Source organism: Streptomyces sp. UW30 (assembly GCF_008042075.1).
Classification (GTDB): Bacteria; Actinomycetota; Actinomycetes; order Streptomycetales; family Streptomycetaceae; genus Streptomyces.
This window is the reverse complement of the sequence record NZ_RDBN01000053.1, coordinates 1594227-1647941: the sequence shown is the minus strand read 5'-3', so window position 1 is coordinate 1647941 and position 53715 is coordinate 1594227. Positions and strand designations below refer to the sequence as shown.

The window sequence follows — 53715 nt, the reverse complement described above, 5'->3', positions numbered from 1 at the left end:
GACTAAACGGGCGCAATCCCAGCGCTCTCACTACCGCTCCGGTCGCACGCGCACCCTTGTGCGGTGGCACCATGACGCGGTGACCCACGCACGGCAGCACCAGATCCAAGTCGTCGCCCACCGCGGAGCCTCCGAAGACGCCCCCGCCGCCGCCCGCCACACCGTCGTACCCGGGCAGTGGTGCCGCCGCAGGTGACGCCGGTGCCGGTGCAGGCGGCGGTTTCGGTGCCGGTGGTGGTGCCGGTTTCGGTGCGGGCTCCGGCTGGGGTGCCGCCTACCAGCAGCCGCCGGCGCCGAAGTCCGGCCGTGGGCGCGGCGGTCTGCTCGCCGCGGTCCTCATCGCCGCGCTGGTCGCGGGCGGTCTGGGCGGCGGCCTCGGCTACACCCTGGCCAAGAACGACGACACCACCTCCTCGACGACCGTCTCGGCGCCCGACAGCGGCGGCTCGGTCAAGCGCGACCCGGGCACCGTCGCGGGCGTGGCCGGCACCGCGCTGCCGAGCACCGTCACGATCCAGGCGGAGAGCAGCAGCGGCGAGGGTGGCACCGGCACCGGTTTCGTCTTCGACACCGAGGGCCACATCGTCACGAACAACCACGTGGTGGCCGACGCGGTCGACGGCGGCAAGCTCACGGCGACGTTCCCGAGCGGCAAGAAGTACGACGCCGAGGTCGTCGGCAACGCGCAGGGCTACGACGTGGCGGTCATCAAGCTCAAGAACGCCCCGTCCGACCTCAAGCCGCTCACGCTGGGCGACTCCGACAAGGTGGCCGTCGGCGACTCGACGATCGCGATCGGCGCCCCCTTCGGCCTGTCCAACACGGTCACCACGGGCATCATCAGCGCCAAGAACCGCCCCGTGGCCTCCAGCGACGGCACCGGCAGCAACGCCTCCTACATGAGCGCCCTCCAGACGGACGCCTCGATCAACCCCGGCAACTCCGGCGGCCCGCTGCTGGACGCGCAGGGCAATGTCATCGGCATCAACTCCGCGATCCAGTCCGCCGCCAACGGCATGGGCGGCACCAGCCAGTCCGGCTCGATCGGCCTCGGCTTCGCCATCCCGATCAACCAGGCCAAGTACGTCGCCCAGCAGCTGATCAAGAACGGGAAGCCGGTCTACGCCAAGATCGGCGCCTCCGTCTCCCTGGAGGACACCGGCGACGGCGCCAAGATCACCGAGCAGGGCGCGAGCGGTTCGGACGCGGTCGAGGCGGGCGGCCCCGCGGCCAAGGCCGGCCTCAAGCCGGGCGACGTCATCACCAAGCTCGACGACACGGTGATCGACTCCGGTCCGACCCTGATCGGCGAGATCTGGACCCACCAGCCCGGCGACAAGGTCACGATCACCTACGAACGCGGCGGTCAGACCCACACCGTCGACCTCACCCTGGGCGCCCGCACCGGCGACAGCTGACACGACGGCCACGCGCGCGTACTGCTGACATCGGCGGTGGCCAGGGGCCCGGGGCCCGTGCGCGTATCGATCCGCCGCCGTCATGTCGACCCTTGACCGTGTCCATGCACTCTTATGGACTATCGTGCGTTCTCGACCTGGACCGTTCGCGAATGGGAAGCAGCGCGCGAATGGGAGACAGCGAAGGGGGCGGACTCGCGGTGTCCGATCTTGGGCGGCTCGTCGCCGACCGGTACCTGCTGGTGGAGCGGGTGGGCAGCGGCGGTATGGGCACCGTGTGGCGGGCCGAGGACAGGCTGCTCGGCCGTCATGTCGCCCTGAAGAAGCTGCACTTTCCGCCGCACCTCCAGGACGACGAGGTCCAGACCCTCCACGAGCGCACCCGCCGCGAGGCCCGCAGCGCCGCCCGGATCGCCCACCCGAACGTGATCGTGGTGCACGACGTGCTCGACGACGAGGGCCTGCCGTGCATCGTCATGGAGTACATACCCTCGCTGACCCTGAGCGACGTCCTGAAGCAGCGGGGTGCGCTGCCGCCCGCCGAAGCCGCCCGGATCGGCAGCGCCATGGCGTCCGCGCTGCGCGCCGCCCATGACGCCGGGGTCCTGCACCGGGACGTCAAACCCGCGAACGTCCTCCTCGGCGACGGCGGGCGGATCGTCCTCACCGACTTCGGGATCGCCATGGAGTCGGGCACGTCCTCGCTGACCAAGCCCGGCGAACTGATCGGCTCCATCCGCTACCTGGCGCCCGAACGCCTCAGGGGCGCGCACCCCGAGACCGGCCCCGCCAGCGACCTGTGGGCCCTCGGGGCGACGCTGTACCAGGCGGTCGAGGGACGGGATCCGTTCCGCCGCGCCACCGCGATCGAGACCGCGTACGCCATCGCCGCCGACCCCTACGACCCCCCGCGCGGCGCCGGTGAACTGACCCCGGTGATCGAAGGGCTGCTCGCCAAGGATCCCGCTCAACGCATGGACGTGCACGAGGTCGAACGCCGCCTGGCGGACCTGACCGAGACACGCACCACTCGGGTCGAGCCGGCCACCCGAGGCGAGGCCACACTTCCCGAACGCACCGACAGCCCCGCACGATCCGGCCGAACAGGGCGGGCGCAGGGCGCCAACCGCCGCCGTACGGTGCTGTGGTCGGTCCTGGCCGTGACTCTCGTCGCCGGTATGGCGGGCGGAACGGTGTGGTGGCTCAAGGACGGTACGGACAAGCCGTCCGCCCACGCGTCCGGGGCCGATACGCCTACTTCCTCGGCGAGCGCACCGAGTTCGGGTGCCACGGCTACGCCGCCGCCGGTGCCCACCGGATACCACCTCGAGGACGCGGGCAGCGGCCTCTCCGTGCCCGTGCGGGACGGCTGGGTCCGCAAGACGCTGCCCGGCGGTGAGCTCGCCTACATAGACCCGACCGGCCTGGTGGGCCTGCGGGTCAACGTCGTCGAGTTCGCGGGCACCGATCCCGTCCAGCACTGGCGTGAGACGGAAGAGGACCAGACCCGACGCGACAACCCCGGCTACGAACGGGTCAGGATGGCCTCGACGACCTTCCGCGGACGGCCCGCCGGGTACTGGGAGTTCACCTTCGACGGCACGGCTCGCAAGTACCGGGCGGCGGAACTGGCCTTCGCGAGCAACGACGGCACCCAGTACGTGATCTACCTGTCCGCGCCGGACGCACAGTGGCACGAGTACCGGCCGGTGTTCGAGACCGCCACGAACGGCGTCCGCCTCACGGGCGACAAGCCCTGACACCGGGACCCGCCCCGACCCGGCCATCGGACCCCATACGGACCACGCACCCCGCACACCGAGCGAGGCCGGTACGCTGTACCCGCTCCGCCCCCGGTGGGCCGGGGCGAGGTGGGTTGCCCGAGCGGCCTAAGGGAACGGTCTTGAAAACCGTCGTGGCAGCGATGTCACCGTGGGTTCAAATCCCACACCCACCGCACGTGAACGGCCTCTGACCTGTGTGTTTGGTCGGGGGCCTTTCTCATGTCCGGCCCCCGTGACTGCCCGGTGTTCCCCGTTGCTTCCCGCTTGATCGGGCACGGCTGGGGCACACGGTTGCCCGATCACTGGACGGTTCCGATGTGCGGCGCACCTGAGTAGCCGTGCTCATGTGCAGTGCCTGCCACGACAGCATGCTGAGTGACATGCGATTAACGGGATGTCACCAGCAGACGGAATGGTGGTGGGTATGAGGCCCGGGGGTGAGCCGTCGACCGGCGAGCAGGCTGGGGTCAGCGTGGCGCTACTCGTCATCGACCTGGCCGTCATCGCTTGGTTGTGGTTCCGCTACGGGATGACGGGCTGGGCCGACAGCTACGACCAAGGCAATCCGCCCAGTGCGCCCAAGGAAGCGTTACGGGGAATGTGGCTCCTAGCCGGCGGCGCAGTCATCACAGGTGGTGGTCTCCTTGTCCTGGGCTGGCGTGTTCCGGGCGTCGTGCAACTCGTTGTCCTGGGAGTCGGAGCAGGACTGCTCGCCTGCTTCGCTGCCCGTGGATAGCGTGCGTCTCACGCAGCCAGGCGACCGTCGCCGCCCCGTCGCCGGGCCAGGTGACGTCGGTCCGCTCCCGGGACGTGCGGCCCCGCAGATGGTCGGTGGTCACGCTCCACCATCAGCCGATGTGCCAGCTCAGCCAGGCGATGGTCGGCACCGGGACGGGCTCCGGCTCGGTCTCCGCCCAGTCCGGCACCCCCTGGCATCCGGACTCCCCTGCCGGGCAAGCCGGTTTCCCTGTCGTCAGAGCTCGTAGTCCCGAGCCAACCCCTCCCAGTCGACCTCCCGCAGCGCGTCCTCGGCGTCGAAGCCGGAGGGTACCTGTGTGGTGGGCTGGAACCAGATGATCGTGAGGGCGGAGCGGTGCAGGACCGGGTCGTGGTCGCGCTCGAGCGCCGTGGAGTGGAAGGCGCCCACGCAGGCCACGGGCGGCAGCACCTCGACCGGGCCGAACGCGCCGGCGTACTGGTCGGGATACTCGCGCGGCGGAGGCACGAGGTGCACCGGCGTGGCGGGGTGGGCGCTTTCCGCGGAGATGACGAGGCTCTTGATCTTCATCTCGTTGAGCGGCCTGCACGGGTAGCCCTCCAGCACGCCGCCGTACGTCGAGGAGAGCCGCAGCTCGGAGAGGTCGAGCGAGCGGCCGGACGTGAGGACGACCCGCGCCAGCGACATGGTCGGCACTCTAGGGCGGTGGTGCATCGAGCTCCCGTGAATTTCAGGGCCGGTCAGTCGCCCGACGGAGTCAGGGCGGGGCGTCGCGTGTGTGTCGGGCATGGCGGGCGTTGCGTGTGCGTCCAGCAGGGCGGTCGTGCGTTTGTGCCGGTCAGGGTGGGGCGTTCGGCTGCTCGGCTGCGTCCGTCAGGTGCGGGTGTTCGTGTGTATGTCCGTGACGGTGGGGCGTAGGTGTACGTCCGTCACGGCGGGGCGTACGTGTCCGTCAGGGCCGATGCCCCGTCATCCGCGCGGCCGACGCGATCGTCGCGCGGGCCTCCCGTTCGGTCAGGCCGGTGTTGAGGGCCGCCTCGACCAGCGGGTCGACGAGGGCGGGGCCGATGCCGTCCTCGTAGGCGCGGCAGGCCGCCCAGAACAGGCGGGTGTTGCGCTGGCCCTCGTGCGCGGCGAGCACGAACTGGACGAGTCCCTGGCCGTGGCCGCCGGCAGACGGGGGCGTGGGGTGGTGGCCACGGCCAGGGACTCGTCCAGTTCGTGCTCGCCGCGCACGAGGGCCAGCGCAACACCCGCCTGTTCTGGGCGGCCTGCCGCGCCTACGAGGACGGCATCGGCCCCGCCCTCGTCGACCCGCTGGTCGAGGCGGCCCGCGGAGTTGGGGACGACGACCTCGGGCGGCCCGGTCAGCCAGAGGTGGCGGCCGCCGCTCGGGGTCAGGACGACCACCGTGGGCGGGATCGTGAACAGGTGGCGCAGCGCCAGTTCGCGCAGGGCGGCGGAGGAGTCCGTACCGGATTTGGTGTCGAGGTCGATGCCGATCAGATGGTGCGGGGGCAGGCCGCAGGCGATGCCGTAGCCGGTCGCCCAGGGGGCGGCCGCGAAGAGCTCGCGGATGCGGACGGGGTTGGTGGAGGCGTCGTAGACCCCGTGCCCGAAGCGGCCGCACTCGCCGTGGCAGGGCGCGGGGTCGGGGTCGTCGCGGTGTGGTGAGCGCAGGGCCGGGAGTTTCGTCCGGGACAGGGGGATGACGGCCAGTCCGCGTTCGGCGGCTGACAGGGCGTGTGCGAGGGCCAGCGTCGTGGCCTGCCGGTCGGTGGTGGCCATGCTTCTATGTTCGTACGAGTGTTCGAAAAAAGAAAGAGGGATTGGTGGCGACCCGCCGACGACTCGCTGGTGGGCGGAGGTTGGCCGGAAGCATGCCGGAACCTTTCACCCCTTGTGCCGTTTGGGGCTGACCTGTCCGTACTGCCCTGTCATGGGAGTTGGAAGTGGCGAAAGGGGTTTATCGACTTGTCATCACGCTTGAGGGCGAATCGAGGCTTCCGGGGTGGTTCGCCGGGGATTCGGTGGGCAACTCTGATCTCGCGACGTCGTGAACGACTACGACTCCGGGGCGGACGGCCAACTTCCCTGGAACAAGCCGTACTTCATGCACCACCTATGCGTCCGGCGGGGAGCCTGGGCGCACCTGTTCTGGAGGAACACATGGCAAGCATCCGTACTGCCCGCGTCATCGCAGCCGTCTCCGCCCTTCCGCTCGCTGTCGCCCTCTTCTCCGGCGTGGCGACGGCGGACAACGGCGCCATCGCGGACAACGGATCCAGCGCGGCTGTCACGGAAGCCGCTCAGGGCCTCATCGGCAGCGGGGTCGGCGGCGACAACTACGGCACCTCGTCCACCACCCAGCAGCAGGCCACCGGCGCCGGCGCTTCGAACCAGAGCAACACCGCCCAGGTCAACGGCTCCGCCTTCACGTCCGTCAACCAGGGCAACGACAACACGTCGGTCAACTTCACCCCGCTCTGGTGGTGAGCTGAGAGGGTCGGCGCCCCGGTGCTCAGGCGCCGGCCCTCTCGGAACTGTGGGTGTGCTGTGGGGTGTAACGCGTCTGCGCGGCGGTACTTCGGTACCGCCGCGCAGGCGTTTTTGCGTGTCATGGCGCGCGTGTCCGCAGCCGTCACTGTGGAGGCGCTTCTCGTCGGCCTTGACAGTGCATCGCATCTGACGGACAGTCAGAAATCTTGGTAGGGCCTCGCGATGGACCGCGAGGGCTCGTGAGCTCGTGAGCTGTGGAGCCTCGTGGAAGTTCCCGAACTCGTGGGAACCGGATCGGCGGTCGCGGTGTACCAGAAGTGTCAGTGCGATGCGCCGTGGGGCGATGAGGACGAGGGGGCGACGGTGGGTTACGGGCCGGGGGTGAGCCACGAGGTGGCGGCGGACGCTGAGCTCGACACACGGCTGAAGGCCTACGAGGGGCGGCACGCCGCGGTGGCGCGTGCGGGCAGGGACCCCGTGAACGCGCCCATGATCAGGCACTGGTGCGAGGCGATGGGCGACACCAACCCGGCGTATGCGGGCCCGGACGCCATCGCGCCGCCCACCATGCTCCAGGCGTGGACCATGGGCGGCCTCTCCGGCCAGCCGGGACGCGCGCACGCATACGACGAACTGCTGGGCCTGCTCGACGAGGCGGGCTATACCTCGGTGGTCGCCACGGACTGCGAGCAGGAGTACCTACGGCCGCTGCGCCCCGGCGACGAGATCACCTTCGACTCGGTCATCGAGTCGGTGTCGGAGAGAAAGACGACAAAGCTCGGCACCGGCTACTTCGTCACGACCCGCATGGACATCCACGTCGGCCCCGACCTCGCGGGCACCCACCGCTTCCGCATCCTCAAGTACGCGCCCCTACGCCGGGCGGGGCAGCAGCCGGACCGTCAGCAGAAGCCTGCACAGCAGAAGCGGCACCAGAAGTACGCACGCCCCCGCCCCGTCGTCAACCGCGACAACGCCGGCTTCTGGGACGGCGTCCAGCAGCACAGGCTGCTCCTCCAGCGCTGCACCGGCTGCGGCACCCTGCGCCACCCCTGGCTGCCCGGCTGCAACGCCTGCGGGGACCCGGACTGGGACACGGTCGAGGCGAGCGGCGAGGGCACGGTCTATTCGTACGTCGTGATGCACCACCCACCGTTCCCGGCCTTCGACCCTCCCTACGCGGTCGGTCTGATCGAGCTGTCCGAGGGCGTGCGAATGATCGGCAACGTGCTGGGGGTGCCGTTCGACAAGGTGCGGATCGGGTTGCCGGTGCGGCTCGAATTCCAGGAGTACGACGAGGAGTTGGTGCTGCCGGTCTGGCGCGCACGGGACGACGAGGGGGCGGTCGCATGAAGGGCGACGAGCAGTCGACGGCGATCCGGATCACGGCCGGTGATGCACTGCCGCCGCTGGAGATCCCGATCACCCGCACTCTGATCGTCGCCGGGGCCATCGCCTCACGCGACTACCAGGACGTGCACCATGACGCGGAGCTGGCCCACCAGAAGGGCTCTCCGGACATCTTCATGAACATCCTGACCACGAACGGCCTGGTCGGCCGCTACATCACCGACCACTTCGGACCGACGGCCGTGTTGCGCAAGGTGGCCATACGACTCGGGGCGCCCAACTACCCGGGAGACACCATGGTGTTGACGGGCCGGGTCGAGGAGGTCGACGGCGACACGGCGACGGTACGGGTGGTCGGAGCCAACGGCATCGGCAAGCACGTGACCGGCACGGTGACGGTCACCGTCCCGGGAGCGGGAGCGGGAGCGGGAGCGGCGGCCGGCGTCCCCGCGGGGGCTGCTGCCGACGCGTCGTCGGCAGGGGCCGTCAGAGTGGCCTCGGCCGCGGCGGGCAACGTGTCGTCTCAGGGCCCGGCATGAGTGTGCGCGAGCGGGACGCCCTGGGCGGTCGGGCGGCGATCGTCGGTATCGGGGCCACCGAGTTCTCCAAGGACTCCGGGCGCAGCGAGCTCCGGCTGGCCGTGGAGGCGGTGCGGGCAGCGCTGGACGACGCGGGGCTGACACCGGGAGACGTGGACGGGATGGTGACGTTCACGATGGACACCAGCCCGGAGATCACCGTGGCGCAGGCGTGCGGGATGGGGGAGCTGTCCTTCTTCTCCCGCGTCCACTACGGCGGCGGCGCGGCCTGCGCGACCGTCCAGCAGGCGGCGCTCGCGGTGGCCACGGGGGTCGCGGAGGTGGTGGTCTGCTACCGGGCTTTCAACGAGCGGTCGGGCCGGAGATTCGGCTCGGGCGTGCAGCACCGGGAGCCTTCGGCGGAGGGTGCCGCGCTCGGCTGGTCCCTGCCCTTCGGGCTGCTCACCCCGGCCTCCTGGGTGGCGATGGCGGCGCAGCGCTATCTGCACACCTACGGGCTGACGCCGGAGGCGTTCGGGCATGTGGCGGTGGTGGACCGCAAGTACGCGGCGACCAACCCGGCCGCGTACTTCCACGGCAGACCCATCACCCTCGCCGACCACGCGGCCTCGCGCTGGATCGTCGAGCCGCTGCGGCTGCTGGACTGCTGCCAGGAGACCGACGGCGGCCAGGCGATAGTCGTCACGTCCGTCGAGCGGGCCCGCGACCTGCCGCACCCGTCGGCCGTCATAGCGGCGGCGGCCCAGGGCGCCGGCCGAGGGCAGGAGCAGATGACGAGCTTCTACCGGGACGACCTCACCGGCCTGCCGGAGATGGCCGTGGTGGCGCGCCAGCTGTGGCGGACGGCGGGGCTGGGGCCGGGGGAGATCGACGTGGGGATCCTCTACGACCACTTCACTCCGTTCGTGCTGATGCAGCTGGAGGAGTTCGGGTTCTGCGGGAAGGGGGAGGCCTCGGGATTCGTGGCCGAGGAGCGGCTGCCGCTCAACACACACGGGGGGCAGCTCGGGGAGGCGTATCTGCACGGGATGAACGGAATAGCGGAGGGAGTGAGGCAGGTGCGCGGGACGTCCGTGAACCAGATAGCCGGGGCGCGGCGGGTGCTGGTGACGGCCGGGACAGGGGTGCCGACATCGGGACTGGTCCTGACTGCCGACGGGTGACCCCCAGGGGTAATCCCGCAGTACGGGTCCATCCCTCGTCCACCTTCAGGAGGTGGAGTCAGCCCCACCCCTACAACCTGAGGCGGACGTTGCTTCGGCACTTGCGGCCGATCCGCTGAAGTAGGGCTCGCTCATAGCGTGGAGCCATGACCACACCCGTCTGCACCAGCGCTTCCGACGCCGCGACGCGGTCCCGTCCGAGCGCGACGTATCCCTCCTTCACGTCGTACGTACGAGCCCGCCAGCCGGTGCTGCTGCGTACCGCCCGCTCGCTCACCGCGAACCCGAGCGACGCGGAGGACCTGCTGCAGACCGCGCTGACCAAGACCTACGTCGCCTGGGAGCGCATCGAGGACCATCGCGCGCTCGACGGCTATGTGCGCAGGGCGCTGCTCAACACCCGCACATCGCAGTGGCGCAAGCGCAAGGTCGACGAGTTCGCCTGCGACGAGCTGCCCGAGCCGGAGCCCCTGCCCGGTCACGACGACGACCCCGCGGAGCAGCAGGCACTGCACGACGCGATGTGGCGCGCGATCATGCGGCTGCCGGCGCGGCAGCGGGCGATGGTCGTCCTGAGGTACTACGAGGACCTCAGCGAGGTCCAGACGGCCGAGGTGCTCGGGGTCTCCGTGGGCACGGTGAAGTCGGCGGTGTCGAGAGCGCTCGGCAAGCTGCGCGAGGACCCGGAGCTGGGGCTGGTTCGATAGGGGGCGGGCGGTGCTCGCCGATGGCGAGGGGTCCCGGCCCCAACCCGTAGCGGCAGAGCTCTGTGAACGCAACGTGACATGATCGATCGGCCGACCCTAGTGACATACCGCTCGGTATGCGCGCAGAATCTCCGCAACCCTTACTACCGCGTAGGCAATGTCGCCCCCGGGAGGACGCCGTGCTGAGCACCATGCAGGACGTACCGCTGCTGATCTCAAGGATCCTGACCCATGGGTCGACGATCCACGGCACATCGCAGGTCACCAGCTGGACCGGCGAGGCCGAGCCGCACCGCCGTTCCTTCGCCGAGGTCGGCGCCCGCGCGGGCCAGCTGGCGCATGCCCTGAGTGAGGACCTGGGCGTGGCCGGCGACGAACGGGTCGCGACCCTGATGTGGAACAACGCCGAGCACGTCGAGGCGTACTTCGCGATCCCCTCCATGGGCGCGATCCTGCACACCCTGAACCTCCGCCTCCCCGCCGAGCAGCTGGCGTGGATCGTCAACCACGCCGCCGACCGCGTCGTCATCGCCAACGGTTCGCTCCTCCCCCTGCTCGCCCCGCTGCTCCCGCACCTCAAGACCGTGAAGCACGTGGTCGTGTCGGGGCCGGGTGACCGTTCCGCGCTCGCCGACGCCGCGGTTCAGGTGCACGAGTACGAGGACCTGCTCGCCGGCAAGCCGACCACGTACGACTGGCCGGAGCTGGACGAGCGGCAGGCCGCCGCCATGTGCTACACCTCCGGCACCACGGGCGACCCGAAGGGTGTGGTCTACTCCCACCGTTCGATCTACCTGCACTCCATGCAGGTCAACATGACCCAGTCGATGGGTCTGACCGACCAGGACACCTCGCTCGTCGTGGTCCCTCAGTTCCACGTCAACGCCTGGGGCCTGCCGCACGCCACCTTCATGACCGGCGTCAACATGCTGATGCCGGACCGCTTCCTCCAGCCGGCCCCCCTCGCCGAGATGATCGAGCGCGAGAAGCCGACGCACGCGGCCGCCGTGCCCACCATCTGGCAGGGCCTGCTCGCCGAGCTCACCGCGAACCCCCGGGACGTCTCCACCCTCGGCCAGGTCACCATCGGCGGCTCGGCCTGCCCGCCCTCGCTCATGGCGGCGTTCGACAAGCTGGGCATGCGGGTCTGCCACGCCTGGGGCATGACGGAGACCTCCCCGCTCGGCACGGTCGCCCGCCCGCCGGCCCACGCGGTCGGCACCGAGGAGGAGTTCGCCTACCGGCTCACCCAGGGCCGCTTCCCGGCGAGCGTCGAGGCCCGGCTCACCGGCCCCGGCGGCGAGCGCATCCCGTGGGACGGCGAGTCGGCGGGCGAGCTGGAGGTGCGCGGCCCCTGGATCGCCGGCGCCTACTACAACGGCCCCGACAGCGAACCCCTGCGCCCCGCCGACAAGTTCAGCGAGGACGGCTGGCTGAAGACCGGCGACGTCGGCACCATCTCCGCCGACGGCTTCCTCACCCTCACCGACCGCGCCAAGGACGTCATCAAGTCCGGCGGCGAGTGGATCTCCTCGGTCGACCTGGAGAACGCCCTGATGTCCCACCCGGACGTCGCCGAGGCCGCCGTGGTCGCCGTCCCCGACGACAAGTGGGGCGAGCGCCCGCTGGCCACGGTCGTTCTCAAGGAGGGCGCCAGCACCGACTTCGAGGCCCTGCGCGCCTTCCTCGCCGAGGAGGGCAAGATCGCCAAGTGGCAGCTGCCGGAGCGGTGGACGGTCATCGCGGCGGTGCCGAAGACGAGCGTCGGCAAGTTCGACAAGAAGGTGCTGCGCAGGCAGTACGCCGAGGGCGGCCTGGACGTCACCCGGCTCTGACGCGGCGCCGACGGTAGCCGCACATCGAAAAGCCCGGCGTCCCTGAAAAGGGGCGCCGGGCTGTTTCACGTGCGCTGCCGGACCGTCGGTCAGCCGGTCAGCCGGTCAGCCGGTCAGCCGGTCAGTCGGTCAGTCGGTCAGTTGGGTAATTGGTTAATTGGTCCCGATTCGCGACAGCAGGTCCACGATCCGGTGCTGCACCTCGCCGCTCGTCGAGCGCTCCGCAAGGAACAGCACCGTCTCGCCGGACGCCAGCCGCGGCAGGTCGGCCTGGTCGACGGCGGCCGTGTAGACGACGAGCGGGGTGCGGTTGAGCTGGCCGTTCGCGCGCAGCCAGTCCACGATCCCGGCCCGGCGCCGGTGCACCTGCATCAGGTCCATCACGACCAGGTTCGGCCGGAAGTCACCCGCCAGCATCACCGCGTCGCCGTCACTCGCGGCACGCGCCACCTGCATCCCACGCCGCTCCAGGGTCGCGGTCAGCGCCAGCGCGATCTCCGCGTGCTCCTCGATCAGCAGCACCCGCGGCGGGTGCTGCTCGCTGTCCCGAGGGGCCAGCGCCTTCAGCAGTACGGCGGGATCTGCGCCGTACGCGGCCTCGCGCGAGGCCTGTCCGAGGCCCGCGGTCACCATCACCGGCACCTCGGCCGCGACGGCGGCCTGCCGCAGCGACTGCAGCGCGGTCCGCGTGATCGGCCCGGTCAGCGGGTCGACGAACAGCGCGGCGGGGAACGCCGCGATCTGCGCGTCGACCTCCTCGCGCGAGTGCACGATCACCGGCCGGTAGCCGCGGTCGCTCAGCGCCTGCTGGGTCGTCACATCGGGCGCCGGCCACACCAGCAGCCGCCGCGGGTTGTCGAGCGGCTCCGGGGGCAGCTCGTCGTCCATCGGCTGCGGACGCGGAGTGTCGGCGACCTCGATGGCACCGCCCGGCCCGTCCAGCGGTTCGGGCCCCTCGGCGGCGTTCTCGTCCGGGGCGCCTATGGCGTACGACCGTCCGGCCGCCTCGACAGCAGGCGCGAGCCGCGACTGTCCGGCCTGCGACGGCTGTCCCTGAGAGGACGGCTGTCCCTGAGCGGGGGAGGACACCGGCTGCTCGGCCGACGGGTGCGGCCGCGCCGCCTGCTCCACCGAGGCACCGGCCCGTGCGGCCGGGTCGGGCGGCGTACCGAGCTTGCGGCGCCGTCCACCGTTGGTCTGATGCGGCGGAGGCGTGGCCGACGGCGGCGCGGGCTGCTGCACCTGGGCGGCCTGCCGGGTGAACGGCACGCCCTGCCCCAGCGTCCGCACACTGATCGCGCGACCCTGCGTCGAGTTCGGATCCACGGGAGCACCCGGGCCGGCGGGAGCAGCGGCTTCGGCCGGAAGCGGCTGCGCTGCCCGCTGCTGCCCGACCCCGCTCGCCACGGCTTCGGGAGGCAGCGCAGTCCCCGCAGCCGGAGTGCCCTGGCCCTGCCGCGGCCCACCCGACGGTGCGGGCTGCGCCGGCTGGGGGGCGTTCGGATTCGGCGGTACGGGGGTGCCGGCGCCGTTCGACGGTACGGCCGTCCCTGCGCCAGGGGTGTCGTCGGCAGCGGGCCACGGCTGCGGGGCCGGAACGCCCCTCGCCGGGGTGCCCTGCGCGGGGACGCCCTGACCGGGGGTCGCCTCGACGGGGAGGGGCCGACCGGGCACCGGCTGGGCCTGCGCCTGCTGCCCCGGAGTCACCTGCCCCGGAACGCCCTGTGCGGCCGCACTCTGCACCGCCGTACCCTGCGCCGGAACCTCCTGCGCAGCCGACCCGACCGCTTCCGCCGGCGGGGTCACGGCCCGTCGGCGACGTCCGGTCGGCGCGCTGGTGGGATGCGGCTGCGGCGGGGTGTGGTCCTCGGCCTGATCATGCGGGACGGCATCGTGCCGACCCTCGTCGCCGCGTACGCCTCCCGGAGCCGGAGCCGGAGCCGGAGCCGGAACCGGAGCCGGAGCCGGAACCGGAGCCGGAGCCGCGGGCGAAGCCGGCGCCATCGCGGCACCGGCCGGTGCGGCGGCAGCCGGACCCGGAGCAGGCACCGAAGCCGGCTCGGCCCCGCCCGGCTTCTTCGCCGCCACCGCGGGAGCCCGGTCCGCCTCGGCCGGCGGCAGCGCGAACACCGTACGAGGCGCTGCCTCCTGCGCCTGGGCCTGCGCGCCGGCCCGCTCGGCAGCCGCGGCCAGGGCGCGCCGACGCCGCCCGCCCGGCTGGGAGGCATCGCCCGAGGCTGCCGTATCGGACCCGGAGGCCGCCGGAGCGGAGTCGCCGGCCGGGGCGGGCAGGGCGGGCGGCAGCGCGTGCTGCTCGCCTCCGTCCCGCCGGGCGCGTCGTCCACCGGGCGCGGGCACGCCCTGCGGCGGCACGGTCCCGCCCAGGCCGTTCCCGATGGCGGCGGTTCCCGCCGCATGCTCGGCGGCCGTGACGACGGCACCCTCGGAGACATCGTCGCCGCCGTCCTCGGCAGGCCGTCCGCGACGCCGTCCGGTACCGCCGGAGACCTCGGAGCCGGCGTCGCCCGTGCCCGAGGGAAGCTCCTGCGCGGCCGCGCGCCTGCGCCGCCGGCCGGTGGGCACGGTGGCCTCGGCATCGGCGGAACCGCCCTCGGCCTCGGCATCGGGCGTGTCGCTCTCCAGGAACGCGTCGACGGACGAGCGCCGGGCCCGCCGCCGCCCGCCACCGCCACCCTGCCCGGCGCCCGCGGTCCCATTGGCCCCGTTCGTCCCGTCACCGGCCTCGGCCGAGCCGCCGTCGGCGGCATCGACGGGGGCGGCGGACACAGCCCCCGCCCCACCTCCGATGGGCACTTCGAGGACGAACGCACTGCCGCTCATCCCGGGCACCTCGTGCGTCTGCAGCACCCCACCGTGAGCCCGCACGATCCCGCGCACGATCGGCTCGTGCACCGGGTCTCCCCCGGGATACGGCCCGCGCACCTCGATCCGTACGACCTCACCGCGCTGCGCCGCCGCCACGACGACGGTGTTGTCCAGGTAACCGCCCGCCGACACGGGCGAGTTGCCGGTCGCGTCGACCCCGGCGACATCCGCGACGAGATGCGCGAGCGCGGTGGCGAGGCGCTGCGGGTCGACCTCGGCCTCGATGGGCGGCGCGTGCACGGCGAACTGCACCCGCCCCGGGCCGATCAGTTCGACGGCCCCGTCGACACCCGCGGCGACGACGGCGTCGAGCATCACCTTCGTACGGGAGACCTGTTCGCTGCCGGAGTCCAGCTGCTGGTAGCCGAGGACGTTGTCGATCAGCGTCGTGATCCGCGAGTAACCGGCGGACAGGTGGTGCAGGACCTGGTTGGCCTCGGGCCACAACTGCCCCGCGTCGTCGGCGGCGAGCGCGGCCAGCTCACGGCGCAGCTCGTCCAGCGGACCGCGCAGCGAACCCGCGAGCAGCGTCAGCAGCTGATCGTGCCGCCCGGACAGCGCCTCGTACCGGTCCTTCTCGCGCTCGCCGAGCGCGGCGTAGCGCTCCTCGCCCGCGCCGAGTTCCTCGTCGTGCTGTTCCTGGAGCTCCTCGACCTCGGTGACGTGCTTCTGCCGCAGGGCGGTCAGCTCGGAGGCGTGCTCCTCGGCGAGCCGCTCCAGCTCCTCGGCGTGCCGCTTCTCATCCGCCGTCTTCTCGTCGGCGAGCGCGTCGTAGGCCCGGCGGTCGGTGAAGGTCATCACGGCGCCGACGAGCTGGTCGCCGTCGCGCACGGGCGCGGTCGTCAGGTCGACGGACACCTCGTCCCCGCCCTTGGACCACAGGACCTGCCCACGCACCCGGTGCTTGCGCCCCGAGCGCAGGGTGTCGGCGAGCGCGGACTCCTCGTACGGGAAGGGCGACCCGTCGGAACGGGAGTGCAGGACGAGCGTGTGCAGCTCGCGTCCACCGAGGTCGCTGGCCCGGTAACCCAGTATCTGGGCGGCGGCCGGGTTGACGAGGACGATCCGCCCGTCGGTGTCGGTGCCGACGACACCTTCCGACGCGGCCCGCAGGATCATCTCGGTCTGCCGCTGCGAACGCGCCAGCTCGGCCTCGGTGTCGACGGTGCCGGTCAGATCACGTACGACGAGCATGAGCAGCTCGTCACTGCCGTAGCCGTACCCGTCGTAGGCCTGCTGGCCGTTCTCCAGATTCGCGGACGTGACCTCGACCGGGAACTCGCTGCCGTCGGTGCGCCGGGCCATCATCCGGGTCGGCTTGGTCCGGCCCTGCGGGTCCATGTGATCGGGCCGCCGCATGGACCCCGGGATCAGCTTGGAGTCGAACTGGGGCAGCAGATCGAGCAGCCCGCGCCCCACCAGAGCGGTCCCCGGCGCCTCGAAGGCCTCCAGGGCGATGGTGTTGGCGTTGACGACGGTCCCATTGGCGTTGACCAGCACCAACGCGTCGGGCAGCGCGTCGAGTATGGCTGCGAGGCGAGCAGCGCCTCGGGATGGCCTGCTGCTCACGAGACGCTTCCTCCCTGTTACCGCACCTTCCGGACCGCTCGGGCCATCTTGCCAACCGGCCCGCAGCGTGTCACGCGAGGGAGTCTAAGGGTTGGGGTTGCGCTCGCGACGCCGGATGAGAGGGAGGTCGCACGACGAAGTGACCCAGAACGTATGACCGCCTGTGCCGTCGCCCTTCCCGTGTCCGCCCGATGTCCATGCCGACTTCGCGAGACCTTCGCGGGACTTTTGCGGATCCGGTGCGTCCGGTATGGAAAGCCTGTACGACGGGCGACGGGAGGTGCCGACGGCGGACCGCACATCAGCCCGGGACGTACACACGGGACGTACACGCGGACCGTTCTACGCCCGCTGTCCTTCCGCCCGCAGGTCGGGAAGGAGCGGCACGAGCCGGTCCCAGCGGGCGATCTCGCACCCGTCACCGCGGTCGTAGCGGGCGTCGACGGGGCGCCCGGCCCAGGTCCCGGTGACATGCGCGGTGGCCGACCCGCCGTACTGCATGGTGCAGAGGGTGCCCTCCGCCACCGGGGCGAAGGTGTCCTTGCCCCACCGGGTACCGCGGTCGAGTACGGCACAGGCGTCGGCGGCGTGGGGATGGTTGCCGCCGGCCGGATGGCAGGTCAGCTCATAGGTCCCGTCGGCGTCGCCGCCGGCCTGGCCGACGGTGACGGTGAGGCGGTCGCCGGAGCGGTCCTGGCCCTGGAGGGACGGGACGGCGAGGGCGGGTGCGGTCTGGGGGGAGGCGGTGGCGGGAGCGACGGAGGTGAGGCCGACGGCGGCGAGGGTGCCGGTGGCGGTGAGGAGCACCCGGCGAAGACGTCCGGCCCGGGCGGAACGGTTGACCTGCAACATGACCTGACTAACGCCGTACGACGCCGGACGTTGCGCACAGCGGGAAGGGCTTTGCCCTGCGACCTCTCCGCCTAGTACCGTGGGAGTCGATTGGTGACACCACGCTCGACTGTGTCATCATCTGCACGCACCACTCGCGCTCGCGCGAGCGGCTGTGCGGGAGGCGTCGCCTAGTCCGGTCTATGGCGCCGCACTGCTAATGCGGTTTGGGCCTTAAAGCCCATCGAGGGTTCAAATCCCTCCGCCTCCGCGCTCGATCACGAAGCCCCGGTCCKMGGACCGGGGCTTCGCTGTTCATGCCGACCGGACGGCCGGTCCACCGCCTGTCCGCCGAGCGCCTCAGAGGGTGTTTTCGCAGGTCACAAGGGGTAGACCTAATGGATTTCACATGGCGGCGGCAGTCATGTAATGTTCTTCCTGTCGCCGCGAGCGGGCCAGAAGGGCCGGGACCGGCGGGAAAACAGAACAAGCACTCGTAGCTTAACGGATAGAGCATCTGACTACGGATCAGAAGGTTGCAGGTTCGAATCCTGCCGAGTGCACACTGGTTGGAGGCCCCGGAGAGATCCGGGGTCTCTTGCGTTTTCGGGTGAAGTTCGGGTTTGTTGCGGGTCGTTCGGTCGTGGGGTGTAACCGATCGTCGGGCCGGGCCAGTTGGTGGGGGCTACTTCCGGTGTTTGTGGTCCTCCATCCGTAGGGCCGGGTGGTGGTCGGGGGCCAGTTGGGACAAGGCCTCCGTGAGGCGTTCGCAGGCTTCTCTCAGGGCTCGGACCGTTTGGTTGCGTTCGGCGATGGTGGCGGACAGCAGGAGGGACGTCAGGGCCACGGTGCCGTTGAAGGCCTGGAGGATGACCATCTTGGCGAGGAGGTCCTGGCCGGAGAACGGGCCCGCGCCCGCCGCGCCGGCGGAGATCGCGACGACCGAGGTGATCAGTGCGCAGGGCGCGGCGCCGGGGAGTTGGAAGCGGAAGGCCGCCCAGATCAGGAAGGGGACGACGAGGAAGAGCAGGTAGAGCGGGCTGCGGGTGGCCACGATGGAGGCCACGGTCGTGCCGGCCAGCAGGGCCGCCGCCTCGACCCAGCGCAGAAGGGGGACGCCGTGTGGTCGGCGCACGGTGCGCGCGGCAAGGAGGAGGGGTGCGATGACGAGGATGCCCATCGCGTCGCCCGTCCACCACACCGACCAGGTCGGCCAGAAGTCGTCGGCCGTCAGCGCGTCGGAGGCCACCAGTACCCCCGTGCCGAGCGTCGCGCTGATCAGCATGCCTCCCAGGGCGCCGAGGAAGATCAGGGCCAGGGCGTCCTGGAGCCGGTCCAGGGTGGGGCGGAATCCCACGCGCAGCAGGAGGAGGCAGGCGCAGACCGGGGCGATCGTGTTGCTCGCCGCGATGGCCAGCACCGGCAGGATCGACGGTCCGAGCGTCACGTTCACCAGGAACGCCCCGAGCGCGATTCCCGGCCACATGCGCAGGCCCCAGAGCAGCAGGGCGACCAGGGCGATGCCGGTGGGCGGCCAGAAGGGCGTGACCTGGCCTCGTACCAGCTGCTGCTCCAGACCCAGTTTGGCGCTGCCGTAGTAGGCGGCCGCGACGACGACAAGGCGCAGTGCGTGGGTGGCGTAGTCGCGCAGCCGCAGCCCTTGGCTCCGGGTTCCGCGTGACGCCTCGGGGGCGACCAGGCCGTACATCCCGCTCACCCTTCGCCGATGTCGCCGGTGTCGCCGGTGTCGCCGTAGCGCAGGACGAGGACCGCGGCGTCGTCGCTGTGGCCCGTGAGGTCCGCGACCTTGATCACCTGAGCGGCCAGATCGTCGGGGTCGGTGCCGCAGCCATGGCCGACCAGGTCGGCCACCCGCTTCAGGCCGTCGTCGATCGGATAGCCGGGGCCCTCCACCACGCCGMCGGTGAGCAGCACGAACGCGCCCGTGTCGGACAGTCGCCGGCGGGACGACGGGTAGTGCTCGCCGGCGTGGATGCCCAGCGGCAGGCCGCCGTCGTTCAGGACGATCTCGCAGCGGCCGTCGGTCGTGGCCCAGACCGCCGGGACGTGCCCGGCGCGGGCGTCGCACAGCTCCCTGGTGACCGGGTCGAAACGCAGGAACGTGCAGGTCACGAAGAGCTCGGAGGCCATCGCGACGAGCAGGTCGTTGGTGCGCCGCAGCACCTGGGCAGGTTCGGTGGTGAACGAGGCGACGGCGCGCAGGCAGGTGCGCACCTGTCCCATGTGCGCCGCGGCCTCGACGTCGTGGCCCTGGACGTCCCCGATCGCGAAACCCACCGAGCCGTCCGGCATGTGGAAGCCGTCGTACCAGTCGCCGCCGATGTCCAGACCGAGCCGGGCGGGGGTGTACCGTCCCGCCGCCCGCAGGTACGGCACGTCGGGCAGCTCGGCGCACAGGACCTGCCGCTGCAGCGCGGCGGCGAGCTCGACGCGTGCCTGGTGGAGCTTGATCTGGTCCAGTATCCGGCCGGTGAGATCCCCGAGCTCCTGGAGCAGCTCTCTGGTGGCACCGGCCGAATCGGTGCGGCGGCGGGCCATGGCATCACACCCCGGGGTCTCGCGGAGCGCCATACGCGGCGATACGTCGCACCTGCGCGGCGATACGTCGCATATGTGGCGCTTTCACGGTACCCCCGTGACGGGAGGGTCCTCTCGCGTACGGCCCGATTCAGCCGTACGGCACGTTTCAGTCCTGGTCGCCGAACGCCAACGCGTCCAGGTCCCCGTCGAAGTCCTCCCCCAGCCCCGGCAGGTCCAGGAACATGCGCTCCAGTGGGTCGGGCACCGGGGCCTGCGGGGAGTCCCGTACCGGGTCCGGTGCCGTCTGGAGGGGCTGTTCCGTCCAGATGCACTTGCCCGTCGGTGTGTACCGGGTCCCCCAGCGCTGCGACAGCGCGGTGATCAGCTGGAGCCCCCGGCCCCCCTCGTCCGTGTCCGTCGCCCGGCGTATCCGCGGCATCGTCAGGCTGCCGTCGAAGACCTCGCAGATCAGGGCGGCGTCGTGCAGGAGCCGTAGGCGCAGCGGGCCCTTGGCGTGGCGGATGACGTTGCCGACGAGTTCGCTGGCCAGCAGCTCGGTGGTCGGGGTGAGGGGCTCCAGGTCCCAGGCCGCCAGCTGCTTGCGGATCAGGGCGCGGGCCTGGCCCGCCGCCCTCGGGTCCTTCGGCAGCGGCCAGGAGGCCATGCGGGAGTCGGGCAGGGCGTGCAGGCGGGCCAGGAGGAAGGCCGCGTCGTCGGCCGCCTGGTGGCCGGCCGGGAGCAGGGCCGAGGTGACCCGCTCGCACAGCTGCTCAAGGTCCGTCGCCGTGCCGTCGGCGTGGGCGGTGCGCAGCACCTCGGCGAGCGCCGCCATGCCCTCGTCCATCTCGCGCTTCGACGACTCCACGAGGCCGTCGGTGTAGAGCGCCAGCACGCTGCCCTCGGGGACCTCGACCTCGGTCGTCTCGAAGGGGGGCTCGGCCGCGCCCAGGGGCGGGTCGGCCGCCAGGGGCGGGAAGACGACCGTGCCGTCGGGGTGCAGCAGGGCCGGCGGCGGGTGGCCCGCCCTCGCTATGGAGCAGACGCGGGTCGTGGAGTCGTACAACGCGTACAGACACGTCACGTACGACTCCTCGCCCATGGCGCCGACGATGTCGTTGAGGTGGCTCATGATCTCGTCGGGCGGCAGTTCGAGGTCGGCCAGGGTGTGGACGGCCGTGCGCAGGCGACCCATCGTCACCGCCTCGGGCAGACCGTGGCCCATGACGTCGCCCACGACCAGGGCGACCTGGCCGCCGGACAGCGGGATGATGTCGTACCAGTCGCCGCCCACGTCCATGCCCTGGCCGGCCGGCAGATAGCGGGCGGCGGCCGTGCAGGCGGGGACGGCGGGCAGGTCGCGGGGGAGCAGGCTGCGCTGGAGCTCGCGGGAGCGGGTGTGCTCGGCGTCGAAGAGGCGGGCGCGCTCCAGTGCCTGGGCGACCAGGGCGCTGGTCGCGGTCAGCAGGGTGCGTTCCTCGTCGGTGAGCAGGCGCGGGTGGTCGAAGGTGATCGCGCAGATGCCGAAGGTGTGGTCGGAGGCCGTCAGCGGGAGCAGGGCCCAGGACTGTTTGCCGGCGCGGGCGGGCAGGTCGGCCAGCTCGGGGTAGTGGGCGGCGAACTCGCGGGGGGTGGACAGGAACAGGGGTGCGCCGGCCAGGATCGCGTCCCACAGCGGGCTGGGCTGTGTGCGCTCGCGGCCGTCGAGCACGGCGAGGACGTCGTCCGGGTAGCCGATGGAGCCGACGGTGTGCAGCCGGTCGTCCTCCACGGTCTGCACCACCAGACCGGCCGCGTCGAACGGCGGCAGCACCCCGCGCCCGACCGCGTCCACCACGTCGGCCGAGGTCGTCGCCTTGGCGAGCGCCGCGGTCAGTTCCCCTATCCGGGCCGCGCGTTCGGCGGCCGCCCGGTCGGCGGACCGGCGCTCCTCCTCAAGGCGTCGCTTCTCGGTGACGTCGGTGAAGTAGATCGTGCGGCCGTCGGGGCCCGGCACCAGCCGCAGATGGCACAGGCGCCCGTTGGGCAGCCGTACGTCGAAGCTCACCGACTTCTCCGCGGCGGCGGCCTGCCGGCAGCGGATCTCCAGGCCGGGCACCTGCTCGGCGGCGGGCAGGTCCCACAGCAGACAGCCGAACAGCTCCTCCTCGGAGAAGCCCAGGGTGCGTTCGGCCTCCAGGTTGGCGAAGGTGATCCGCCAGTCGTCGTCCATCGCGAGGAAGCCGTCGCTCATGTGGTGCAGGGCGCGGCTGAGCGCGTCACGCGCGGAACGGGGCTCGTTGCTGTCCCAGCCCACGCCTATCATCCGCTGGGGCTCGCCCTGGTCGTCGTACGTCGCCCTGGCGCGGGCCTGGGTCCAGCCCCAGGTGCCGTCCAGCTTGCGCACCCGGTACTCGGCCTCGAAGACGCTGCCGTCGCGGATCGCCCGGTCCGCCGCGGCCAGCGTCGGCGGCAGGTCGTCGGGGTGGACGCAGCGCATCCAGTCCTCGACCTTGCCGGTGTACTCCTGCGGCCGGGTGCCGTACAGCTCCAGGGCGGCCATGTCCCAGATCAGGTCGCCGGTGCGGATGTTCCAGTCCCAGGAGCCGACGCTGACCTCCTTCAGGGCCTGGCGCAGACGCTCGCCGCTCTGCTCGGGCTGCGCGGGCCGTGCCGGGCCGGTCGGCGGCGGTGCCTGGCCCATACGGTCCTCGGTCCAGGCGACGACGGCCCGCAGGAACTCCCAGTGCTCGTGGTCCGGTTCGCCCCGGTCGTCCATCAGGACGCTGAGGGCGCCGGTGCCACGGTTGCCGCTGTACAGCGGCAGCGCGGCGAGGCCGGTGCCGGGCCAGGCGGCGTCCGGGGAGTCGGCCGCGCCGGCCGGGCTCAGCGGGACCCAGACGCCGTTGCCCTCGCGCAGTGCGCGGGCCGGGGCCGGCGGGCCCTCCTGGTCGAGGATCTCCCAGGAACGGGTGAGATCGGGCGGGAGCCCGGCCGTCGACACCAGGCGCAGCGCGGACATCGGGCCACGCAGATGGATCATGCCGCCCAGCGCGCCCAGCTCGCCCACCGCGTGCTGCAGGGCCAGCCGGAAGACCTCGCTTTCCGCGACACCGGGGGCCACCGTGCTGAGCAGTGCCAGCCGAGCGTTCATGTCGCGGACTTTACCGCTGCGACCCCGGGCAAACCCACGCTTCGCAAGATCCTCACGGCCGCCGCAGAGGCTGTTGATGGAGAGTCAACAGGCAGGAACACAGGGTGAGTTGAGGGTGGCGGACGGAGCCCGTTCACCACGTCGGGTGAGGGGGAGCAGTCCGTCCACCGGTGGGGCCGCGGCCATACGACGGACGGGACCCTTGCGCTCCGTCCGCTCGGCGAACACGAACACCCGCAGGACCAGGAACCGGGCGATGCCGGCCAGCCCGGAGGCGGTGAGGTAGACGGTCTGCTCCCAGACCATGCCGGGCGCCGGCTGCACGGCGTGCAGGACGAGCATCGCGGCGGTCGTGGCCAGATAGGCGGCGACGGCCGACCCCGACGACTGCGCATGCCGCCGCCAGCCGGGGCGCCGTCCGGTGCCGAAGGTGAACAGGGCGTGCAACTCGGTGCACAGGAGCGTGCCGGCGATGGTGACCAGGGCGTTCGCGACCGCCCAGGGCATCGCGCCGGCCAGCATCGGTACGGCCGCGCCGGAGAGCAGCCCGACACCGCCGCCGCACACCACGAACCGGGCGAACGAGGAGAGGGGACCCGGCCTCGACGGGCTCGACGGCGTCGGGTTCGGCCTCGACGGGCACTGCGACTCCATGGCGGCTTCCTTCCGGGCGGGCGGGTCCTCGACGGGCCACAGCTCATCCCGGCACGGCTTCAGCGGGGCCTCAGGCGGGCTTCAGCCGGTTTCAACGGGGCCTCGCCGGTTGCAACGGGGCTTCAGCTGGGATCAACCGGGGCCAACGATGCCGCCGTTCAGGCGTCGGCACGAGGGAGTGACCTCCCGGACCGGAGGTAGGGCAGGCTCCACCATGCGGGGGTGGATGTCCGCCGGGCCCGGGCGGGAGGCTCAGGATCCAGTGCCCGCAACAGACCGGCGCCGCCGCCTACTTGAAGGCACCGGCATTGCGTCCCGCCCAGTCCGCGAACGAGCGGGCCGGCCGCCCGAGGACGCGCTCCACGTCCGGGCTCACCCGCCGCAGCGCCTCCGGCGGAGCCCCCAGCATGTCGAGCGTGCTCTCGACGACGGGCTCGGGCATGGTGCGCAGCATGTGCTCGCGGGCCTGTGCGCGGGTCAGTTCGACGAACCGCACCGCCTCACCCAGAGCGGCCTCGATCGCGGCGGTCTGCTGGCGGGGCGTGACGGGCGCGGGGCCGGTCAGCTCGTACATCTCGCCGGCATGCCCCGGTTCGCGCAGGGCGGCCGCCGCCACCTCCGCGATGTCGGCCGGGTCGACGGTCGGCAGGGCCGTGTCGCCGAAGGGGGCGGCGACCTCCCGGCGTGCGCGGACCAGGTCGGCCCACTGGAGGGCGTTGGAGTGGAAGCCACCCGGCCGCAGCATCGTCCACTCCAGGCCCGATGCCTTGACGGCGTCCTCCAGGAGTGAGGGGTGGTCGCCCGTGCCGACGCCCTGGGAGGACAGCAGGACCACGCGCCGGACGCCGGATCCCCGTACGACGTCCAGGACGGCGCCGAGGTCGCCGCCGGCGCCCATGAAGTCGCCGGACGTCAGCAGGAACAACGCCTTGGCCCCGTCGAGCGCGGGCTCCAGGCGGGCGGGTTCGGTCAGGTCGGCCTGGTGGTGGCGGGTGGTCCCCGCCGGAATGTCCTGCGCGGAGATACGGCGGGAGACCGCCGTCACCTGCTCCCCCGCCTCGACGAGGGCCCGCACAAGTGGCCTTCCCACATTGCCGGTTGCTCCGGTCACCACGATCATCATCGGTCTCCGTTTCCGAGTTCGGATCTCGTACGGCGACGCTACTGTTGTGGGGGTAGTAGGTACCTAGAGGAAAGTATTGGCAGACAGGGGAAGTTGTGACCGAGGCCACAGGGAGCCGGGCTCAGCGCGGCGTCGATCCGGAGAACGCCTGCCCGATCGCCCCCGTCGTCGACATCGTCTTCAGCCGCTGGACCACCCCGATCCTGTGGGCGCTTCACGAGTACGGCCGTCAGCGCTTCGTCGAACTGGAGCGCCGTATCGGCACCATCACGCCGAAGGTGCTGACGCAGCGGCTGCGGCAACTGGAGCGCGACGGGCTGGTCGTGCGCACGTATCACGCGGAGGTCCCGCCGCGGGTCGAGTACGAGATCAGCGAACTGGGGCGCAGCCTGGCGCCGTTGTTCGCCGCGCTGTCGGAGTGGTCCGTCCATCTGGGCGAGGTGGAGCGGGCGCGGGTGGAGTACGACGGGCGGGAGGGCGGCCGCGGCCGTTGAGAGCCTGTGCCCGGGGCGTCAGTCGGTGCGGCAGTGCTCCTCCAGGTAGCCCGCCGCCAGCGAGTTCGCGCGGGTGAACCAGTCGGTCAGGACGGCGATCTCCTCGGGGGAGTAGTCGGCGAAGAGGTCCATCAGACGGGCGTAGTAGGGCTCGTAGATCTCACGGATACGGGCCTCCGCGTCCGGGCGCGCGGCCACCCGCACACGGCGGCGGTCCGTCGGGTCGGGACGACGGGTGACGAAGCCCGCGCGTTCCAGGCGGTTGAGGATGCCGGTCACCGCGCCCGTGGTGACGTTCACCCGCGCCGCCAGGTCGCCGGCCGTGAGCAGGTTCTCGCCGGCCTCCAGGACGTAGCCGAAGCAGGTCAGGTCCGTGACGTTCAGGCCGACCTGCGCGGCGATCTCCTGCTGTCCGACCATCGAGGTCGCGATGAGGTGGTCCATCGCCGACAGGGCCTGGGCCGGAGAGGCGGAGGGGCGCGGCTTGGCTTGCATCTTCCTTGTTACCTTAGCTTGTGAGAGATTTACTGCCTAAAATTCTTACGGAGTGAGTGATTCTGAGGAGGTGGGCACGTGAGCCAGTATGACGAGGGGCACACGGTCGCGGGGTGGACCGGAACGGGGATCGCGACCGTCGGTTCCGGCGTGCTGGGTGCGGGGATATGCATGGTTTCGGCCGCGCTGATCGTGGTCGGGTCCGGGATTCTGGCGGCGAGTGTCCTGGTCACCTGGGCGCTGCATCTGACCGGGTGGGGCAAGCCGCCGGGCGTGCGGCCTCGCGGGGAGTGGCGGATGGGGGCGCGGGACCTGYCGGCGCGGGACGGGCATGCGGACTGCTGGGGGTGCCGGCTGGCGGGGCGTGGTCGGCGTACGTCGGCGGTGGCGTCCGAGGTGGACGCCGTGGCTGGGCAGCCCGAGCCCGTGGCTGCTGAGGCCGGTCGCTGAAGGGGCGTTGTCAGTGGCAACCCCTAGTCTCGAAGAGCGATGGCACAGGCATGGAGATGCAAGGGGCTGCGCTGGTCGGCGGACGGCCCTGAGCTGGCGTGGGACGGCGGTCGGCGCTCGGCGCTGACCTGGGGGAAACGGGTGGCCTTCGGGGTCGCGGAAGGGGGCGTGCGGACATGCGTGGGAGCGCGGGGGCATGCGTGTGCGGTGCGGGCGGTCGTGCCGGGGCGGAGCACAGGGGCGCGGTGCGAGGAGTGCGCGCGGCTGGACCGGGCGCACTCGGTGGCCGCCGACACGATCGCGGACGACCCTCGGCCGTACCACGTATATCTGGCCTGGTTCGGCCCCGGGATGACCAAGGTCGGCATCACCGCCCTTGAGCGCGGCTCGGCCCGGCTGCTGGAGCAGGGCGCGGTCTGCTTCAGCTGGCTGGGCGCGGGCCCACTGATGGCGGCCCGGCGCACGGAGGAACTGCTGCGGGCGGCCCTGCGGGTGCCGGACCGGATTCCTTACGCCGACAAGCGGGCGGTGCGCTCGGGGTTGCCGGCGTCGGCGGCGGAGCGGGCTGCGGAGGTCGAGGACCTGCATGCCCGGGCGGTGGCGCTGGACGCCTGGCCGGAGTCCCTCACCCGCGAGCCGTGCCAACCGGTCGATCACGCCGGGGTGTTCGGGCTGGCGGATCTGCCGGCGGCTGTGGGTGACGTGACCGAGCTGGTCGCGGGCGGGGCGGTGAGCGGGCGGTTGGTGGCGGCCGCCGGGCCGGATCTGCATGTCGAGACGGTCGGCGGCAGGGTGGTCGTGCTGGACAGCCGGTTGATGACGGGGTGGGAGCTGGTTCCTGTGGGTGGGGGAGATGAACTGACGGTGCCTGTGCGGGAGTTCAAGGAGGCGAGTGTGCAGGACGGCTTGTTCTGAGTGGGTTGCCGTCCCCCTTCGGCGCCGAGGAGAACCCAGGTACTCCCTGAGAGCCTCCTGTGCGTTTCTTAGGAAAATCACAGGTTGCGGAAAGCGTGTTCTAAGAGGACCCCGACAAGGTGTCCGCTATGACCACGACCTCGCCCCAGGGGCGCACCGAACTGCTGAGGCCGGACGGGAGCCCCGTCCGAGTGCTTGTGGTGGACGACGAGATGTCGATCACCGAACTGCTGTCCATGGCCCTTCGCTATGAGGGCTGGCAGATCCGCAGCGCGGGAGATGGCACGGGTGCCATCCAGACCGCGCGCGAGTTCCGGCCCGACGCCGTCGTCCTGGACATGATGCTGCCGGACATGGACGGGCTGACCGTCCTCGGGCGGCTGCGCCGGGAGCTGCCTGAGGTGCCGGTGCTGTTCCTGACGGCCAAGGATGCCGTCGAGGACCGTATCGCCGGGCTCACCGCCGGTGGCGACGACTACGTCACCAAACCCTTCAGCCTGGAGGAGGTCGTCGCCCGGCTGCGCGGGCTCATCCGGCGCTCCGGTGCCGCCGACCGCCGCTCCGACTCCGTGCTGGTCGTCGGGGACCTCACCCTCGACGAGGACAGCCACGAGGTGTCGCGGGCCGGGGAGGGCATCCACCTCACCGCCACCGAGTTCGAGCTGCTGCGGTTCCTCATGCGCAACCCGCGGCGCGTGCTCAGCAAGGCCCAGATACTCGACCGCGTGTGGTCGTACGACTTCGGCGGGCAGGCCAATGTCGTCGAGCTGTACATCTCCTACCTGCGCCGGAAGATCGACGCCGGGCGCGAGCCGATGATCCACACCCGGCGTGGTGCCGGCTATCTGATCAAGCCCGCGGCGTCATGAGCGGGCGACGACGGCCGCGTGCGCAGAAGAAACGGGCAGGTCAGCCGCGTACCCTGCGSACGCGGCTCGTCGTCGCGTCCGTGGTGTTGATCGCTGTGGTGTGTGCGGTGATCGGTACGGTGACGACGCTGGCGCTGCGGTCCCACCTGTACGACCAGTTGGACGACAAGCTGAAGGAATCCGTCGGGCGGGCGGTCGGCTTCGGCGGGCCTCCCGGCAGCCGCCCCCAGAACAGCGGTGACTCGGTCGTCAAGGGCGTCAAGAACTTCACCCTCGACGACTTCGTGACGCGAGGCCCGCAGCCGACCGGCACGATCATCGCCAAGGTTCAGAACGGCACCATCACCGATGCCAAGGTCGGCGAGAAGGACGAGAACAGCACCGACGGCTTCGGAATGGTGGCCAACGACCTCACCGAGTCCGAGACCGAGGCGCTCAACAGCGTCTCCCAGGACGGCGAGAAGCACACCGCCGACCTCAGCTCCCTCGGCGAGTACCGCGTCCTGTACGAGACCGGCGACAACGGCAGCTACTACGTGGCCATCCCCACCGAGGAACTCACCAGCACCGTCAACACCCTCATCCTCGTAGAGGTCAGCGTCACCGGCGCCGGCCTCATCGCCGCCGGAATCGCCAGCTCGGTCCTCGTCGGCGTAGCCACCCGCCCCCTCCGCCGCGTCGCCGCCACGGCGACCCGTGTCTCCGAACTCCCCCTCCACACCGGCGAGGTCAACCTCAGCGAACGCGTCCCCGAGTCCGAGACCGACCCGCACACCGAGGTCGGCCAGGTCGGCGCGGCGCTCAACCGCATGCTGAACCACGTCCACGGCGCCCTCCACTCCCGCCAGCAGAGCGAGATGCGGGTACGGCAGTTCGTGGCCGACGCCAGTCATGAGCTGAGGACGCCCCTCGCCTCCATCCGCGGGTACGCCGAGCTGACCAGACGCGGGAGGGAAGACGTCGGCCCGGACACCAAGCACGCTCTCGGCCGTATCGAGTCCGAGGCCGGGCGTATGACCCTGCTCGTCGAGGATCTCCTCCTGCTCGCGCGTCTCGACGCGGGGCGGCCCCTTCAGTTCGAGCAGACCGACCTGATCCCCCTCGTCGTGGACACCATCAGCGACGCCCGAGCCGCCGGCATGGACCACAACTGGCGCCTCGACCTGCCCGACGAACCCGCGCTCGTCTCGGCGGACGCGGCACGTCTGCAACAGGTGCTCGTCAATCTCCTCGGCAACGCCCGCAACCACACCCCACCCGGTACGACGGTCACAGCCCGTGTTCAAAGGCGGGGCCCGTGGCTGTGCGTGGACGTCGAGGACAACGGCCAGGGAATCCCGCCGGATCTGCTCCCGCACGTCTTCGAACGGTTCGCGCGCGGCGACTCCGCGCGCTCCCGCGCCACCGGCTCGACCGGCCTGGGCCTCGCGATCGTGCAGGCCGTGGCCACCGCGCACGGCGGTGCCGTGACCGTCGACAGCGTGCCCGGGCGGACCGTTTTCACGGTGCATCTGCCCGCGCTGCCGACGCCGCCGAGCCCTGAAATGAGCTGGCAACAGCACTCACAGGCACAGCACAGCGTCACCACATGGGTGGAACAGGGCGCCTGACAAAAGTCGGTGTCATGCGAACCGACTCTTCTCCCGGCACCCTGCCGGCGCGGGAGCACCTCCCGGCCGGAGACGCCGGTACGCCTGTCCTGGACGTAGTGATCCCCGTCTACAACGAGGAGAAGGACCTCCAGCCGTGTGTGCTGAGACTGCATGATCACCTCAAGCGCACCTTCCCGTACGCGTTCCGCATCACGATCGCGGACAACGCGTCGACGGACACCACCCCCCAGGTGTCGCGGCGGCTGGAGGCGGAGCTCCCGGAGGTCAGGGCCTTCCGGCTGGAGCAGAAGGGCCGCGGCCGGGCGCTGCGGACCGTCTGGTCCGCCTCGGACGCGCCGATCCTCGCCTACATGGACGTGGACCTGTCCACCGACCTCAACGCCCTGCTGCCGCTGGTGGCACCCCTGATCTCCGGTCACTCGGACCTGGCGATCGGCTCCCGGCTCAGCCGCAGCTCGCGCGTGGTGCGCGGTGCCAAGCGGGAGTTCATCAGCCGCTCGTACAACCTCATCCTGCGCGGCTCGCTCCAGGCCCGCTTCTCCGACGCCCAGTGCGGCTTCAAGGCGATACGCCGCGATGTCGCCCAGGTGCTGCTGCCGCTGATCGAGGACACCGGCTGGTTCTTCGACACCGAGATGCTGGTGCTCGCGGAGCGGGCCGGTCTGCGGATCCACGAAGTGCCGGTCGACTGGGTCGACGACCCCAACTCCACGGTCCACATCGTGAAGACGGCGACCGACGACCTCAAGGGCGTGTGGCGGGTCGGCAAGGCCCTGGCGTCCGGCTCGCTGCCGCTGGACCGGATCGCCCGCCCCTTCGGCGACGACCCCCGCGACCGCGAGATCAAGGACGTACCCAAGGGCCTGGCCCGCCAGCTCGTCGGATTCTGCGTCGTCGGCGGCCTGTCCACCCTGTTCTATCTGCTCCTGTACAGCGGCTTCCGGGTCTTCACCGGCTCGCAGATCGCCAACGCGCTCGCCCTGCTGGTCTCCGCGATCGCCAACACGGCGGCCAACCGGCGCCTCACCTTCGGCGTGCGCGGCCGTAGCGGCGCCGTACGGCACCAGGCGCAGGGCCTGGTCGTCTTCGGCATCGGCCTCGCCCTGACCAGCGGTTCGCTCGCCGCCCTGAACGCCGCCAGCAGCGACCCCGCGCACTCCACCGAGCTGGCGGTCCTCATCGCCGCCAACCTCGCGGCGACCGTGCTGCGCTTCCTGCTCTTCCGGGCGTGGGTCTTCCCGGACCGGCGTGACACCGATGCGACCGTGGTCGCCTCCCACCTGCCGGTCGCCAACCCCTCCTCCCCGGCCTGCTCCATGGCCCAGCCCGGTCACTACGGCCCGCTCCCGCAGCGCCCCGTGACCCAGCGAGCGCCCCATGACCCGTACGACACCACCCAGTTCCGCGCCGGTGAAGCCGCGGACGGCAGCTGGCGGGACGCCACCATGCAGTTGCAGCCGGTGCGCCCGCACGACACCGACTCGAGGGACTCCCGATGACCGTCCACTACGACCGGCAGACCAGCCACGAGACCCACGAGACCCACGGCAGAGGCACAAGCCCCGCCACCTGGGGCCCTCCCCCGACACCCCCGCCCGCCGCCCCGGCCCTCGACGCCGGCGAACCCGAGCAGCCCTTCCTGCGGCGGATGTGGCGCGGCCGCCCCGAGGACCCGCGCTGGGCGCGCCCGGCCTTCCTCGGCCTCCTCCTCGCCACCTTCCTCCTCTACGTCTACAACCTCAGCGCCTCCGGCTACGCCAACTCCTTCTACTCGGCGGCCGTGCAGGCTGGCAGCGACTCCTGGAAGGCCTTCTTCTTCGGCTCGCTGGACGCGGCCAACGCCATCACGGTCGACAAGCCCCCGGCCTCCCTGTGGCCGATGGCCCTGTCCGTCCGCCTCTTCGGCCTCAGCTCCTGGGCGATCCTGCTCCCCGAGGTCCTCATGGGCGTCGGCACGGTCGCCGTGGTCTACGCGGCCGTACGCCGCCGCTTCAGCCCCGCGGCGGGCCTGATCTCGGGCGCGGCGCTGGCGCTCACCCCCGTCGCGGCGCTGATGTTCCGGTTCAACAACCCGGACGCGATGCTGGCCCTGCTGATGGCCGTGGCCTGCTACTTCGTCATCCGGGCCATGGAGGACGGCCGTACCAAGTGGCTGGTGTGGGCCGGTGTCGCCATCGGTTTCGCGTTCCTCGCCAAGACCCTCCAGGCGTTCCTGATCCTTCCGCCGCTCGCGATCGTGTACGCGGTCTGCGCGCCGGTGTCGGTGAAGAAGCGGGTCGGTCAGCTTGCCGCCGGCCTGGTCGCGATCGTCGTTTCCGGCGGCTGGTGGGTCGCGATCGTCGAACTGTGGCCCGCTTCCTCCCGCCCCTACATCGGCGGCTCGCAGAACAACTCCTTCCTTGAACTGACCTTCGGCTACAACGGCCTCGGCCGGCTCAACGGCGACGAGACCGGCAGCGTCGGCGGCGGCGGTGGTGGCGGCAACGGCGGTGGCAACTGGGGCGAGACCGGCTGGGACCGCCTCTTCAGCTCCAGCATCGGCGGCCAGATCTCCTGGCTGATCCCGGCCGCGCTGATCCTGCTGGTCGCGGGCCTGGTGGCCACACGCAAGGCGCGTCGTACGTCGGTGACGCGCGGTTCGTTCCTCGTCTGGGGCGGCGCGCTGGTCACGACCATGCTGGTCTTCAGCTACATGCAGGGCATCTTCCACGAGTACTACACGGTCGCCCTCGCCCCCTACATCGCCCCGCTGATCGGCATGGGCGCGGTGCTGTTGTGGGAGAAGCGCGACAAGGCGTGGGCGTCGCTGACGCTGGCCGGCGCGATGACGGCCACCGCGGCCTGGGGCTACGTACTGCTCAACCGCTCCTCCGACTACCTGCCCTGGCTGAAGTGGGTCGTGCTGGTCGGCGGTCTGGCCGCGGCGCTGGGCCTGATCTTCGCGTCCAGGCTGGGACGTCAACTGACCATGGGCGTCGTCGGGTTGGGCCTCGTCGCGGCGCTGGCCGGTCCGGCCGCGTACACCCTCACCACGGTGAACGAGGGCCACTCCGGCTCGATCGTCACCGCGGGTCCCGCGGTCGCGGGCGGCCGTGGCGGCCCCGGCGGTGGCGGAGGCATGGGTGGCGGCCCCGGCGGGGGCGGTATGCCCGGCCAGAACCAGCAGGGTCAGGGCCAGCAGGGCCAGGGCCGGCAGGGCGGTCAGAATCAGCAGAACGGCAACGGCTTCCCCGGTGGCGGCATGCCGGGTCAGCAGGGCCAGCAGAACGGCAACGGCAACACCCAGAACCAGCAGGGCGGCGGTCAGATGGGCGAAGGCGGTCGCATGGGCGGTGGCGGCGCGGGCGGTCTGCTCAACGGCGCCAGCGTCYGSGACGAGGCCAAGGCACTGCTGGAGAAGAACGCGAGCGACTACACCTGGGCCGCCGCGGCCATCGGTGCCCAGAACGCCGCGAGCTACCAGCTCTCCACCGGCGACCCGGTGATGGCGATCGGCGGCTTCAACGGCACCGACCCGTCCCCGACGCTGGCCGAGTTCAAGGAGTACGTGGCGGACGGAAAGATCCACTACTTCATCTCCAGTGGCAGCGGCGGCGGCATGGGCGGCAGCAGCAGCGGCACGTCGTCGCAGATCAGCGAGTGGGTCGAGGCCAACTTCAAGCAGGTGACGGTCGGTTCGGCGACGTTCTACGACCTGACGCAGCAGACCGGCAGCTGACGGTCCGCGAAGACGAAGGGCGTACGGCTTCGGCCGTACGCCCTTCGTGCTTTCCGGCTTTCCGGCTTCCGGCTTTCCGGGGCGGAGGAAATTCGCGTTGTACGCTGTATGGGAACTGTTCTACGGTGTACAGCATGACGACGTCCCCCCAGGAGCAGGCCCCTGCCCAGCCACCGGCCCAGCCACAGCCCGCGGCACCGGGCGGCCACCCGCAGCGCTGGCTGATCCTCGGTGTCCTCTGCCTCGCGGTGCTCACCGTGGTGCTCGACAACACCGTTCTGAACGTGGCCATCCCCTCGCTCACCCGCGAACTGGGCGCGGCCACCTCCGACATCCAGTGGATGATCAACGCCTACTCGCTCGTGCAGTCGGGTCTGCTGCTCACGGCGGGCAGCGCAGCCGACCGCTACGGCCGCAAGAAGTTGCTGGCCGTGGGCCTGGCGCTGTTCGGCGCGGGCTCGCTCGTGGCCGGCCTCGCCGACTCCACGGGCCAGTTGATCGCGGCGCGGGCCGGTATGGGCGTCGGCGGCGCGCTGCTGATGACCACCGTCCTGGCCGTGGCGATCCAGATCTTCACCCCGGAGGAGCAGCCGAAGGCGATCGGTATCTGGGCCGCGGTGAACTCGCTGGGCTTCGCGGCCGGACCGCTGCTCGGCGGCTTCATGCTGAACCACTTCTGGTGGGGCGCGATCTTCCTGATCAACATTCCGGTCGCGGTGCTGGCCCTGGTGGCCGTCGTGGTCCTCGTCCCCGAATCGAAGAACCCCCAGGGCGACCGCCCCGACCTGCTGGGCGCCGTGCTCTCCACGATCGGCATGGCCTCCCTGGTGTACGCGATCATCTCCGGGCCCGAGCACGGCTGGACGTCGGGCCGGGTCCTGCTGACGGCGGCCGTGGCGATCGTCGTGCTGGCCGCCTTCGCGTACTGGGAGAGCCGGATCCCTTACCCCATGATCGACATGCACTTCTTCCGGAACCGTCAGTTCACCGGCGCGGTCTCGGGCGGTGTCCTCATCACCTTCGGCATGGGCGGCTCGCTCTTCCTGCTGACCCAGCACATGCAGTTCGTGCTCGGTTACGAGCCCCTGGAGGCCGGGCTGCGGACGGCCCCGCTCGCCCTGATGATCGTGGCGCTGAACTTCACCGGCGTGGCGGCGAAGTGGGCGGCCCGCCTCGGGACCCCGCTCGCCATCGGGCTCGGCATGGCGGTGATGGCGGCGGGGCTGGCGTCCATCGCCACGATGGCCTCCGGCGGTTACGCCGGGACGCTGCTGGGGCTGGTGCTCATCGGGGCCGGTGCCGCGGTCGCCAGTCCGGCGATGTCCCACGCGATCATGAGTGCGATTCCGCCGGAGAAGGCGGGGGTCGGCGGGGGGATCAACGGGACCGTGGCGGAGTTCGGCACCGGGTTGGGGGTCGCCGTGCTGGGGGCGTTGCTCAACTCGCGGTTCGCGGCGTTGATTCCGGTCGCGGCGACGTCCCTGCCGGGGGCGTTGGCGGCTGCGGGGTCGGATGAGGAGAAGGCGGAGATCACGGACGCGTTCTCCTCCGGGCTGGAGAGCAGCCTGCTGGTCGGGTCCTTGGCCGTATTGCTGGGTGGGTTGGTCGCGGGGACGTTGTTGCGGCGCGCGGAGAGGGCAAATAGCGCCTGAGAGCTGGGGTCATACGGTTGTTGGGCGGCTGCGGGTCGTGTGTGGTTGTTCGCGCAGTTCCCCGCGCCCCTGAGGGGACGATGCCGCCTAGCATCTTGATCAGTCGAGGGAGTCGAGGAAGGTGCGCCATGGCCAGGGCAGCCCGGCAGTCCGCGCGGACCAGTGTCTGGTTGGAGGGGAAGGACCGGCGAGGTGGGCGCGGCGGAAGTCAGCCCTCCGGGCTCGACCGGGACCGGATCACCGAAGTGACCGTGCGGCTGCTGGACGCGGACGGGCTGGCCAAGTTCTCCATGCGGCGGCTGGCGGGCGAGCTGAACGTGACCGCGATGTCCGTCTACTGGTACGTCGACACCAAGGACGACCTCCTCGAACTCGCCCTCGACGCCGCCTTCGGTGAACTGACCCTGCCCGACCCGGACACCGACGAGGACTGGCGCGACCAACTGCGCACGCTGGCCCGCGAGTACCGCGGCCTGCTGGTCCGCCATCCCTGGCTGTCGCCGCTGATCGGCACGTACGTCAACATCGGCCCGAACAGCCTGGCCTTCTCCCGGCTCGTCCAGCGGATCATCCGCAAGACCGGCCTGCCGGCGCACGGCCTGGTGGCGGCCATCTCCGCCGTCTTCCAGTTCGTGTACGGCTTCGGCACGATCGAGGGCCATTTCATCGCCCGCAGCGCGGCCTTCGGCATGACTCCCGACGATTACTTCCAGCACGCCATGAGCACGGTGACGCAGGCTCCGGAAGCCGCCGACCTCGTCCAGGAGTCAGCGGAGCTGATGGAGGCCCGGGGCGGCGACACCGTGGAGGAGATGTGGGAGCGGGACTTCGAGTTCGCCCTGGACCTGCTGGTGGCGGGCATCGAGGCAATGGTGGCGCGAAGCGCCCCTTAGGGGCTAAGCGCCACCCTCAACGAGCCGCGCGGGAAACCCGCCCGTCGCCACCGGCCCCCACCCCTGCGGCGTCACCCGGATGATCGACTTCCCCTGCTTCACCATCGCCGCCCGGTACTCGTCCCAGTCCGGATGCTCCCCGGCGATGTTCCGGTAGTACTCGACGAGCGGCTCGACGGACTCCGGCGAGTCGACGACCTCGGCGGAACCGTCGATCTGCACCCAGGGCCCGTTCCAGTCGTCGCTGAGGACGAGGACGCTCACCCGCTCGTCCCGCTTCGCGTTGCGCGTCTTGGCCCGCTCGGGATACGTCGACATCACGATCCGCCCCGAATCATCGACCCCGCAGGTCAACGGCGAGGCCTGCGGACTCCCGTCCGCCCGCCGGGTCAGCAGGATCGCGCGATGACGGGGCCGTACGAAGTCGAGCAACTCTTCGAGCGAGACGCGCGTGTTGGTCGCGATGTTCGGTGCCATGGGGTCAGCCTAGGGGCCGACCGGCCCTCTCAGGCTGACCCTGGCGTGCCTACCCTTGCGGCAGCGACTCCCCCTGCACCGCCTGAATGTCCAGCTCGACCTTCAGCGTCGTACCGATGGCCGCGATCCCCGCCTGGACGACCTGGTTGTAGTTCATGGCGAAGTCGTCCCGGTGCAGCTCGGCCGTCGCGCGGAACGCGGCCCGCGTCCCGCCCCACGGGTCGGCGCCCGTGCCGAGGTAGGCGAGGTCGAGGTCCACCGGCCGTACGACACCGTGCATGGTCAGCTCGCCGTGCACGGTCCAGCGGTCGGTGCCCGTGGCGGCCGTAAGACCCGTCGAGCGATAGGTGATCTCGGGGTACTGCTCCACATCCAGGAAGTCCGCCGACTTCAGGTGCCCGTCCCGCATGCCGTTCCCCGTGTCGATCGAGTCGGCCCGGATCGCCGCCTCGACCCGCGACTTGGTCACATCGTCCGGCGCGATCTCGATCGAGCCCGAGAACTGCGTGAACCGGCCGTGCACGCTGGAGATGCCCAGGTGCTGGGCGACGGCGGCCACGCTGGAGTGCGCCGGGTCGACGGTCCACGGTCCCGGCGGCGGCAGCTCCGTGCCGCCCTGCCGGGCCAGCGTCACCGTGCCGACCTCGGCGCGGCCGCTCGCGGTGACGATCGCGCTCGCGGCGGCGGGCGCGTAGCCGACTGCGGTGACGATGACGGTGTACGCCCCCGGGGGCAGGGGATTGGCGTCCCGTACGGCCCCCTCCGCGTCCGCCTCCACCCGCAGCACCTGTGTTCCGGTCATGTCCGTCACCGTGACGACCGCGTGCGACACGGCCCAACCGTCCCGGGTACGGATCCTCGCGGTCAGTCCCATCTCACGTACTCCTCAGAAAAGTCCCAAAGAAACCGGCCCGCGGCGGCGGCGCACCTCCGCTCAGAGCGCGCCGCCCGCCACGGGCCGGGGTTCCAACTACTCGCCGGGGTGGGCGAGTTCGATGTCGTGGTCGTCGGCGCCGCGGCCGGTCACCGTCAGCGCGGTGGCGACCGGCGGGTAGCCCGTCGCGATGACCGTGTACTCGCCGCCGTCCAGGTCGGTGAAGGCGTACGCCCCGTCCGGACCGGTCGTCGACGTGCCGACGACGTTGCCTGCCGCGTCGACCAGGGTCACGCGGGCGTCGGCCAGCGGACCGTGCGGCGCCCGGACGACGCCCTGGATCTGGGCGCCGGCCTCCAGGTCGACCTCGACCCGGGTGACCCCGGTGCCGCCGATCTCGACGGGCAGGGCGCGCGGCCGGTATCCGGCGGCGTTCACCGCGACGGTCACGGCGCCCGGCACCAGCTCGGCGAAGCTGAACTCGCCCTGCTCACCGGTGGCGGCGGTGGCCAGCAGGTCGCCGCGCACATCGGTCACGATGACCATCGCGTCCTTCACCGGCKGCGCGCTCTGTGCCGTCCGCACGACACCGCTCAGGCCGCTCGTGCCGCTGAGCAGGATGTCGTAGGCCACCGCCTCGTCGCCGTTCACGACGATCGTGGAGGCCTGCGGCTGGAAGCCGTCGGCGGAGGCGATCAGGACGTACGACCCGGCGCCCGGCGCGTCCACCGCGTAGGAACCGTCGGCCTGCGCGACCGAGCGGCCCAGCTGACGGCCGGCCAGCGAGATCAGCGTCACCGCGGCCTGCGGCACCGGCGCGCTCTCGGCGCCCCGGACGAAACCGCGGACGGGGACGCCGCCGGACGACGCACCACCGGTCTCCTCGGCGCGGGCCACCGTGGCGACGGCGGCGAGCTGCTGGGTGCCCTCGGGAGCGGCCTCGGTCTCGGAAGACGCGACGGCCCAGCTGGGGGTCCGCTCCTGCGCGGCGGTCGGCTCGGCCGCCGGGGTCTGCGCCGGCTCCGGGTTCTCCGCCTCCGCGGCCTGCGCCAGCGCGCCCTTCGTCTTCAACGGGACCTCCTTGATGAACAGGGCGAACAGGAGGGCGAGGAAGGCGATCGGCGCTGCGTACAGGAAGACGTCGGCGACGCCGTGGCCGTAGGCGCTCTCGATGACCGTGCGCACCGGGCCGGGCAGCGCGTCGAGGTCGGGGATCTCACCGTGGCCCGAGCTGCCCTGCACGCCCAGCTTGGTGAGGCCCTCCTCGGCGTAGTGGGTGATGCGGTGGCTGAGGACCGCGCCCAGGGCCGAGACGCCCATGGCGCCGCCGAGGGAGCGGAAGAAGGTCACGACCGAGCTCGCGACGCCCAGGTCGCTCGGGGCGACCTGGTTCTGGGTGGCGAGGACCAGGTTCTGCATCATCATGCCGACGCCAAGACCCAGCAGGGCCATGAAGATCGCGACGCGCCAGTACTCGGTGTCGTAGCGGATCGTGCCCAGCAGCCCGAGGCCCGCCGTCACCAGCACACCGCCCGCGAGCAGCCATGCCTTCCAGCGGCCGGTGCGGGTGATGACCTGGCCGGAGACGGTCGACGAGACGAACAGGCCGACGATCATCGGGATGGTCAGGACGCCGGACATGGTCGGCGACTCGTTGCGGGCCAGCTGGAAGTACTGGCTGAAGAAGATCGTGCCGGCGAACATCGCGATGCCGACGAAGAGGGACGCCAGCGAGGCGAGCGTGATGGTGCGGTTGCGGAACAGGCGCAGCGGGATGATCGGCTCGCTCGCCCTGGACTCGACGAAGATGAAGATCAGCAGCAGCGCGAGCGCGCCACCGGTCATCGCACCGGTCTGCCAGGACAGCCAGTCGTACTTGTCACCGGCGAAGGTCACCCAGACCAGCAGCAGGCAGACCGCGGCGGTGATGAAGAGGGCGCCCGCCCAGTCGACCTTGACCTTCCGCTTGACGACCGGCAGGTGCAGGGTGCGCTGGAGCACGATCAGGGCGATGACCGCGAACGGCACGCCGACGTAGAAGCACCAGCGCCAGCCGAGCCAGTCGGTGTCGGTGATGACGCCACCGATCAGCGGGCCGCCGACCATCGCGGTCGCGAAGGTGGCGCCGAGGTAGCCGTTGTAGCGGCCGCGCTCACGCGGGGAGATCATCGCCGCGAGGATGATCTGGGCCAGCGCGGACAGACCGCCCATGCCGATGCCCTGCACCGCGCGGAACGCGATGAGCATCCCGGCGTTCTGCGACAGACCGGCCAGCGCGGAGCCGGCCACGAAGATCACCAGGGACAGCTGTATGAGGAGCTTCTTGGAGAAGAGGTCCGCCAGCTTGCCCCACAGGGGTGTGGACGCGGTCATCGCCAGCAGGGAGGCGGTGACCACCCAGGTGTAGGCGCTCTGGCCGCCGCCGAGGTCCTTGATGATGTCGGGCAGCGCGTTGGAGACGATCGTCGACGACAGGATCGCGACGAACATGCCGAGCAGCAGCCCGGTCAGCGCTTCCATGATCTGCCGATGCGACATCGGGGCGCCGGAAGCGCCCGATGAATGCTTGGCGTGCGCCCGCACACCGGCTGGTGTGGTCGTTGCCATGGGGTTCCTTTTCCTACTGGGTGATCGCGGGTGTACGGGTGGAGTGTTCGGGCTGGTCGGGCGGCGGCGCTCTGTGCGCGGACCGGCAGTCGTCGAAGCTCGCCCGCAGCCGGGTCATCAGCCGGGTGAGCTGGGCGACGTCCTCGTCGTTCCAGTCGCTCAGCCGCTCGGCGAGCAGCTGTGTGGTGCGCCGGGACATCTCCCGGACGCGGTCCTCGCCCGCCGGGGTGAGGCGCAGAATGCGGCTGCGTTTGTCCGCCGGGTCGGGGGAGCGCTCGATCCAGCCGCGCTCGGCGACGTGGGCGACATGGCGGCTGGTGACCGACATGTCCACGGCCAGCAGCTCGGCGAGCTTGCTGATGCGCATGTCCCCGTGGCGGCTCAGCAACGTCAGCACGGCGGCGGAGCCGGAGGGACAGTCGGACGGCAGGATCCGCGCCATCTCCCTCTTCACGGCGCCGAAGGCGCTGAACTGACGAACCAGCTCCTCGTACTGCGCCTGCTCGGCCATCACACCTCCGTCGTTTGTTGCTTAGGGCAACCATAGAATACGTTTGGTTGCTACAGGCAAATAAACGGGGCGCGGGCGGGATAAAAACTTGGCAAAGGCAAGTATTGCGACCGTAAATGTGCAGGTGGGGCGGGTTCTGTGCCCCCCTGTGCAGGGGTCGGGCCCCCACTTGGGCCCAACGGGCGGATTCGCTAGGGTCCAGGCCATGGCTAACACCCAGGGCCCCCAGGGCAACCACGACCCCGCAGGCAGCACCCAGATGTTCCGCGCGTTCGTCGACGAGGGCCCGCAGGGCGGTCGGCAGCAGCAGGCCTCCTCCGGTCCCCGCATCGGCCTCATCGTCGGCGTGATCGTCGCCGTGGCGATCGTGGCGGCGGTGGCCTGGCTGGCGCTCAAGTAGTCGCTGCCGGATTCACTCCCACCGGACGGAGACGTCCCGCGTCTCGATGTGCATGCCGAGCGGCACGCGCCAAGCGTCGACGCACACCGTCCAGGTCTTCTCCTTGCGTACCCCGGCCCCGATCGGCGCCGGGAGTTCCTCCGACGACTCGATCGTCGCCCAGTCGATGCCGAGCGCGCCGATGATGTGGGTGCCGAAGGTCACGGTGCCCGAACGCACGGCCGTACCGCCCGAGTTGCGGAGGCCGAGCGTCACCTTCTCGCACCAGCGCTTGTCCGTGGGCTCCCGTACGGGGTCGCTCACGGCCAGCTTCGCGGGCGAGCCGGTGGTCGCGGGCGCGGCCGTCGAGGGTGCGGGTGAACTGCCGGGCGGGGCACCCGAGTCGGACGGCGTGACCGCGAGTCGGACGGCGTGACCGCGGGGCCGGGGGTGTCGCTCGGGAGGCGGGCCGGGCCCTGTGTCCCTTCCCGCCCTGTTTCCTGGGGAGACGCGGGCCCCTGACTCCCGTCCCGGCCGGGGGAGTTGCCGGAGGTCTCGCCGTTGCCGATTCCTCCGTCGCCGCCCCCGCCGCTGTCCGGTTCGTCGAGCGGCACCAGCGTCACCTCGCCCGTCGGCGCGACAGCCGTACCGGAGACGCGGGGCGGACCGCCGGCCGCTCCCGTGGCGACGTACCCGTCACCGCCCCCGCCTCCCCCGCACGCGGCCAGCGTCCCGCCCAGGCAGACGACGGCCGCCGACGCGCCCACCAGGGCGCACCGACGGCCATGTGTCGAGGTCGTCCAGATCCGGCGAAGCATCGGGCCATGGTGGCTGACGCTCCGTCAAATATGAAGGGTCAGTCGGAGATGAGTCCCTCGCGCAGCTGCGCCAGGGTCCGGGTGAGCAGCCGGGAGACGTGCATCTGGGAGATGCCGACCTCCTCGCCGATCTGCGACTGGGTCATGTTGGCGAAGAAGCGCAGCATGATGATCCGCCGCTCGCGGGGCGGCAGTTTGGCCAGCAGCGGCTTGAGGGACTCGCGGTACTCGACGCCCTCCAGCGCGGTGTCCTCGTAGCCGAGCCGGTCCGCCAGGGAGCCCTCGCCGCCGTCGTCCTCCGGGGCCGGGGAGTCCAGCGAGGAGGCCGTATAGGCGTTGCCGACCGCGAGGCCGTCGACGACGTCCTCCTCGGACACGCCGAGCACGGTGGCGAGTTCGGTGACCGTCGGGGAACGGTCCAGCTTCTGAGAGAGCTCGTCGCTGGCCTTGGTGAGGGCCAGGCGCAGCTCCTGGAGGCGGCGCGGGACGCGCACCGACCAGGACGTGTCGCGGAAGAACCGCTTGATCTCGCCGACCACCGTCGGCATCGCGAACGTCGGGAACTCGACGCCCCGTTCGCAGTCGAAGCGGTCGATCGCCTTGATCAGGCCGATGGTGCCGACCTGGACGATGTCCTCCATCGGCTCGTTGCGCGAGCGGAAGCGGGCCGCCGCGTAGCGCACGAGCGGGAGGTTGAGCTCGATCAGCGTGTCCCGGACGTAAGCCCGCTCGGGGCTGTTCTCGTCCAGTGCGGCGAGCCGCAGGAACAGGGAGCGGGACAGGGTGCGGGTGTCGATGGTCTCCGAAGCCGGAAGTGCCGGGGCCGGAACGGCCTCGATGGCCGTTACGTCTTCGAGCGCGGCGTCGGGCGCGGACTCGCTCTTCGTGAGCGTGAGCACCTTCGAGCTGCCCTGGTCTGCGGACATGCCACCCCCTTTGGGTCGCGGGACGGTCGTGGCGAACGCTCCGATCGAGGAACGCCAGCCTTCACCTGAATACCGGAGCCGAAGCCGCGGCAAACGCGCTTCCCGAAGAATGTCACATGTCGGCAACACGCTGTAGTGACATGTCGACACGTGAGACTTGAATCCGCCCTGGATAAAGGGGGTCTGACGGTATTTCGGGCCAGAACTGTCGGGATCCGCCCTGGTGAGCGATTCGCTCGGGACGGTGACCGCTCGCTCCTGTATGCGGTTACGCGTCGATCCGGTTTGCCGAACGCAGCCGTTGGAAGCTACGCGCGAGTAGCCTCGAAACGTGCATCTGGGAGACCCCGAGTTCCGCACTGATTTGCGACTGGGTGAGGTTGCTGTAGTACCGCAGAAGAAGGATTCTCTGCTCGCGTTCGGGAAGTTGCACCAGGAGATGCCGGACGAGATCCCGGTGCTCCACGCCGTCCAGGGCCGGGTCCTCGTAGCCGAGCCGGTCAAGGAGTCCGGGCAGCCCGTCGCCCTCCTGGGCGGCCTCCAGTGAGGTGGCGTGGTACGACCGCCCGGCCTCGATGCAGGACAGCACCTCGTCCTCGGTGATGCGCAGCCGCTCGGCGATCTCGGCGGTCGTGGGGGTGCGCCCGAAGGAGGTGGTGAGGTCCTCGGTCGCGCTGTTGACCTGGACCCACAGCTCGTGCAGCCGGCGCGGCACGTGCACCGTGCGGACGTTGTCGCGGAAGTACCGCTTGATCTCGCCGACCACCGTCGGCATCGCGAACGTCGGGAACTGCACGCCCCGGTCCGGGTCGAAGCGGTCGATGGCGTTGATGAGGCCGATGGTGCCGACCTGGATCACGTCCTCCATCGGCTCGTTGCGGGAGCGGAAACGGGCGGCCGCGTAGCGCACGAGCGGGAGGTTCGCCTCGATGAGCGCCCCGCGCACGCGGTTGTGCTCCGGCGTGCCCGGCGTCAGCTCCTTGAGCTCGCCGAAGAGGACCTGGGTGAGTGCCCGGGTGTCGGCGCCGCGGCTGCGGGGCGGCGGGGACGCGGGAGTGTCCTCCTGGGTCGGGGCTTGAGGCGCAGTACTGGCCGGCACGGTCAACTCCACCTCGTGATCCATCAACTCATCCGTCAAAAGCGGTCATAGCATCACAAGACAGTTCATTGTGTTCAAGTACCGCATAATCCCGTGTTGGGGATGGAAGGGTGCGCAAGACACGCGAAAGCCCCCCGCCGTTCCGGCGGAGGGCTTCAGGTTGCTCGGGGAGCGGCGGGGCTCAGAATTCGTAGTCGGCGATCACCCAGGTGGCGAACTCCCGCCACAGAGCGACGCCCGCCTGGTGCTCGGGGTGCTCCGCGTAGGTGCGCAGGGCGGCCGTGTCCTCGAAGGCGGAGTTGATCGCGAAGTCGTAGGCGATGGGGCGGTCGCTGAAGTTCCAGCCGAGCTCCCAGTGCCGGATCTCGGGGATGCTGCCCTCCAGCGAGCGGAAGGCCTTCTCACCCTCCACGACACGCGGGTCGTCGCGCTCGACGCCCTCGTTGAGCTTGAAGAGGACCAGGTGGCGGATCATGAGTACTCCCTAGCTGTCGCCGCCGTTGGCGATCCACGTCATGAAGTCGCCGATGGCCTTGGCGGCGTCCGAAATGCCCTCGAACCCTACCTGGACGTAGTCCGCCGCCTTGGCCGGGTCCGTGATGATCACGTAGAGCACGAAGACCGCGAGCACATAGATGGCGATCTTCTTGGAATTCACCGCCATCGCGGCCTCCCCTGTGGCTGCTGTGCTGTGACTGCCATGTCTGCCGTGCCGAATGAGTCGAAAGAGCCGAAAGGGGCCCGTGTTATCGGCGGTGAGTGTAACCTTCGCGCCCGACAAGAGATCAACAGCACGAAGGGCCCCGTCCTAGGACGGGGCCCCTCATCAGCGGTAGCGGAGGGATTTGAACCCTCGGTGACTTGCGCCACACTCGCTTTCGAGGCGAGCTCCTTCGGCCGCTCGGACACGCTACCGAGGGAGACCTTACAGCAAGCCGGGCCGTGCTCCGAAATCGGTATTCGCGATGCTCAGCTCCCGTGCCGGCCTCACCGGGACCGGAAGAACTCCGTCAGGAGCCGGGCGCACTCGTCGGCCAGGACGCCCTCGATCACCTCGGGCCGGTGGTTGAGCCTGCGGTCGCGTACGACGTCCCAGAGGGAGCCGGCCGCGCCCGCCTTCTCGTCCCGGGCGCCGTAGACGACCCGGTCCACCCGCGACTGCACGAGCGCGCCCGCGCACATCGTGCAGGGCTCCAGCGTGACGACGAGAGTGCACCCGGACAGCCGCCACTGTCCGACCTCGGCCGCGGCCCGGCGGATCGCCAGCACCTCGGCGTGCGCGGTCGGGTCGCCGGTCGCCTCGCGCTCGTTGTGGCCGGCGCCCAGCACGGTCGTACCGTCCGCGGACAGCACGACCGCGCCGACGGGGACGTCCCCGCCCCGGACGGCCAGTGCGGCCTCGTCCAGGGCGAGCCGCATCGCGGCCCGCCAGCGGTCGCGTACGGGGTCGGGTCCCGAGGGCACCTCGGGCGCCGCCCCCTGGTCGGACGAGGTCAGCGGACGGTCTCCAGGACCTCCGAAGCGCCCAGCGCCTCGGCGATCGCGCTGAGCGCCTCCTCGGCGTCCAGGGACTTCAGCTCCTTCTCGCCGACGCCGAGGTCGTCGAGGATCTCGCTGTCGCCGACGGGGCTGTGCGGGACCGCCTCGGCGCCACCGCCGTCCTCGTCGTCGTCATCCGAGTCGCCGTCCGGCTCCTCGGTGCCGTCGAGGTCCAGGGAGTCCAGGTCGGCGCCGTCGTCGCCGGGCTCCCTTCCGAGCAGTTCGTCGGTGAGCAGGATCTCGCCGTAACTGCTGCGGGCAGCGGCGGCGGCGTCCGAGACGTAGATACGAGGGTCGTCCTCGCCGTCGATCCGGACGACACCGAACCAGGCGTCCTCCTGCTCGATGAGCACCAGCACCGTGTCGTCCTCCGGCGAGGCTTCACGGGCCAGTTCGGCCAGATCCGACAGGGTCTCCACATCGTCGAGCTCTGTGTCGCTCGCTTCCCACCCGTCTTCGGTGCGCGCGAGCAGTGCGGCGAAGTACACCGTGACTCTCCCACTGGTCATAGGCGTGCCGGTTGGGGGTCCCCCCGGCGGAGGTTGGGGGCGGGGAGAGCTGTGCTCCGAGCCCACCCACTCGGAATCGTGGCAGAAACGAGGCGTTCAGGGGACGTCTTCGGCTCCCTGTGTCCGGCAGTTTTGATCGCGTTGGCCCGAGGCGTTCCGCGAGCACGCCCGTAAAGGACTCACCAGCGCACTCCTTGCCGCCACGTGCGGATCGTACGCGGCTTTTGCAGGTGTCCACGCACCCCCGTCGCTCAACGCCCCGGGGGCAACCGATCTTCCCCCAAGCTCGCCCTACCAGCGGAACGTTCGCATACGCATCGCGTGTCGCAGTCGCGCCGCCTTGGCGCGCCGCGGCTGGACGCGGTCCCGCAGTTCGCGGGCCTCGGCGAGCTCCCGCAGGAACTGGGCCCGGCGCCGCCGGCGCGCGGCGACGCTCTCCTCCGGCGTGTCCTGCGTGGGACGCTCCGGGGACTCAGGATCAGGCATCTGCTCACCACCCCCGCTACGTCCCTCCCACTTTCCCTCCGATGGGCGGTTTGATGCCAGCGCACGGGTGATGTGACGGCGCGGCGCTTGCCGCGCGTGGGGACGCCGGGCATACCCGGCCCGGCTAATGTTGTGGACATGCGTCTCCACGTCGTCGACCACCCCTTGGTCGCCCACAAGCTCACCACGCTGCGCGACCAGCGCACCGACTCCCCGACCTTCCGTCGGCTCGCCGACGAACTGGTCACCCTGCTCGCCTACGAGGCCACGCGGGACGTGCGGACCGAAGCGGTCGACATCACGACCCCGGTCACCGCCACCACCGGTGTCAAGCTCTCCTACCCGCGCCCGCTGGTGGTGCCGATCCTGCGCGCCGGGCTCGGCATGCTGGACGGCATGGTCCGGCTGCTGCCGACCGCCGAGGTGGGCTTCATGGGCATGGTGCGCGACGAGGAGACCCTCCAGGCCTCCACGTACGCCACGCGCATGCCGGAGGACCTCTCAGGGCGGCAGGTGTACGTCCTGGACCCCATGCTGGCCACCGGCGGCACGCTGGTCGCGGCGATCCAGGAGCTCATCAAGCGCGGGGCCGACGACGTGACCGCCGTCGTGCTTCTCGCCGCGCCCGAGGGCGTGGAGCTCATGGAGCGGGAGCTGGCGGGGACGCCGGTGACGGTGGTGACGGCCGCGGTCGACGACCACCTCAATGAGCACGGGTACATCGTGCCGGGGCTTGGGGATGCCGGGGATCGTCTTTACGGCGCGGCCGAGTAGGGGCGCCTTTTCGCCGTAGGGGTGCGGTTGTGTGGCGGCTGCGGGCCTGTTGTGGCTTGTCGCGCAGTTCCCCGCGCCCCTGAGGGCGCCCCGGAGGGGGCTTCAGCAGCTCTTCTTGGAAGCGCTGGTCGTCGGCTTCGGGTGGACAAGTGCGGTCAAGGCCTTGTCGGCGTCCGGCTTCTTCGTGAGCTGCTTGAAGCGGTCGCCGATGATCAGGTCCACGGTCGCGGCCTTGCGGGTGGCGTCGGTGCGGCGTTCGGCCCCGGCCAGCTGGGTGGCCAGGACCGGCAGCGAGGTGTTCAGGGACGCGGCGGGGCCGAGCAGTATCCCGGTGCCCTTGACCTTCTTGTCGTAGGCCTTGGGCGCGTTGCCCACGTCGCCGATCTTGAAGCCGCGCTTCTTCAGCTCGTCCGCGGTCTGCTTGGCGAGCCCGCTGCGGGTGGTGGCGTTGAGCACGTTGACGGTGATGCCGCCCGGCTTGGGCAGCGGCGCGGTCGCGGAGGGCGACGGGGTCGCCCGGGTCCCGCAGTCGGACTTCGGGCCGGCCGCCGAGGCCTCTCCGCCGCCGCCCGTGAAGACGTCGATGAGCTGGAGCGTTCCCCAGCCGACCATGCCGAGCGCGGCTACCGAGGCGACGGCGAGAACGACGAGTCTGCCGCGCCGCCGACGAGGCCGCATCCGTGGGTACTTGTCCCCCCGGATGCGGTACTGGCCGCCCATGCCGGAGGGAGTCAGCATGCTCATGGGCGCAGCGTAGTGCGCCCGGGCGGCAATGCCTACTAGATGATCAATCGAGGCCGCCGTTCGGACCAACCCGACATGGGCAGCGGGTGACGCCCGGGCGTGTCAGCCCGGGGTCGGTCCGGAGTCGGCCGGGGGTCAGCCCGGACTTCAGTCCAGTTCCAGGACTCTCGCGTGCAGCACCTGGCGCTGCTGGAGCGCCGCGCGCACCGCGCGGTGCAGGCCGTCCTCCAGATACAGGTCGCCCTGCCACTTCACGACGTGCGCGAAGAGGTCGCCGTAGAACGTCGAGTCCTCGGCGAGCAGGGTTTCCAGATCGAGCTGGCCCTTGGTCGTCACGAGCTGATCGAGGCGGACCGGGCGCGGCGCGACGTCCGCCCACTGCCGGGTGCTTTCCCGGCCGTGGTCGGGGTACGGCCGGCCGTTTCCGATGCGCTTGAAGATCACACGGAAAGCCTACCGGTCAAGACGTTCCGGGCGCAGCCATGGCGGCGGAGTGCGACGCTGGAAAAGATGGGTCAAACCGGGACGAACAGGCAAACGCCGAGGGAATGACGGCCGGATCGGAAGCCGGAATGGACCCGTACGGAAGCCGAGGTGGCGGCCGGGGGCGGGTCGAACGCCGGCTCGAACATCGGACCGGATCGGGGGAGGAAGCCCGTCCGGTTGTCGGCAGGCGATGGATCGGACCCGTCGGAGCACGAGCGCGCGGAGGGCTGACATGAGCGATCGCAGGACCACGCCGAAGGCCGGGGCCACGGCCGCGCCCCAGGCCGCCGCTCCCGAGGCGCCCGGCGGTGCCCCGGCCCTCCCGCAGGAGGCCCTGGAGATCGCCGCCGGCTACACCTTCACCGGGCCCGCCCTGGACCTCGGCGCCCTGCTCTGGGACGGCCGGTGCCTGCCGGACGCGCAGATCCGCGTGCCGTTGCCCATGCTCAACCGGCACGGTCTGGTCGCGGGCGCCACCGGCACCGGCAAGACCAAGACGCTCCAGCTGATCGCCGAGCAGCTGTCGGCGCAGGGCGTGCCGGTGTTCCTGGCGGACGTAAAGGGCGACCTCTCCGGGGTCGCCGCGCCGGGGCAGTCGAACGACAAGGTCCGCTCCCGCGCCGCCGAGGTGCACCAGCAGTGGACGGCGACCGGCTTCCCCGCCGAGTTCCACGCGCTGGGCGGCATCGGCCGCGGCATCCCCGTGCGCGCCACGATCACCAGCTTCGGCCCGGTGCTGCTGTCCAAGGTCCTCCGGCTCAACCGGACCCAGGAGCAGTCCCTCGGGCTGATCTTCCACTACGCCGACACCAAGGGCCTGGAGCTGGTCGACCTCAAGGACCTCAGGGCCGTCGTCGCCTTCCTGACCTCGGACGAGGGCAAGGGCGAGCTGAAGAACATCGGCGGGCTCTCGACCGCCACGGCCGGGGTGATCCTGCGCTCCCTCACCGCCTTCGAGGCGCAGGGCATGGCCGACTTCTTCGGGGAGCCGGAGTTCGACACGAGTGAGTTCCTGCGGACGGCGCCGGACGGGCGGGGCGTGGTCTCGGTCCTCGAACTGTCCGCCGTACAGGACCGGCCGCAGCTGTTCTCGACGTTCCTGATGTGGCTGCTCGCCGACCTCTTCCACGATCTGCCCGAGGTCGGGGACGCGGACCGGCCGAAGCTCGTGTTCTTCTTCGACGAGGCGCATCTGCTGTTCGACGACGCGTCCGAGGCGTTCCTGGACGCGATCACGCAGACCGTGCGGCTGATTCGCTCGAAAGGGGTCGGCGTCTTCTTCGTGACGCAGACGCCGAAGGACGTGCCCGCCGAGGTGCTCGGCCAGCTCGGCAATCGCGTCCAGCACGCGCTGCGCGCCTTCACCCCCGACGATCAGAAGGCGCTCAGGGCCACGGTGAAGACGTTCCCCAATTCGGCGTACGACCTGGAGGAACTCCTCACCGGCCTCGGCACCGGCGAGGCCGTGGTGACGGTGCTCAGCGAGAAGGGTGCGCCGACACCGGTCGCCGCGACCCGGCTGCGGGCGCCCGAGTCGCTGATGGGTCCGATCGAGGCGGGCGCGCTGGAGCGGGCGGTGACGGCGTCCGCGCTGTACGGGCGATATGCACAGGCTGTGGACAGGGAGTCGGCGTACGAGAAGCTCCAGGCGTCGCGCGGGGGGAAGGGCCCGGACGAGGTGCGCGGCGGGAAAGGCCCGGACGAGATCCGCGAGGCGGCCGGGGCCGGGGAGAGCAGGGCCCGGCACAAGGAGCAGCCCTCCGTCGTCGAGCAGGTCGTCGGGAGCGGCATGTTCAAGTCCCTGGCTCGGTCGATCGGTACGCAGATCGGGCGGGAGATCACCCGGTCGGTCTTCGGTACGGCGCGGCGGAGGCGGTGACCCGGAGAAGCCCGCCTCCGCCGCGGCCGCGTCAGCCGCGCTCCCGGACCTTCGGGGGATGCTGCGGCTCGTCCTTCTTCGCCTGCGGTTTCGGCGTGTTGCGTACGGCCTCGGCGCGCAGCAGGGCGCGCAGGACCGCGTACGGATCGGTGGGCATGACGGTGCTCCTTGTGTCGTCCTGACTGACCTCGTCGCGGGGTCTGTCAGCAACGCAGGACCACGGTGCGCAGGATGTGCGGGACATACGGCGGCCCGGTCGGCGCGGTGGGCCGGGAGCCCGGTGCGGCGTCGGGCGCCGGCTGGAGCGGCGGCGCCGGACGCGTCCGTACGGCATGGCGGCGGTCGGTGCGGGCCGGTGGCCGCAGGGCCGTGTCGAGGATGTCGTGCTCGACGACCTCGGCGGCGGCCTCGGCCGGCATGGGCAGGGCGTGCGCCTGGGCGTGTGCGCCGGGCACGAGCAGGGCGAGCAGCAGTACGAGGACCCGCAGCCAGGCGCGGCTGCGCGAGCGGCATCGTGCGGTACTCGCGGTACTCACGGAAGGTCATCTCCCCGGATGCCGTACGGCGTTCATCCCGTCCGGGGGCAGAACCGCCCGCACGGCGTAGGGGGCAGGGGTGGGTATCACGGTGCGTGTCACAGTGCGCGCGGAACCTGACGGGCCGCCCCGCGCAGCCGCAGCGCGGTGACGATCTCGACGAGGCCGACCGCCACCAGCCAACACCCGCCCAGCACCATCAGCACGGTGATCGACTCGACCGGGGAGACGATCAGCACGATCCCGGCGAGGAAGGTGACGACCCCGAGCAGGACCTGCCAGCCGCGGGCCGGCACGGACTGGTCGGAGGCGGCGGCCAGGGTCTGGGTGACGCCGCGGATGAGCCAGCCGATGCCGATCCACAGGGCGAGCAGCAGGATCGACTGCATCGCGCCGCGGAAGCAGATCAGGCCGAGCAGGATCGACAGGGCGCCGCTGATGAAGGCCAGCACCCGCAGCGAGGTCGTCCGGTGGGTGCCGAAGGCGGCGACCAGCTGGAAGACGCCGCTGGTCAGGAGGTAGAGGCCGAAGAGGACGCCGGCGACCCGGAGCGAGGCGTCCGGCCAGACCAGGACGACGACGCCCAGGACCAGGGAGGCGACGCCGGTGACGAGGACGACCTGCCAGGCGGCGCGGGACAGGGCGTGCAGGGGGCCTTCGAAGGGCGGCTCGGGCTCATGGGACGTCACCGGCCCTGTGCGGCCGGAGTGGATCCGGCGGTCGTCGTAGTCCCGGCCCAAGGGGGAGCCGCTCGGCGCGTCGGTCATGCTCCATGCTGGGAACGAGGCCGCCCGGCCCGCCATTCGGGGCGGGCCACTCGGCTGACGCCGGCGGCGCTACTTGCCCGCCTTCGCCGCCTTGGCCGCCGCCTTCATCTCCTGCTTGTGCGCGCGCACCTTGGTCAGCGACTCGGGGCCGGTGATGTCGGCGACGGACCGGAAGGACTCCGACTCGCCGTACGCGCCCGCGGCCTCCTGCCAGCCCTTGGGGTGCACACCCAGCTGCTTGCCCAGCAGCGCCAGGAAGATCTGCGCCTTCTGCTTGCCGAACCCGGGCAGGTCCTCCAGCCGGCGCAGCAGCTCGCGCCCGTCCTCGACGCCCTTCCAGACGAGCTCGGCGTCACCGTCGTAGCGCTCGACGAGGTACTGGCACAGCTGCTGGATCCGCTTGGCCATCGAGCCCGGATAGCGGTGCACGGCCGGCTTCTGAGACAGCAGGGCCACGAACCCGTCCGGGTCCTGGGCGGCGATGTCGTGCGCGTCCAGGTCGTCCGCGCCGAGCCGGTCCGCGATCGTACGGGGCCCCTTGAACGCCCACTCCATCGGAACCTGCTGGTCCAGCAGCATGCCGACGAGCGCGGCGAGCGGGCTGCGGCCGAGGAGTTCGTCGGCCTCGGGGTCCTGGGCGAGATGCAGGGTGACGTCCATGACCCCGATGATGCCGCGCGCGCCGTTCGGACGCGCGCGGGGGGCAGGGGCGCGCAAGGGGTTCGCACCCCTGCCCCGGTCAGGGGCGCCAGTACCCGAGCGCGTTCACCCGCTGCTTCGGCAGGCCCAGCTCCCTGCGGACGTACGCGGTGAGGGTGCGGGTCGTCGCCGTGTCGCAGGCGATCCAGACGTACGGGTCCGGGGCGGCCTTGAGCAGGTCGGGCAGGGTCTCCTTCACCTGGGCGACCAGGTGGGCCCCGGCGTCCTGCCTCGGCAGCGTCCGCACGTCGTGGCGGGACTCGGCCGTGCGGAAGGGCAGGCCGTCGCGCTCCCCCTCGAACCACACCGTCGCCGGGGCCGAGTCCAGGGCGCCGAGCAGGGAGTTGAGGGCGGGCAGGGAGGCGGTGTCGGCGATGGCGAAGACGTGCGAGGGGGCCGGGTCGGGGTCGGTGAACCCCGTGCCGTGGACGGTCGCCTCGATCGTGTCGCCGGGCTTCGCCGAGCGTGCCCAGTCGCTGGCGCAGCCCTCGTGCAGCGCGAACTCCAGGCTGAAGGTGCCGGCCGCCGGGTCCGGGTCGACCAGGGTGTAGGCGCGCTGGTGGGGCTTGCCCCCGTTGTCGAACCACAGCCGGACCCACATGGTGGGGTGGACGCCGGTCGCCGCCAGCATCCCGCCGTCCGTGAGATGGACGCGGCGGTACTGCTCGGTGACATCCTCGGCCCCCGTCACCGTGAACGCGAAGTCCTTCGCGCGCAGCAGCTTCAGGACCGTTCCCTCCCAGCCGTGCCCCTGCCCCATCAGCTCTTCACCCTTCGCGTACGATTCCCGCACCAATAACTTAGGGAAGCCTAACCTAAAGCAAAGGAGGGGCACAGGTGACCGGCGAGATCTTCCGCGATGCCTGGGGCATACCGCATCTCCGCGCGGACGGGGTGAGAGAACTCGCCCGCGCACAGGGCCGGGTCACCGCCCTCGACCGGGCCTGGCAACTGGAGGTCGAACGACACCGGGCGCAGGGCACCTCCGCGTCCTTCCTCGGCGCCGATTCCCTGCCCTGGGACCGGTTCGTCAGACGGACCCGCCTCGACGACACCGCGAGACGCTGCTTCGCCGAATTGGAGAGACGGGACCCGGAGACGGCGCAGTGGGTGCGGGCGTACGTCGACGGGGTCAACGAGGGGCTGGACGAAGGCGCCCGCCGTACGCCGGAGTTCGCGCGGACCGGGCTCGCCCCCGGCCGTTGGGAGCCCTGGACCCCGCTCGGCGTCTGGCTCGGCATCCACATCCTGTTCGCGGGCTTCCCGGCCAAGCTCTGGCGCGAGCAGGTCGTACGGCATCTCGGCGCCGACGCGGTCGCTCTGTTCGCCGCCGACGGGCCGGGCACCTCCGGCAGCAACGGCTGGCTGGTGAGCGGCGAGCGGACCGTCACCGGGCACGCGATCATCGCAGGCGACCCGCACCGCTTCATCGAGGACCCCGGCGTCTACCAGCAGATCCACCTCTCCTGCCCCGAGTTCGACGTCGTCGGCCTCGCCGTCCCCGGCGTCCCCGGCATCGCCCACTTCGGCCACACCGGCACGGTCGCCTGGGCCATCACCAACGCCATGGCCGACTACCAGGACCTGTACCGGGAGCGGTTGCGGCGCACCGGGGCGGGCGTGGAGGCGCTGGACCCGGACGGGGTGTGGCGACGGGCCGCCCGGCACACCGAGTTCGTGGAGGTCGCGGGGGAGGAGCCGGTCGAGGTCGAGGTGATCGAGACGGCGCGAGGGCCGGTGGTGATCGGGGGACCGGAGG

The 53715-nt window shown here is 71.1% G+C and carries 50 protein-coding genes, 4 tRNA genes and 3 pseudogenes; 26 read left to right on the top strand and 31 right to left on the bottom strand.

All coding sequences use genetic code 11. From position 1 onward, the window contains the following. Window positions 1-79 precede the first annotated feature (79 nt). From EAO75_RS48785 to EAO75_RS46785, 5 genes and pseudogenes are all read left to right on the top strand, one after another. Window positions 80-175 (top strand): annotated as a pseudogene (locus EAO75_RS48785) (glycerophosphodiester phosphodiesterase); the annotation flags it as partial. Then, window positions 138-1418, top strand: a pseudogene (locus EAO75_RS41990) (S1C family serine protease); the annotation flags it as partial. The pseudogenes EAO75_RS48785 and EAO75_RS41990, both read left to right, overlap by 38 nt. Window positions 1419-1618: 200 nt before the next feature. After that, on the top strand, window positions 1619-3178 hold the full coding sequence (locus EAO75_RS41985) for a serine/threonine-protein kinase (protein ID WP_148000256.1): 1560 nt from the start codon (window positions 1619-1621) through the stop codon (window positions 3176-3178). A 110-nt stretch (window positions 3179-3288) separates the two neighbouring features. Continuing rightward, window positions 3289-3375 (top strand) — tRNA-Ser (locus EAO75_RS41980). A gap of 221 nt (window positions 3376-3596) precedes the next feature. Next, complete coding sequence (locus tag EAO75_RS46785; protein WP_315987682.1) at window positions 3597-3938, top strand: DUF6234 family protein; 342 nt, start codon at window positions 3597-3599, stop codon at window positions 3936-3938. Window positions 3939-3948: 10 nt separating this feature from the next. Here EAO75_RS46785 and EAO75_RS47965 read toward each other — a convergent pair. From EAO75_RS47965 to EAO75_RS48780, 3 genes and pseudogenes are all read right to left on the bottom strand, one after another. Next, window positions 3949-4128, bottom strand: a pseudogene (locus tag EAO75_RS47965) (DinB family protein); the annotation flags it as partial. Window positions 4129-4175: 47 nt separating this feature from the next. Next, on the bottom strand, window positions 4176-4607 hold the full coding sequence (locus EAO75_RS41965) for a hypothetical protein (RefSeq protein WP_261989634.1): 432 nt from the start codon (window positions 4605-4607) through the stop codon (window positions 4176-4178). Between the two features lie 327 nt (window positions 4608-4934). After that, window positions 4935-5708 (bottom strand): bifunctional DNA primase/polymerase, encoded by a 774-nt coding sequence (locus EAO75_RS48780; RefSeq protein WP_410092778.1) that lies wholly within the window; start codon window positions 5706-5708, stop codon window positions 4935-4937. A 381-nt stretch (window positions 5709-6089) separates the two neighbouring features. Here EAO75_RS48780 and EAO75_RS41955 point away from each other — a divergent pair, with 381 nt between their 5' ends. From EAO75_RS41955 to EAO75_RS41930, 6 genes are all read left to right on the top strand, one after another. After that, window positions 6090-6416 carry a hypothetical protein gene (locus EAO75_RS41955; RefSeq protein ID WP_148000254.1) on the top strand — a complete coding sequence of 109 codons (327 nt, stop codon included), beginning with the start codon at window positions 6090-6092 and terminating at the stop codon, window positions 6414-6416. A gap of 384 nt (window positions 6417-6800) precedes the next feature. Continuing rightward, window positions 6801-7772 carry a bifunctional MaoC family dehydratase N-terminal/OB-fold nucleic acid binding domain-containing protein gene (locus EAO75_RS41950; protein WP_410092776.1) on the top strand — a complete coding sequence of 324 codons (972 nt, stop codon included), beginning with the start codon at window positions 6801-6803 and terminating at the stop codon, window positions 7770-7772. Window positions 7773-7801: 29 nt separating this feature from the next. Beyond that, window positions 7802-8308 (top strand): MaoC family dehydratase, encoded by a 507-nt coding sequence (locus EAO75_RS41945; protein WP_148000601.1) that lies wholly within the window; start codon window positions 7802-7804, stop codon window positions 8306-8308. Further along, window positions 8305-9471, top strand: a complete 1167-nt coding sequence (locus EAO75_RS41940; RefSeq protein ID WP_148000253.1) for a lipid-transfer protein — start codon at window positions 8305-8307, stop codon at window positions 9469-9471. The genes EAO75_RS41945 and EAO75_RS41940 overlap by 4 nt, the downstream gene beginning before the upstream one ends. A 146-nt stretch (window positions 9472-9617) precedes the next feature. Beyond that, window positions 9618-10178, top strand: coding sequence for a SigE family RNA polymerase sigma factor (locus EAO75_RS41935; protein ID WP_148000252.1), 561 nt, complete (start codon window positions 9618-9620; stop codon window positions 10176-10178). Window positions 10179-10357: 179 nt separating this feature from the next. Then, window positions 10358-12013 carry a long-chain fatty acid--CoA ligase gene (locus EAO75_RS41930; protein ID WP_187284788.1) on the top strand — a complete coding sequence of 552 codons (1656 nt, stop codon included), beginning with the start codon at window positions 10358-10360 and terminating at the stop codon, window positions 12011-12013. A gap of 153 nt (window positions 12014-12166) precedes the next feature. Here the strand turns inward: EAO75_RS41930 and EAO75_RS41925 are convergent, their stop codons facing one another. Both EAO75_RS41925 and EAO75_RS41920 read right to left on the bottom strand, forming a co-directional pair. After that, on the bottom strand, window positions 12167-16468 hold the full coding sequence (locus EAO75_RS41925; RefSeq protein ID WP_148000251.1) for a PAS domain-containing protein: 4302 nt from the start codon (window positions 16466-16468) through the stop codon (window positions 12167-12169). Window positions 16469-16810: 342 nt separating this feature from the next. Further along, window positions 16811-17320, bottom strand: a complete 510-nt coding sequence (locus EAO75_RS41920) for an SSI family serine proteinase inhibitor (RefSeq protein WP_148000250.1) — start codon at window positions 17318-17320, stop codon at window positions 16811-16813. A gap of 159 nt (window positions 17321-17479) precedes the next feature. Here EAO75_RS41920 and EAO75_RS41915 point away from each other — a divergent pair. Continuing rightward, window positions 17480-17570 (top strand) — tRNA-Ser (locus tag EAO75_RS41915). 219 nt (window positions 17571-17789) lie between these two features. Beyond that, window positions 17790-17862 (top strand) — tRNA-Arg (locus EAO75_RS41910). 122 nt (window positions 17863-17984) lie between these two features. Here EAO75_RS41910 and EAO75_RS41905 read toward each other — a convergent pair. The 5 genes from EAO75_RS41905 to EAO75_RS41885 form a co-directional block, all read right to left on the bottom strand. Continuing rightward, on the bottom strand, window positions 17985-19007 hold the full coding sequence (locus EAO75_RS41905; protein ID WP_148000249.1) for an MASE1 domain-containing protein: 1023 nt from the start codon (window positions 19005-19007) through the stop codon (window positions 17985-17987). Between the two features lie 5 nt (window positions 19008-19012). Further along, a complete protein-coding gene (locus EAO75_RS41900) occupies window positions 19013-19858 on the bottom strand; it encodes a PP2C family protein-serine/threonine phosphatase (protein WP_148000248.1) in 846 nt (281 codons plus the stop codon). A 148-nt stretch (window positions 19859-20006) separates the two neighbouring features. Further along, a complete protein-coding gene (locus tag EAO75_RS41895; RefSeq protein WP_148000247.1) occupies window positions 20007-22970 on the bottom strand; it encodes a SpoIIE family protein phosphatase in 2964 nt (987 codons plus the stop codon). Between the two features lie 84 nt (window positions 22971-23054). After that, a complete protein-coding gene (locus EAO75_RS41890) occupies window positions 23055-23624 on the bottom strand; it encodes a GtrA family protein (protein ID WP_261989633.1) in 570 nt (189 codons plus the stop codon). Window positions 23625-23913: 289 nt separating this feature from the next. Beyond that, window positions 23914-24744 carry an NAD(P)H-binding protein gene (locus tag EAO75_RS41885; protein ID WP_148000599.1) on the bottom strand — a complete coding sequence of 277 codons (831 nt, stop codon included), beginning with the start codon at window positions 24742-24744 and terminating at the stop codon, window positions 23914-23916. A 98-nt stretch (window positions 24745-24842) separates the two neighbouring features. Here EAO75_RS41885 and EAO75_RS41880 point away from each other — a divergent pair, with 98 nt between their 5' ends. Then, window positions 24843-25241 carry a winged helix-turn-helix transcriptional regulator gene (locus EAO75_RS41880; protein ID WP_148000246.1) on the top strand — a complete coding sequence of 133 codons (399 nt, stop codon included), beginning with the start codon at window positions 24843-24845 and terminating at the stop codon, window positions 25239-25241. 18 nt (window positions 25242-25259) lie between these two features. Here EAO75_RS41880 and EAO75_RS41875 read toward each other — a convergent pair whose 3' ends face one another. Beyond that, window positions 25260-25736 carry a MarR family winged helix-turn-helix transcriptional regulator gene (locus tag EAO75_RS41875; RefSeq protein ID WP_148000245.1) on the bottom strand — a complete coding sequence of 159 codons (477 nt, stop codon included), beginning with the start codon at window positions 25734-25736 and terminating at the stop codon, window positions 25260-25262. A gap of 78 nt (window positions 25737-25814) precedes the next feature. Here EAO75_RS41875 and EAO75_RS41870 point away from each other — a divergent pair, with 78 nt between their 5' ends. From EAO75_RS41870 to EAO75_RS41835, 8 genes are all read left to right on the top strand, one after another. Continuing rightward, window positions 25815-26186: an HGxxPAAW family protein gene (locus EAO75_RS41870; RefSeq protein ID WP_148000244.1), complete on the top strand. Its 372-nt coding sequence runs from the start codon at window positions 25815-25817 to the stop codon at window positions 26184-26186. Window positions 26187-26225: 39 nt separating this feature from the next. Further along, on the top strand, window positions 26226-27101 hold the full coding sequence (locus tag EAO75_RS41865) for a DUF2797 domain-containing protein (RefSeq protein ID WP_148000243.1): 876 nt from the start codon (window positions 26226-26228) through the stop codon (window positions 27099-27101). A 128-nt stretch (window positions 27102-27229) separates the two neighbouring features. Further along, complete coding sequence (locus EAO75_RS41860) at window positions 27230-27970, top strand: response regulator transcription factor (protein WP_148000242.1); 741 nt, start codon at window positions 27230-27232, stop codon at window positions 27968-27970. Continuing rightward, window positions 27967-29580: a sensor histidine kinase gene (locus EAO75_RS41855; RefSeq protein ID WP_148000241.1), complete on the top strand. Its 1614-nt coding sequence runs from the start codon at window positions 27967-27969 to the stop codon at window positions 29578-29580. Before EAO75_RS41860 ends, EAO75_RS41855 begins: the two co-directional genes overlap by 4 nt. 14 nt (window positions 29581-29594) lie before the next feature. Further along, on the top strand, window positions 29595-31082 hold the full coding sequence (locus tag EAO75_RS41850; protein WP_148000240.1) for a bifunctional glycosyltransferase family 2/GtrA family protein: 1488 nt from the start codon (window positions 29595-29597) through the stop codon (window positions 31080-31082). Beyond that, entirely contained in the window at window positions 31079-33301 is a 2223-nt protein-coding gene (locus tag EAO75_RS41845; protein ID WP_148000239.1) for an ArnT family glycosyltransferase, read from the top strand. The genes EAO75_RS41850 and EAO75_RS41845 overlap by 4 nt, the downstream gene beginning before the upstream one ends. Before the next feature lie 134 nt (window positions 33302-33435). Further along, window positions 33436-34953 carry an MFS transporter gene (locus tag EAO75_RS41840; RefSeq protein ID WP_148000238.1) on the top strand — a complete coding sequence of 506 codons (1518 nt, stop codon included), beginning with the start codon at window positions 33436-33438 and terminating at the stop codon, window positions 34951-34953. Window positions 34954-35081: 128 nt separating this feature from the next. Then, window positions 35082-35846 (top strand): TetR/AcrR family transcriptional regulator, encoded by a 765-nt coding sequence (locus EAO75_RS41835; protein WP_148000237.1) that lies wholly within the window; start codon window positions 35082-35084, stop codon window positions 35844-35846. 3 nt (window positions 35847-35849) lie between these two features. Here the strand turns inward: EAO75_RS41835 and EAO75_RS41830 are convergent, their stop codons facing one another. From EAO75_RS41830 to EAO75_RS41815, 4 genes are all read right to left on the bottom strand, one after another. Next, entirely contained in the window at window positions 35850-36323 is a 474-nt protein-coding gene (locus EAO75_RS41830) for a PPOX class F420-dependent oxidoreductase (protein WP_148000236.1), read from the bottom strand. Between the two features lie 49 nt (window positions 36324-36372). Next, the gene (locus tag EAO75_RS41825) at window positions 36373-37197 is read right to left on the bottom strand and encodes a YceI family protein (protein ID WP_148000235.1); all 825 of its coding nucleotides are present in this window, start codon (window positions 37195-37197) and stop codon (window positions 36373-36375) included. Between the two features lie 96 nt (window positions 37198-37293). Further along, the gene (locus EAO75_RS41820; protein WP_148000234.1) at window positions 37294-39804 is read right to left on the bottom strand and encodes an MFS transporter; all 2511 of its coding nucleotides are present in this window, start codon (window positions 39802-39804) and stop codon (window positions 37294-37296) included. 13 nt (window positions 39805-39817) lie between these two features. Further along, on the bottom strand, window positions 39818-40315 hold the full coding sequence (locus tag EAO75_RS41815) for a MarR family winged helix-turn-helix transcriptional regulator (RefSeq protein ID WP_148000233.1): 498 nt from the start codon (window positions 40313-40315) through the stop codon (window positions 39818-39820). Between the two features lie 205 nt (window positions 40316-40520). On the opposite strand from EAO75_RS41815, the gene EAO75_RS41810 reads away from it, so the two are divergent. Further along, window positions 40521-40715 (top strand): hypothetical protein, encoded by a 195-nt coding sequence (locus EAO75_RS41810; protein WP_148000232.1) that lies wholly within the window; start codon window positions 40521-40523, stop codon window positions 40713-40715. A 12-nt stretch (window positions 40716-40727) separates the two neighbouring features. Here the strand turns inward: EAO75_RS41810 and EAO75_RS47950 are convergent, their stop codons facing one another. The 9 genes from EAO75_RS47950 to EAO75_RS41765 form a co-directional block, all read right to left on the bottom strand. Beyond that, on the bottom strand, window positions 40728-41018 hold the full coding sequence (locus EAO75_RS47950; protein WP_261989632.1) for a hypothetical protein: 291 nt from the start codon (window positions 41016-41018) through the stop codon (window positions 40728-40730). Window positions 41019-41550: 532 nt separating this feature from the next. Continuing rightward, entirely contained in the window at window positions 41551-42438 is an 888-nt protein-coding gene (locus EAO75_RS41800) for an RNA polymerase sigma factor SigF (RefSeq protein ID WP_148000231.1), read from the bottom strand. A gap of 268 nt (window positions 42439-42706) precedes the next feature. Beyond that, window positions 42707-43561 carry an RNA polymerase sigma factor SigF gene (locus tag EAO75_RS41795; RefSeq protein WP_030952812.1) on the bottom strand — a complete coding sequence of 285 codons (855 nt, stop codon included), beginning with the start codon at window positions 43559-43561 and terminating at the stop codon, window positions 42707-42709. 157 nt (window positions 43562-43718) lie between these two features. Next, window positions 43719-44012, bottom strand: coding sequence for a Dabb family protein (locus EAO75_RS41790; RefSeq protein WP_148000230.1), 294 nt, complete (start codon window positions 44010-44012; stop codon window positions 43719-43721). A gap of 9 nt (window positions 44013-44021) precedes the next feature. Further along, complete coding sequence (locus EAO75_RS41785; RefSeq protein ID WP_148000229.1) at window positions 44022-44201, bottom strand: hypothetical protein; 180 nt, start codon at window positions 44199-44201, stop codon at window positions 44022-44024. A 166-nt stretch (window positions 44202-44367) separates the two neighbouring features. After that, window positions 44368-44452, bottom strand: a tRNA-Ser gene (locus EAO75_RS41780). Window positions 44453-44524: 72 nt separating this feature from the next. Next, window positions 44525-44956 carry a tRNA adenosine(34) deaminase TadA gene (gene tadA, locus EAO75_RS41775; protein WP_148000598.1) on the bottom strand — a complete coding sequence of 144 codons (432 nt, stop codon included), beginning with the start codon at window positions 44954-44956 and terminating at the stop codon, window positions 44525-44527. Between the two features lie 74 nt (window positions 44957-45030). After that, entirely contained in the window at window positions 45031-45564 is a 534-nt protein-coding gene (locus EAO75_RS41770; protein ID WP_148000597.1) for a hypothetical protein, read from the bottom strand. A 312-nt stretch (window positions 45565-45876) separates the two neighbouring features. Continuing rightward, a complete protein-coding gene (locus EAO75_RS41765) occupies window positions 45877-46071 on the bottom strand; it encodes a hypothetical protein (protein ID WP_148000228.1) in 195 nt (64 codons plus the stop codon). A 138-nt stretch (window positions 46072-46209) separates the two neighbouring features. Here EAO75_RS41765 and upp point away from each other — a divergent pair, with 138 nt between their 5' ends. Then, window positions 46210-46845 carry a uracil phosphoribosyltransferase gene (gene upp / locus EAO75_RS41760; protein ID WP_148000227.1) on the top strand — a complete coding sequence of 212 codons (636 nt, stop codon included), beginning with the start codon at window positions 46210-46212 and terminating at the stop codon, window positions 46843-46845. A 102-nt stretch (window positions 46846-46947) separates the two neighbouring features. Here the strand turns inward: upp and EAO75_RS41755 are convergent, their stop codons facing one another. Both EAO75_RS41755 and EAO75_RS41750 read right to left on the bottom strand, forming a co-directional pair. Further along, complete coding sequence (locus tag EAO75_RS41755; protein WP_148000596.1) at window positions 46948-47565, bottom strand: LytR C-terminal domain-containing protein; 618 nt, start codon at window positions 47563-47565, stop codon at window positions 46948-46950. A gap of 171 nt (window positions 47566-47736) precedes the next feature. After that, window positions 47737-48033 (bottom strand): type II toxin-antitoxin system VapB family antitoxin, encoded by a 297-nt coding sequence (locus tag EAO75_RS41750; protein WP_003999914.1) that lies wholly within the window; start codon window positions 48031-48033, stop codon window positions 47737-47739. A gap of 274 nt (window positions 48034-48307) precedes the next feature. On the opposite strand from EAO75_RS41750, the gene EAO75_RS41745 reads away from it, so the two are divergent. Continuing rightward, the gene (locus EAO75_RS41745; protein WP_148000226.1) at window positions 48308-49954 is read left to right on the top strand and encodes a helicase HerA-like domain-containing protein; all 1647 of its coding nucleotides are present in this window, start codon (window positions 48308-48310) and stop codon (window positions 49952-49954) included. 31 nt (window positions 49955-49985) lie between these two features. On the opposite strand, the gene EAO75_RS47945 is transcribed toward EAO75_RS41745, so the two are convergent. The 5 genes from EAO75_RS47945 to EAO75_RS41725 form a co-directional block, all read right to left on the bottom strand. Then, window positions 49986-50111, bottom strand: coding sequence for a hypothetical protein (locus EAO75_RS47945; RefSeq protein WP_261989631.1), 126 nt, complete (start codon window positions 50109-50111; stop codon window positions 49986-49988). 46 nt (window positions 50112-50157) lie between these two features. After that, on the bottom strand, window positions 50158-50490 hold the full coding sequence (locus EAO75_RS41740) for a hypothetical protein (protein WP_261989630.1): 333 nt from the start codon (window positions 50488-50490) through the stop codon (window positions 50158-50160). Between the two features lie 98 nt (window positions 50491-50588). Beyond that, on the bottom strand, window positions 50589-51257 hold the full coding sequence (locus tag EAO75_RS41735; RefSeq protein ID WP_148000225.1) for an HdeD family acid-resistance protein: 669 nt from the start codon (window positions 51255-51257) through the stop codon (window positions 50589-50591). A 69-nt stretch (window positions 51258-51326) separates the two neighbouring features. Continuing rightward, window positions 51327-51917 (bottom strand): HhH-GPD-type base excision DNA repair protein, encoded by a 591-nt coding sequence (locus EAO75_RS41730; protein ID WP_148000224.1) that lies wholly within the window; start codon window positions 51915-51917, stop codon window positions 51327-51329. A gap of 79 nt (window positions 51918-51996) precedes the next feature. Beyond that, window positions 51997-52716 carry a siderophore-interacting protein gene (locus EAO75_RS41725; protein ID WP_148000223.1) on the bottom strand — a complete coding sequence of 240 codons (720 nt, stop codon included), beginning with the start codon at window positions 52714-52716 and terminating at the stop codon, window positions 51997-51999. A gap of 77 nt (window positions 52717-52793) precedes the next feature. Between EAO75_RS41725 and EAO75_RS41720 the strand changes: the two genes are divergently transcribed. Further along, window positions 52794-53715: penicillin acylase family protein (locus EAO75_RS41720; RefSeq protein ID WP_148000593.1), on the top strand; the 922-nt coding region annotated here is incomplete at its 3' end.

Bases quoted from the DNA above. Each gene is read 5' to 3' on its own strand.
- EAO75_RS41810 (WP_148000232.1), top strand. From the start codon at position 40,521: ATGGCTAACACCCAGGGCCCCCAGGGCAACCACGACCCCGCAGGCAGC.
- EAO75_RS41875 (WP_148000245.1), bottom strand. From the start codon at position 25,736: ATGCAAGCCAAGCCGCGCCCCTCCGCCTCTCCGGCCCAGGCCCTGTCG.
- EAO75_RS41840 (WP_148000238.1), top strand. From the start codon at position 33,436: ATGACGACGTCCCCCCAGGAGCAGGCCCCTGCCCAGCCACCGGCCCAG.
- EAO75_RS41955 (WP_148000254.1), top strand. From the start codon at position 6,090: ATGGCAAGCATCCGTACTGCCCGCGTCATCGCAGCCGTCTCCGCCCTT.
- EAO75_RS48780 (WP_410092778.1), bottom strand. From the start codon at position 5,708: ATGGCCACCACCGACCGGCAGGCCACGACGCTGGCCCTCGCACACGCC.
- EAO75_RS41865 (WP_148000243.1), top strand. From the start codon at position 26,226: ATGGCACAGGCATGGAGATGCAAGGGGCTGCGCTGGTCGGCGGACGGC.
- EAO75_RS41905 (WP_148000249.1), bottom strand. From the start codon at position 19,007: ATGTACGGCCTGGTCGCCCCCGAGGCGTCACGCGGAACCCGGAGCCAA.
- EAO75_RS41830 (WP_148000236.1), bottom strand. From the start codon at position 36,323: ATGGCACCGAACATCGCGACCAACACGCGCGTCTCGCTCGAAGAGTTG.
- EAO75_RS41885 (WP_148000599.1), bottom strand. From the start codon at position 24,744: ATGATCGTGGTGACCGGAGCAACCGGCAATGTGGGAAGGCCACTTGTG.
- EAO75_RS41785 (WP_148000229.1), bottom strand. From the start codon at position 44,201: ATGGCGGTGAATTCCAAGAAGATCGCCATCTATGTGCTCGCGGTCTTC.
- EAO75_RS41835 (WP_148000237.1), top strand. From the start codon at position 35,082: ATGGCCAGGGCAGCCCGGCAGTCCGCGCGGACCAGTGTCTGGTTGGAG.
- EAO75_RS41745 (WP_148000226.1), top strand. From the start codon at position 48,308: ATGAGCGATCGCAGGACCACGCCGAAGGCCGGGGCCACGGCCGCGCCC.
- EAO75_RS41730 (WP_148000224.1), bottom strand. From the start codon at position 51,917: ATGGACGTCACCCTGCATCTCGCCCAGGACCCCGAGGCCGACGAACTC.
- upp (WP_148000227.1), top strand. From the start codon at position 46,210: ATGCGTCTCCACGTCGTCGACCACCCCTTGGTCGCCCACAAGCTCACC.
- EAO75_RS41965 (WP_261989634.1), bottom strand. From the start codon at position 4,607: ATGTCGCTGGCGCGGGTCGTCCTCACGTCCGGCCGCTCGCTCGACCTC.
- tadA (WP_148000598.1), bottom strand. From the start codon at position 44,956: ATGCGGCTCGCCCTGGACGAGGCCGCACTGGCCGTCCGGGGCGGGGAC.
- EAO75_RS41725 (WP_148000223.1), bottom strand. From the start codon at position 52,716: ATGGGGCAGGGGCACGGCTGGGAGGGAACGGTCCTGAAGCTGCTGCGC.
- EAO75_RS41860 (WP_148000242.1), top strand. From the start codon at position 27,230: ATGACCACGACCTCGCCCCAGGGGCGCACCGAACTGCTGAGGCCGGAC.
- EAO75_RS41800 (WP_148000231.1), bottom strand. From the start codon at position 42,438: ATGTCCGCAGACCAGGGCAGCTCGAAGGTGCTCACGCTCACGAAGAGC.
- EAO75_RS46785 (WP_315987682.1), top strand. From the start codon at position 3,597: ATGTCACCAGCAGACGGAATGGTGGTGGGTATGAGGCCCGGGGGTGAG.
- EAO75_RS41815 (WP_148000233.1), bottom strand. From the start codon at position 40,315: ATGGCCGAGCAGGCGCAGTACGAGGAGCTGGTTCGTCAGTTCAGCGCC.
- EAO75_RS41920 (WP_148000250.1), bottom strand. From the start codon at position 17,320: ATGTTGCAGGTCAACCGTTCCGCCCGGGCCGGACGTCTTCGCCGGGTG.
- EAO75_RS41890 (WP_261989633.1), bottom strand. From the start codon at position 23,624: ATGGAGTCGCAGTGCCCGTCGAGGCCGAACCCGACGCCGTCGAGCCCG.
- EAO75_RS41765 (WP_148000228.1), bottom strand. From the start codon at position 46,071: ATGCCTGATCCTGAGTCCCCGGAGCGTCCCACGCAGGACACGCCGGAG.
- EAO75_RS41795 (WP_030952812.1), bottom strand. From the start codon at position 43,561: ATGGATCACGAGGTGGAGTTGACCGTGCCGGCCAGTACTGCGCCTCAA.
- EAO75_RS41895 (WP_148000247.1), bottom strand. From the start codon at position 22,970: ATGAACGCTCGGCTGGCACTGCTCAGCACGGTGGCCCCCGGTGTCGCG.
- EAO75_RS47945 (WP_261989631.1), bottom strand. From the start codon at position 50,111: ATGCCCACCGATCCGTACGCGGTCCTGCGCGCCCTGCTGCGCGCCGAG.
- EAO75_RS41940 (WP_148000253.1), top strand. From the start codon at position 8,305: ATGAGTGTGCGCGAGCGGGACGCCCTGGGCGGTCGGGCGGCGATCGTC.
- EAO75_RS41825 (WP_148000235.1), bottom strand. From the start codon at position 37,197: ATGGGACTGACCGCGAGGATCCGTACCCGGGACGGTTGGGCCGTGTCG.
- EAO75_RS41790 (WP_148000230.1), bottom strand. From the start codon at position 44,012: ATGATCCGCCACCTGGTCCTCTTCAAGCTCAACGAGGGCGTCGAGCGC.
- EAO75_RS41755 (WP_148000596.1), bottom strand. From the start codon at position 47,565: ATGGGCGGCCAGTACCGCATCCGGGGGGACAAGTACCCACGGATGCGG.
- EAO75_RS41735 (WP_148000225.1), bottom strand. From the start codon at position 51,257: ATGACCGACGCGCCGAGCGGCTCCCCCTTGGGCCGGGACTACGACGAC.
- EAO75_RS41935 (WP_148000252.1), top strand. From the start codon at position 9,618: ATGACCACACCCGTCTGCACCAGCGCTTCCGACGCCGCGACGCGGTCC.
- EAO75_RS41850 (WP_148000240.1), top strand. From the start codon at position 29,595: ATGCGAACCGACTCTTCTCCCGGCACCCTGCCGGCGCGGGAGCACCTC.